This window comes from Bradyrhizobium aeschynomenes (assembly GCF_013178945.1).
GTDB classification, from domain to species: Bacteria; Pseudomonadota; Alphaproteobacteria; order Rhizobiales; family Xanthobacteraceae; genus Bradyrhizobium; species Bradyrhizobium aeschynomenes.
In genome coordinates this window covers 113,493-163,822 of the sequence record NZ_JABFDM010000014.1, presented here as the reverse complement: position 1 = coordinate 163,822, position 50,330 = coordinate 113,493, and the positions used below count along the sequence as shown (strand labels likewise).

The 50,330-nt window shown below is 62.7% G+C and carries 50 protein-coding genes, 1 tRNA gene and 1 pseudogene (1 of these 52 only partly in view); 23 read left to right on the top strand and 29 right to left on the bottom strand.

All coding sequences use genetic code 11. From position 1 onward, the window contains the following. Positions 1-454: IS110 family transposase (locus HL666_RS29865; RefSeq protein WP_172185104.1), on the bottom strand; the 454-nt coding region annotated here is incomplete at its 3' end. A gap of 541 nt (positions 455-995) precedes the next feature. Then, a complete protein-coding gene (locus HL666_RS34340; RefSeq protein ID WP_246741657.1) occupies positions 996-1,385 on the bottom strand; it encodes a transposase in 390 nt (129 codons plus the stop codon). 52 nt (positions 1,386-1,437) lie between these two features. Between HL666_RS34340 and HL666_RS34335 the strand changes: the two genes are divergently transcribed. Continuing rightward, positions 1,438-1,593: a hypothetical protein gene (locus HL666_RS34335; protein WP_246741656.1), complete on the top strand. Its 156-nt coding sequence runs from the start codon at positions 1,438-1,440 to the stop codon at positions 1,591-1,593. Between the two features lie 343 nt (positions 1,594-1,936). On the opposite strand, the gene HL666_RS29855 is transcribed toward HL666_RS34335, so the two are convergent. Beyond that, on the bottom strand, positions 1,937-2,131 hold the full coding sequence (locus HL666_RS29855) for a hypothetical protein (protein WP_172185102.1): 195 nt from the start codon (positions 2,129-2,131) through the stop codon (positions 1,937-1,939). A 373-nt stretch (positions 2,132-2,504) separates the two neighbouring features. On the opposite strand from HL666_RS29855, the gene HL666_RS29850 reads away from it, so the two are divergent. Next, complete coding sequence (locus HL666_RS29850) at positions 2,505-3,386, top strand: HNH endonuclease (RefSeq protein ID WP_172185100.1); 882 nt, start codon at positions 2,505-2,507, stop codon at positions 3,384-3,386. Between the two features lie 67 nt (positions 3,387-3,453). Here HL666_RS29850 and HL666_RS29845 read toward each other — a convergent pair whose 3' ends face one another. The 3 genes from HL666_RS29845 to HL666_RS29835 are packed head-to-tail and all read right to left on the bottom strand — an operon-like array spanning position 3,454 to position 11,484. After that, positions 3,454-5,655 carry a Z1 domain-containing protein gene (locus HL666_RS29845; RefSeq protein ID WP_172185098.1) on the bottom strand — a complete coding sequence of 734 codons (2,202 nt, stop codon included), beginning with the start codon at positions 5,653-5,655 and terminating at the stop codon, positions 3,454-3,456. Positions 5,656-5,663: 8 nt separating this feature from the next. Continuing rightward, positions 5,664-8,492, bottom strand: coding sequence for a BPTD_3080 family restriction endonuclease (locus HL666_RS29840; protein WP_172185096.1), 2,829 nt, complete (start codon positions 8,490-8,492; stop codon positions 5,664-5,666). A 10-nt stretch (positions 8,493-8,502) separates the two neighbouring features. Next, positions 8,503-11,484: a site-specific DNA-methyltransferase gene (locus HL666_RS29835; protein WP_172185094.1), complete on the bottom strand. Its 2,982-nt coding sequence runs from the start codon at positions 11,482-11,484 to the stop codon at positions 8,503-8,505. Positions 11,485-12,098: 614 nt separating this feature from the next. Here HL666_RS29835 and HL666_RS29830 point away from each other — a divergent pair. Together HL666_RS29830 and HL666_RS34655 are read left to right on the top strand one after the other, a co-directional pair. Then, a complete protein-coding gene (locus HL666_RS29830; protein ID WP_246741655.1) occupies positions 12,099-12,356 on the top strand; it encodes a helix-turn-helix transcriptional regulator in 258 nt (85 codons plus the stop codon). Beyond that, positions 12,338-13,480 carry a tyrosine-type recombinase/integrase gene (locus HL666_RS34655; protein ID WP_172185123.1) on the top strand — a complete coding sequence of 381 codons (1,143 nt, stop codon included), beginning with the start codon at positions 12,338-12,340 and terminating at the stop codon, positions 13,478-13,480. The genes HL666_RS29830 and HL666_RS34655 overlap by 19 nt, the downstream gene beginning before the upstream one ends. Here HL666_RS34655 and HL666_RS29820 read toward each other — a convergent pair. The 3 genes from HL666_RS29820 to HL666_RS29810 form a co-directional block, all read right to left on the bottom strand. Further along, positions 13,440-13,514 (bottom strand) — tRNA-Glu (locus HL666_RS29820). The two genes, HL666_RS34655 and HL666_RS29820, sit on opposite strands and share 41 nt — an antisense overlap. 95 nt (positions 13,515-13,609) lie before the next feature. Continuing rightward, on the bottom strand, positions 13,610-14,134 hold the full coding sequence (locus HL666_RS29815) for a DUF2846 domain-containing protein (RefSeq protein ID WP_172185092.1): 525 nt from the start codon (positions 14,132-14,134) through the stop codon (positions 13,610-13,612). Between the two features lie 573 nt (positions 14,135-14,707). Next, positions 14,708-15,046, bottom strand: coding sequence for a hypothetical protein (locus HL666_RS29810; RefSeq protein ID WP_172185090.1), 339 nt, complete (start codon positions 15,044-15,046; stop codon positions 14,708-14,710). A 31-nt stretch (positions 15,047-15,077) separates the two neighbouring features. On the opposite strand from HL666_RS29810, the gene HL666_RS29805 reads away from it, so the two are divergent. After that, a complete protein-coding gene (locus HL666_RS29805) occupies positions 15,078-16,058 on the top strand; it encodes an RluA family pseudouridine synthase (RefSeq protein ID WP_172185121.1) in 981 nt (326 codons plus the stop codon). A gap of 219 nt (positions 16,059-16,277) precedes the next feature. Beyond that, complete coding sequence (gene rpoH / locus HL666_RS29800) at positions 16,278-17,177, top strand: RNA polymerase sigma factor RpoH (RefSeq protein ID WP_172110542.1); 900 nt, start codon at positions 16,278-16,280, stop codon at positions 17,175-17,177. A 76-nt stretch (positions 17,178-17,253) separates the two neighbouring features. Here rpoH and HL666_RS29795 read toward each other — a convergent pair whose 3' ends face one another. Both HL666_RS29795 and HL666_RS29790 read right to left on the bottom strand, forming a co-directional pair. After that, positions 17,254-17,880 (bottom strand): peptidoglycan recognition protein family protein, encoded by a 627-nt coding sequence (locus HL666_RS29795; protein WP_172185088.1) that lies wholly within the window; start codon positions 17,878-17,880, stop codon positions 17,254-17,256. A 19-nt stretch (positions 17,881-17,899) separates the two neighbouring features. Continuing rightward, the gene (locus HL666_RS29790; protein WP_172109866.1) at positions 17,900-19,129 is read right to left on the bottom strand and encodes a diguanylate cyclase; all 1,230 of its coding nucleotides are present in this window, start codon (positions 19,127-19,129) and stop codon (positions 17,900-17,902) included. Between the two features lie 225 nt (positions 19,130-19,354). On the opposite strand from HL666_RS29790, the gene HL666_RS34330 reads away from it, so the two are divergent. Continuing rightward, entirely contained in the window at positions 19,355-19,582 is a 228-nt protein-coding gene (locus tag HL666_RS34330; protein ID WP_246739089.1) for a hypothetical protein, read from the top strand. Between the two features lie 137 nt (positions 19,583-19,719). Here the strand turns inward: HL666_RS34330 and HL666_RS29780 are convergent, their stop codons facing one another. After that, positions 19,720-20,124, bottom strand: a complete 405-nt coding sequence (locus tag HL666_RS29780; protein ID WP_172109867.1) for a response regulator — start codon at positions 20,122-20,124, stop codon at positions 19,720-19,722. Between the two features lie 154 nt (positions 20,125-20,278). On the opposite strand from HL666_RS29780, the gene HL666_RS29775 reads away from it, so the two are divergent. After that, positions 20,279-21,115, top strand: coding sequence for an SDR family NAD(P)-dependent oxidoreductase (locus HL666_RS29775; protein WP_172133916.1), 837 nt, complete (start codon positions 20,279-20,281; stop codon positions 21,113-21,115). A gap of 746 nt (positions 21,116-21,861) precedes the next feature. Here the strand turns inward: HL666_RS29775 and HL666_RS29770 are convergent. Beyond that, positions 21,862-22,668: a lytic murein transglycosylase gene (locus tag HL666_RS29770; RefSeq protein ID WP_172185086.1), complete on the bottom strand. Its 807-nt coding sequence runs from the start codon at positions 22,666-22,668 to the stop codon at positions 21,862-21,864. A gap of 270 nt (positions 22,669-22,938) precedes the next feature. Here HL666_RS29770 and HL666_RS29765 point away from each other — a divergent pair, with 270 nt between their 5' ends. From HL666_RS29765 to HL666_RS29755, 3 genes are all read left to right on the top strand, one after another. Next, positions 22,939-23,883 carry an OmpA family protein gene (locus HL666_RS29765; protein ID WP_172185119.1) on the top strand — a complete coding sequence of 315 codons (945 nt, stop codon included), beginning with the start codon at positions 22,939-22,941 and terminating at the stop codon, positions 23,881-23,883. A 90-nt stretch (positions 23,884-23,973) separates the two neighbouring features. Further along, positions 23,974-24,486, top strand: coding sequence for a hypothetical protein (locus HL666_RS29760; RefSeq protein ID WP_172109870.1), 513 nt, complete (start codon positions 23,974-23,976; stop codon positions 24,484-24,486). Between the two features lie 476 nt (positions 24,487-24,962). Further along, the gene (locus HL666_RS29755; protein WP_172185084.1) at positions 24,963-25,283 is read left to right on the top strand and encodes a hypothetical protein; all 321 of its coding nucleotides are present in this window, start codon (positions 24,963-24,965) and stop codon (positions 25,281-25,283) included. Between the two features lie 276 nt (positions 25,284-25,559). On the opposite strand, the gene HL666_RS29750 is transcribed toward HL666_RS29755, so the two are convergent. Continuing rightward, positions 25,560-25,934, bottom strand: a complete 375-nt coding sequence (locus HL666_RS29750; RefSeq protein WP_172133957.1) for a thiol-disulfide oxidoreductase DCC family protein — start codon at positions 25,932-25,934, stop codon at positions 25,560-25,562. 38 nt (positions 25,935-25,972) lie between these two features. On the opposite strand from HL666_RS29750, the gene HL666_RS29745 reads away from it, so the two are divergent. The 3 genes from HL666_RS29745 to HL666_RS29735 all read left to right on the top strand — a co-directional run bounded on the left by HL666_RS29745 (position 25,973) and on the right by HL666_RS29735 (position 27,295). After that, positions 25,973-26,119 carry a hypothetical protein gene (locus HL666_RS29745; RefSeq protein WP_172185082.1) on the top strand — a complete coding sequence of 49 codons (147 nt, stop codon included), beginning with the start codon at positions 25,973-25,975 and terminating at the stop codon, positions 26,117-26,119. 32 nt (positions 26,120-26,151) lie between these two features. Beyond that, the gene (locus tag HL666_RS29740) at positions 26,152-26,388 is read left to right on the top strand and encodes a hypothetical protein (RefSeq protein WP_006613601.1); all 237 of its coding nucleotides are present in this window, start codon (positions 26,152-26,154) and stop codon (positions 26,386-26,388) included. Positions 26,389-26,713: 325 nt separating this feature from the next. Further along, positions 26,714-27,295, top strand: a complete 582-nt coding sequence (locus tag HL666_RS29735; protein ID WP_172185080.1) for a hypothetical protein — start codon at positions 26,714-26,716, stop codon at positions 27,293-27,295. Between the two features lie 178 nt (positions 27,296-27,473). Here HL666_RS29735 and HL666_RS29730 read toward each other — a convergent pair. The 7 genes and pseudogenes from HL666_RS29730 to HL666_RS29700 form a co-directional block, all read right to left on the bottom strand. Beyond that, positions 27,474-28,362: pseudogene (locus HL666_RS29730) on the bottom strand (DUF817 domain-containing protein). A gap of 177 nt (positions 28,363-28,539) precedes the next feature. Next, a complete protein-coding gene (locus HL666_RS29725) occupies positions 28,540-29,772 on the bottom strand; it encodes a helix-turn-helix domain-containing protein (RefSeq protein WP_172185078.1) in 1,233 nt (410 codons plus the stop codon). Next, entirely contained in the window at positions 29,769-30,449 is a 681-nt protein-coding gene (locus HL666_RS29720) for a hypothetical protein (RefSeq protein WP_172185076.1), read from the bottom strand. The genes HL666_RS29725 and HL666_RS29720 overlap by 4 nt, the downstream gene beginning before the upstream one ends. Before the next feature lie 200 nt (positions 30,450-30,649). After that, positions 30,650-32,758: an RNA polymerase sigma factor RpoD gene (gene rpoD / locus HL666_RS29715; RefSeq protein WP_172109875.1), complete on the bottom strand. Its 2,109-nt coding sequence runs from the start codon at positions 32,756-32,758 to the stop codon at positions 30,650-30,652. A gap of 409 nt (positions 32,759-33,167) precedes the next feature. After that, positions 33,168-35,174 carry a DNA primase gene (gene dnaG, locus HL666_RS29710; protein WP_172185074.1) on the bottom strand — a complete coding sequence of 669 codons (2,007 nt, stop codon included), beginning with the start codon at positions 35,172-35,174 and terminating at the stop codon, positions 33,168-33,170. Positions 35,175-35,436: 262 nt separating this feature from the next. Beyond that, positions 35,437-35,847 carry a gamma-glutamylcyclotransferase family protein gene (locus HL666_RS29705; protein ID WP_172185072.1) on the bottom strand — a complete coding sequence of 137 codons (411 nt, stop codon included), beginning with the start codon at positions 35,845-35,847 and terminating at the stop codon, positions 35,437-35,439. A gap of 36 nt (positions 35,848-35,883) precedes the next feature. After that, positions 35,884-36,708: a transglutaminase-like domain-containing protein gene (locus HL666_RS29700; protein WP_172185070.1), complete on the bottom strand. Its 825-nt coding sequence runs from the start codon at positions 36,706-36,708 to the stop codon at positions 35,884-35,886. Between HL666_RS29700 and HL666_RS29695 the strand changes: the two genes are divergently transcribed. Further along, complete coding sequence (locus HL666_RS29695) at positions 36,698-36,931, top strand: hypothetical protein (RefSeq protein WP_172109879.1); 234 nt, start codon at positions 36,698-36,700, stop codon at positions 36,929-36,931. The genes HL666_RS29700 and HL666_RS29695 overlap by 11 nt on opposite strands. A gap of 17 nt (positions 36,932-36,948) precedes the next feature. Then, positions 36,949-37,752 (top strand): N-formylglutamate amidohydrolase, encoded by an 804-nt coding sequence (locus HL666_RS29690; RefSeq protein ID WP_172185068.1) that lies wholly within the window; start codon positions 36,949-36,951, stop codon positions 37,750-37,752. A 3-nt stretch (positions 37,753-37,755) separates the two neighbouring features. On the opposite strand, the gene HL666_RS29685 is transcribed toward HL666_RS29690, so the two are convergent. Further along, the gene (locus HL666_RS29685) at positions 37,756-39,165 is read right to left on the bottom strand and encodes an aminotransferase-like domain-containing protein (protein WP_172185066.1); all 1,410 of its coding nucleotides are present in this window, start codon (positions 39,163-39,165) and stop codon (positions 37,756-37,758) included. An 86-nt stretch (positions 39,166-39,251) separates the two neighbouring features. On the opposite strand from HL666_RS29685, the gene HL666_RS29680 reads away from it, so the two are divergent. From HL666_RS29680 to HL666_RS29670, 3 genes are all read left to right on the top strand, one after another. After that, complete coding sequence (locus tag HL666_RS29680) at positions 39,252-39,395, top strand: DUF1127 domain-containing protein (protein ID WP_172109882.1); 144 nt, start codon at positions 39,252-39,254, stop codon at positions 39,393-39,395. 24 nt (positions 39,396-39,419) lie between these two features. After that, positions 39,420-40,256, top strand: a complete 837-nt coding sequence (locus tag HL666_RS29675; RefSeq protein ID WP_172185064.1) for a PhzF family protein — start codon at positions 39,420-39,422, stop codon at positions 40,254-40,256. 97 nt (positions 40,257-40,353) lie between these two features. Next, the gene (locus tag HL666_RS29670) at positions 40,354-40,938 is read left to right on the top strand and encodes a Uma2 family endonuclease (RefSeq protein ID WP_172185062.1); all 585 of its coding nucleotides are present in this window, start codon (positions 40,354-40,356) and stop codon (positions 40,936-40,938) included. A gap of 31 nt (positions 40,939-40,969) precedes the next feature. Here HL666_RS29670 and HL666_RS29665 read toward each other — a convergent pair whose 3' ends face one another. Continuing rightward, a complete protein-coding gene (locus tag HL666_RS29665) occupies positions 40,970-41,590 on the bottom strand; it encodes a LysE family translocator (protein ID WP_172109885.1) in 621 nt (206 codons plus the stop codon). A gap of 128 nt (positions 41,591-41,718) precedes the next feature. Here HL666_RS29665 and HL666_RS29660 point away from each other — a divergent pair, with 128 nt between their 5' ends. Both HL666_RS29660 and HL666_RS29655 read left to right on the top strand, forming a co-directional pair. Beyond that, positions 41,719-42,033, top strand: a complete 315-nt coding sequence (locus HL666_RS29660) for an ArsR/SmtB family transcription factor (protein ID WP_172109886.1) — start codon at positions 41,719-41,721, stop codon at positions 42,031-42,033. Continuing rightward, a complete protein-coding gene (locus HL666_RS29655; RefSeq protein ID WP_172109887.1) occupies positions 42,026-42,562 on the top strand; it encodes an SRPBCC family protein in 537 nt (178 codons plus the stop codon). The genes HL666_RS29660 and HL666_RS29655 overlap by 8 nt, the downstream gene beginning before the upstream one ends. A gap of 6 nt (positions 42,563-42,568) precedes the next feature. Here the strand turns inward: HL666_RS29655 and HL666_RS29650 are convergent, their stop codons facing one another. The 4 genes from HL666_RS29650 to HL666_RS29635 all read right to left on the bottom strand — a co-directional run bounded on the left by HL666_RS29650 (position 42,569) and on the right by HL666_RS29635 (position 46,257). Beyond that, a complete protein-coding gene (locus tag HL666_RS29650; RefSeq protein WP_172110545.1) occupies positions 42,569-42,991 on the bottom strand; it encodes a hypothetical protein in 423 nt (140 codons plus the stop codon). A gap of 117 nt (positions 42,992-43,108) precedes the next feature. Next, on the bottom strand, positions 43,109-43,885 hold the full coding sequence (locus HL666_RS29645; protein WP_172109888.1) for a DUF2189 domain-containing protein: 777 nt from the start codon (positions 43,883-43,885) through the stop codon (positions 43,109-43,111). A 170-nt stretch (positions 43,886-44,055) separates the two neighbouring features. After that, positions 44,056-45,663, bottom strand: coding sequence for an acyl-CoA synthetase (locus HL666_RS29640; RefSeq protein ID WP_172185060.1), 1,608 nt, complete (start codon positions 45,661-45,663; stop codon positions 44,056-44,058). 138 nt (positions 45,664-45,801) lie between these two features. Next, positions 45,802-46,257: a GatB/YqeY domain-containing protein gene (locus HL666_RS29635; RefSeq protein WP_172109890.1), complete on the bottom strand. Its 456-nt coding sequence runs from the start codon at positions 46,255-46,257 to the stop codon at positions 45,802-45,804. 192 nt (positions 46,258-46,449) lie between these two features. Here HL666_RS29635 and carA point away from each other — a divergent pair, with 192 nt between their 5' ends. Both carA and HL666_RS29625 read left to right on the top strand, forming a co-directional pair. After that, on the top strand, positions 46,450-47,646 hold the full coding sequence (gene carA / locus HL666_RS29630; RefSeq protein WP_172109891.1) for a glutamine-hydrolyzing carbamoyl-phosphate synthase small subunit: 1,197 nt from the start codon (positions 46,450-46,452) through the stop codon (positions 47,644-47,646). 148 nt (positions 47,647-47,794) lie between these two features. Next, the gene (locus HL666_RS29625) at positions 47,795-48,289 is read left to right on the top strand and encodes a PaaI family thioesterase (RefSeq protein ID WP_172109892.1); all 495 of its coding nucleotides are present in this window, start codon (positions 47,795-47,797) and stop codon (positions 48,287-48,289) included. 12 nt (positions 48,290-48,301) lie between these two features. Here HL666_RS29625 and HL666_RS29620 read toward each other — a convergent pair whose 3' ends face one another. Further along, on the bottom strand, positions 48,302-49,888 hold the full coding sequence (locus HL666_RS29620; protein ID WP_172133899.1) for an ABC transporter substrate-binding protein: 1,587 nt from the start codon (positions 49,886-49,888) through the stop codon (positions 48,302-48,304). A 46-nt stretch (positions 49,889-49,934) separates the two neighbouring features. Further along, positions 49,935-50,330, bottom strand: partial view of an ROK family transcriptional regulator gene (locus tag HL666_RS29615; RefSeq protein ID WP_172185058.1) — the end only. It continues 774 nt past the right edge of the window; only the last 396 of its 1,170 coding nucleotides appear in the window; its start codon lies beyond the right edge, outside the window — the gene reads right to left on this strand; its stop codon occupies positions 49,935-49,937.

Genomic DNA, 50,330 nt, shown 5'->3' with positions numbered 1-50,330 from the left:
CGAACGCCTTCAAGGAGTGCCGGATCGCGTTCTCGAGATCGAGGAATTTGCGCTTGAGATTGCGGCGGTGCGTCAGCAGCAGCCGCAGCCGATAGCACGGCGCGGTCTTGATGTGCGCGCGCCGGAACCAGCCAGTGCGCATGATGTGCGCAATCCCAAGCGCGTCCGCACGGTCGGTCTTGTTGCGCTGCGCATGCAGCGCGGCGCGCACGTGCTGGGTCTCCAGACAGATCGCCGGCAGGCCGCGACGGAGCAATTCGCCATGCAGCCACGGCGACAGCGCGCCGGCCTCGTGGCCGACCCGCCGCAGCCGGCTGAGATACGGCGACAGTGCGCCCTTGATCGCGTCCGGGTCGGTCATCACCGCGACCTCCAGCAGCACTGCGCCCTTGTCGTCGACCACACAAATCGCGGTCTGATCCATGCCGACATCCAGTCCGCAGAAGAACTCCATGGCGCGCCTCCTGTGTTGGTGAGAGCGCTCATTCTGCATGGCCGCCGCTGCCGCGTCAGCAGTTGGACGGTCAGGCCGATTACGGACGGCAGGGAGTAATCGGGCGCTTCTCCGCCTTCTGCTCCAACATGATCGTCTCCTCTGCTTGATATTATACGGCTGCACACGAGCGGTCGACAACATGGCATTGGTCCGGCTTTCGTCGTGATCTCGGGGTGATGACCTCTGGTGGTCCATCCAGGAGTTCGTGCTCAGCCTCGCCTGCCAAGCGGGCGCACATGTCGTCGTCGGGATCGCGGGGCAACACAGACACAGTAGCGTGCTCGCCGTATCCGCTTCGATCCATCAAACGGCTCTCTCCGCCAATCAGCGGAAGCTCAGCCAATCTTCTGTCATCGAGCTGTCTGCCAGACGGCGCTCGCCAGAGCTCTCACATTGCGGCGGCGAGCGCCGTCGGGTAGCTTAAATTCGGCTCATCGGCACGTTCATTCTGGGTCGCGAACCGGAAGGCGGATCCGTCAATCCACATGCGATGTTACTGCTAGATTGAGTGCAACGGCCACGACCGCGCGTTTGTGGCCATGCTTGGCTGCGATCGGACACCCCAGGCCTGGATGCGGCACCATTGCTTGGAACGCGCCAGCATTGCGCTCGCGATCTTGTAGAGCACGGTACGAACCTCCCTATCTCCGCACTTCGAGATGTGCCGTTCGATGTCGATCGATGTGCCCGCCGGGATGCGCGGAGACGTCAGTCCAAAGTGCGCACCAACCATCTTGGACTTGCTGAACCGGTGCGGAGCGTCGATCGCCGCCTTGAAGTTCAAAGCCGACACCGGACCAACGCCTGGAATGGCGCAGACGCGCCCGCAGAGCTCGTCCGAGTCAACCATTGGAACCAGCAAGCCGTGCAGCCTCTTGTACTCGGCCAAGTGCTTCCCAGGACCATAACATGCATTCCGCCATGCCTCCAATCAGATGGTCATGAGTCACCAGGTCTCGCACTTGCGCCGTAAACAAGGCCCGCTGAATCCGCGGTTCAACCAACAGACCGAACACCGTCAGCAACTTCCTGATCTCGTTTTCGATGTCGAGCAGATTGCGCTTGAGCGTCCGCCGGTGACCGAGCAGCGACCGTAGATGGCTCTCCGGGCTCTCGACATGGACCGGTCGATACCAGCCCGCGCGCACCAGATGCGCTGGGGCCGCATCATTCTTGTCGGCTTTGTTGCGCTTAGCATCTTCATCAGAACGTTACCGCCTGCGTTGGCAACACGGGTCTGATAACCCACGCACTCTGTCTCGCTTGAATAGGCACGGACATCTGGTGAGTCATTGCGGGGCTCTGATAGCTCCAGCTCACCTGGTTGCCGCTTCGGCAGAAGTGCGCGACTCTATCTCCCGGGTTTTTGTCCCCCGTAATGTCGAACAGGGATCTCAGCGGCCGAGTCTTGGACAGCGTACCGCGGCGTGGCAGCGGGGCTCATCGCCCCGCCTCCGCGTCGGTCTCGCGAATGACGAGGCGGCCATTCAAGGGCAGGCAGATCAACTGGATGTTGAAACCCTTGCCGTCCTGGTGCTTCCAGGCTGCGCCGATCTTGGTCCAGAGGGCATTGTCACCTTCCCCTTCGACCAAATAGACCGCATACGGCGCCAATTTTCTTTCGTTGCGTCTCATCTTGTATACTCCCGTTTGGTCTAACCGGCTGCGCCATTCGCGGCCGGACGGGAATTCCTTGGGAACGAAGGATGAGCGGCAGGGCAAGGAGGCTCCGACCGAGGGCCCCTCCGGGATACGGTTGGATGCCTTGCGCTGACGCGCTTCGGTCCCAAATTCCCCGTCCCACTGGCCGCGCAATAGATGCAGCCTCCAGACGGGAGCAGGCCTAAGACGCAATAGAACCGCGCCAGAATGAGCCTTGTGTGTCGAGCAGGAGAGGAGGACGGCTCCAGGACCATCGAAGCCGTTGGCTCCATCTATAGACAAACTCGAAGTGCCCACCATGGCGGCCGTGCTATAATCGGGTTGAGTTTTTCGAGCGAGACCTCCGATGGCTAAGAAAGCGAAGATCGGGAAGTGCGTCCACTGCCTCAGAGATGGCGTGGAGCTAACGTCCGATCACATGTTTCCACAAGCCTGGTATCCGGACGCGACGCCGGAAAATCTTGAGAAGTGGCAATTTCCGTGCTGCTTCGAGTGCAATCAGCGCTACAGCAAGATCGAAGATGACCTGCTGAACCGGTTCGCGCTCGTGCTTGACGCCAAACATCCTGCATCGCAGGGCCTCGTCGACGCAGCGCTAAGGGCAATCGACCCGAATGCGGGTAGGAACGAGAAAGATGCTGGAGCGCGCGCGGCAAGACGCAGAAAGTTATTGGCCGACACGCTCAAGGGCGAAGCAATACCGGAAGACCAAGTTGTGCATGGTCTCGGCGAGCGTTGGGGACGCGGCAAGTCTGAGCAGTTGGCCATTCAGATCCCACGTGCGGGTCTCGATGCCATGACTGAGAAGATCGTGAGAGGCCTGGCCTATCGCGAGGACGGACGGTTTATCGAACCTCCCTATACCATTCAGACCTTTCTAGATGGAACGGGAGCAGACGTTGCAAGGGAGATGATCAAAAAGGCCGGACAAGCATACAAGCGGGAGCCTGGCCTTGAAATAATCCGTGCAACTGTAGACGGGGATAAGTACAGCGCACTCTACGAAGTAACATTTTGGCAGCAGTTCAAAACTTACGCAACGATTCAGACGGAAGGCGGCAGTCTTAGCGATGTTCCTCACGGCTATCGCGTTCTGAACAGAAACGAACTAGTCCAAACCGGGGACCTCTGGTGTCATCACGGCAAGGTGCACAGATTCTGGCTGCCTATCACGCGACTTGGGAAGCAGGAGTCGTATAACGACTATTGTAGACTTCTAAGCCATTGAGCTCAGACTTGGCCAGTATTGACGAAAGAGTGAACCAGCACTCTGACGAGCCAACACGACAAAGGCCTCAGTCGATGACCTCAGCCGTGTAAATTGCCACGGGTGTCTGAGCCTGCGCTCTCACGACGGGCCAGTAGAACGGCGTACCACGCCAACCCCTGCTCTCATCTCCGTTCTGGCGAAGTAGAAACAATATCGGCTGCGAGACTGCATAAGTCTTCGCCAACTGGCCTTCTGTACGCTCTGAATCCGGCGTCTCGATGTAAGTCGCGTGAGAGCTTTCACTTGCGATTCGCGACGAATTACGATTATCGGCTGCCCAGAGCCAGACCTTGCCACGATCTTCCGGATTAATTGCTTGCTGAGAAAGGTGGGTCAGAGCGGCACGAGCCGCGTCCCAGTCAAATGGCGGCGCGTCGTCCTCAGGGAACTCTAACGTTGGCTCAATGCGATCCAAAAATCCGATTGCAATCTTAAGATCAACCAACACAGCCTGATCAGAGTTGAAGCCACAAAGCTTGCAGACCTCATCGTCAATCGCCTGAATAGCTTTGCCAATGCCACTACTACCCGTCTTATAGCCAGTCTGAAAGCCAATCGGAAGGATGCGTTTGTTGGGCCGCAACGTCTGCGTCGTCGCTATGAGGATCTTGTTCGGGCTGCAGGGCACAATACTGCCATTCGCGGATTTACGAATGAATTGCACCGCACGATCACCTCCTGCCTGGACCGTTGCACGCAAGGAGGTGTCGAACTCTTCCATCTGTGCCATGGCGTACCGGATCGCCTTTGATGTATAGAAGCGGGTCACGGCAAGGTCGGGTCGACGATACCCGTACATTCGAGAGTGCTGCAGAACCGTATCTTGCTGAAACTTGTTGGGCCTCCGGCCGTAGTAGAATCCGATCAAATTTGCCAACGTCACTCCCCGATCCAATACCTGGCCGCCGATGAAGATATTGAGCGGGCTACGGAGTTTTAGCTGTCCGGAACTATCAAGAAGGGCCGCGACATCGTCATCGGAATTGACCTTAGCGATCGTTATGTGCTCATCGGCGAGAGCTGTTTCCGTCGCCAAGAGCACCTCGGAAAGCTCGGGCACTGGCGCTCCATCCAAGGCCAGTGACTTGATAAGATCGCCATAGCTCTCGGAGACCAGATCGGAAAAGATCATATTTTTCTGCAGCGCGGCTTCTCCAAGCTCAGAAACAATTCGCTTGACCAACGTTTCTTGCCAATTATGCGCTTCTCGACTTGCTTCAGAGTGCAACAAAAAGGAATACCGGAGCTTCTTGTCTTTTCCTCCACCGCTCTTGCCGTTGATGCGCTGGATAGTCCCACCGACAATGAAGGTCACAATTGCGGTTCGAAGCCCAACGAGATTCCTAGTCGTTAGAACCTCAGCGAGGTCAAATGACCGTCGATCCTGCTTTTTCAAACGATCGAATTCACGGTGATCGACTGTATGATGAATCAAACTCTCAATGGTGTCCGACTCACTGTGTGAAGACGCTCCGAAATAGACGTCTCCACCGACATATTCAGGAGGCACGGGAACGAGTTTTGTAAACGCCGGTCGTGTCGGTTTAAATTCCGTGACATTCGCCACCTCAATCTCAGTTGGCTGGAGATAGAGCGAGTAAGGCGTTGCGGTCACTTGCAGGAATGACGTCTGATGAATAGCTGTTCGCAAATTGCTGATCTGCAGGGAAATTTGCCTAGCTTCTATCAATCCGGCCTTCTTCGTGTACCCGATGGACGCACTGTCCGCTTCGTCATCGATTATAAGCGTTCGCCTCCCCGCCATCGCAGGGTTGTCGACGAAAAGACTGGTCAAGCGATCGAGATTGTCTGTCTGTTTCTTCGCTACAAAAATGAGTTTTGAATCCAACTCAAATTTTCCGAACTTTTCCGGCGTATGCATGATGTCGTAGATCGCCAGCTCACCGTCATCAATAAACTGCTCAAACTCACTCGTTAGCCGCTTGTAGGTTTGTTCAATTAGCGCCCTCGAGTTCTTACTCAGTATAATCGCGATGTCGTACTTATTATCGAATGCCAAGGCCACCGTACTAATGAACGTCCGTGTCTTTCCGCTTTGAACCTTCCCTAGCAGCATGCCGGGGTGCTCGGCCGAGGTGGATGACGAGAGCAACTCTCGAACGACATCCTCGGCACAGGCAAACGTATCAGCACTAAAAGACGCATTTGCCGCCTTATAGGCCGGATAGAAGACGCCATCCAGATTCAGCATTGTGCCCTTGGTCATCGCGCCTCCTACGTTTCCATTCCTGTGTTGTTTGCAACCGAGGAACCACTTGCCTGCATATGGCGATCCAAAATGTCGTGGACTTCTGCTGGCTTAAACGCCACATCCCAGCACCAAGTACCAAAGCCACCACTAGCATTCACCGCAGCAACCCATTCGCTGAGTGCCTCACGCTTGGCTACGTTTTGCGGACTGTCCTCACCTTTAATTTCCAAAACGAGGGTCTTGCCGTTGCTCAACTTGACCAGGAAGTCGGGTGAATAGCGACGGCGTGATCCGGCCCACAGATAATGAATTTGGAAACCCAAATGATCATTCTTTGCGTACGCATCGATACCATCGCGGGTATCGAAGATATTGGCCGCGTATTGCTCCCACGATGAGTCTCCAACGACATGACTGACGTGAGATCGTACGGTGGGATTGTTGGGTTTGGTCGTGTACCAGGTGCGCATCTGCGCGGTGGAGCCGATGGGATTTTCATCATCGTAAATAGGCTCAAGCGTGGTGGTGTTTTGTTGCTTTACGAAGCGCAGCAGATGCTGAACAATGAGGTCTATGTTTAGCGCGAAGAGAATTCGCCTCCGTAGCGGGTCCTGGTGGAACAGCGACGGGACTTCGATACGGTCCGATTTCAAGAACGCCTCGACCAACTGAATCAACTGGAACGCCAAAAAATCCTCGTTGCCTTTGAAACCGCGCTTGAGCAACGCGAACGCCTTGCGTGCGGCCTGAAAGACCAGGCGCTGCAAACGGAACCCTTCGGGCAATTTCTCCAGGTCAATCGACTTGACCTTGCTCAAGTCCGCAGCTCCGCCCAGCGCAGGTGCAATATCCGCAGAGATAGGCGTCGAAGCAGGATCTAGGCTGAGCTTCTCGACCTGAGCCCAGTCCACCGTAAGTGTCTGACTCACGACCGTCTCGGTGCGAAGGACATTAGGCCACTTGATCTCCAGATTGTTGCGCTCTGGTATGATCTCGATCTGAGTGCTTGGCCGGGGCGGAGGCGGCGGCTCGCCGCCATCACCGATGTCTTCGTAAATAGAAAGTGGCACGCCGAACACATTGACGTATTCCGGCCGAAACAGACCGTTCTCGTCCTTGTCGTAAGTAACCCGACGCAATCCGCGACCAATGACCTGCTCACAGAGTAGCTGCGAGGTGAATGCGCGCAGTCCCATGATGTGGGTCACAGTCTTGGCATCCCAGCCCTCGGACAGCATTGCGACCGAGATAATGCTCTGCAGATTTTGTCCGGCGCCACCGCGCTTGCCCACTGTATCGACGATTTCGCGGAGAAGCTCCTCCTTTTTCAGATCATCCAGTCGAGCCGTTTTTGTCTCAGGAAGGCCGCTACCCTGCACTATTGCTGCCAGCCGAGCCTCATAACCCTTGTCGGCGGCGGAGGCCTCACCGATTTCGGCCTTTTCGAGCACCTTGGAGTCAACCCGCAGCGTCTGCGAAGGAGAGTGCAACTCAGGCCAGTGGGCATCACCCTTGTTAAGATAGTTCTCGATCCGGGCCGCCGTTTCTGTTCGGTTGCATACTGTCAACATAACGGGAGGCGTAAAACCGGCCGCCACCCACTCTTGACGAATTTCGCGCCAATCAGCGGCTAGTAAAGTGTAAGCATCCTGCACAAGCTTTGGCAGCGGCTCCTCAGGCTCGGCCTTACGGTTAAGGTCTTCCGAAACCGAGGGATCGCGGTAGATATGGTAGAGCTTTGAACGCAGTGTCTGCGCATCCGGGAGCGCATCATCACGCACAACTACGCGCGGAGTCTTCACGAGACCCGCTTCGATAGCGTCGTTAAGACCGAAGTCGGAGACGATCCAGCCGAACAGGGCGCTTTCGGTCGTATTCTTGCCGGTAGGCGCGAAGGGTGTGGCCGACAGGTCAAAACAACGATTGATCCGCCGGGTGTTATGGATTCGGTCGAGTCCCTCAATCCAACGCGTCGCCTCATCAAGATCAATACCTTGCTCTTCGGCGTCCTTCTTACTAATCTTGACCTCTGCTGGCTTACGGTAGGCATGGTGAGCTTCATCGTTGATGATAACGATGCCTTTAGAAGCAGCGAGCTTGCCAAGCACCCGCCGACTAAACGCCTCGTCCGTTTCGGCTCCTTTCTTGACGACCGAGCGCTTGGCATCCTTAAGCGGCATCAGTGCGTGCCAGTTCTCGATCAGAATATCGGCCTGGTTCAGCTTCTGACGCAGCGCCTCTGAGGGGCACAATGAATATTCGTCGTAGTAATTGTCCGGCTCGCCCGAGTACAGCACGCGCAGCCGGTCTTTCACAGTAAGGCCCGGCGCTACAATAAAGATGGCGCTGCTGAAATCCTTGTTACGCTTTGGATAGGTCAGGGCATTGAGAACTTGCCATGTAATGATCATGGCCATCACCGTGGTCTTGCCGCTACCGGTCGCCATCTTGTTGCAGACGCGTTCCCAAGGCCCCCCGTCACCGGGAACGAAAATGCCCTGGCGGAATTCCGCCGCCGCCTCGACCCACCAGATGAGGGTCTCGATGGCCTCCAACTGACAGAAGTAGAAGGCGTTCTGCCGAACAGAGGGGTCGTGCCAGTGCTCGAGCAGCCGACGCGTAACGGCCGTGACGCCTGGGTATCCGGCATCGCGCCACTGGTCGACACGGCCACGGATCGTATTTACTAAGTTCAACTCTACGAAGCGCCGCGTATTGTTACGAACGTCAAAGATCTCGTACCCGGCAGGTCGCCGCTCAGGCTTGATTTCAAGTCCGGCAGCACCGGGTACCCAATGCTGCTGCGGGCAGTCAAATGGTGAGTTGATAATGAGAGACTTCGGCTTGGTCACGCACTCACTCTCATCGGTTCAGGGGAATGACTTTGAGCGACTCAATGCCGCGATCATCGACAATTTTCACGGCAACACACTGGTTTTCACCAGCCTCAAAAGGCAAGGACACTGTGCCGTTGAACTTGTCCAAAAGAGACTCGTCCAGTTCGGCGCGGATCGTTTTCTTCAGCCGCTGCCAGCCGTCCTTTTTGCCCGCTATGGGGAAGAAGACCTGATGCGGGAATAATGACCGCTGATCGTAGTCGGGGTCCAGAGACCACATCGCGATTCTGTTCTTGCCACCCGACACGAGCTCACCTTGCTTCGTATCAAAATAGTCAAACCCGTGCACTTCGACCTGCCAACGCCCATCAGCTAGTGCCCTGAGCTCTACATCAGGCTGCCCCATGAGCCAGAAGCTTTCGTTGCTGGCGCGCCCCTTTTTCAAGTCCTCGGTCAGGAGGTCAGTGTTCATCTGTACCCGCAGCATGGTCACTCCGGGCCAATTGATCTCGTCGATATCCTTCGCGGCCTCAGGATCAAAGGCGAAGGCGCAGAACACCACGAATTTCGGCGAGGGTCGAAGTTTCTCGGCATCCTTGAGCGCCAGTTCGACTTGCCGCTGTTCGAGCGCGGCATGTTCGGGACCAAAGCTGACGACGACGCGCTCGCCAGTGTCGAGCGCTCCGCTCGTATGCAGATTTCTCAGGCCGGGTATCGTCTCAAGTTCGGCGAACTTTAGCTTTTGGCCGCCCTTTCCACGAACGCCAGCCTTCATAAGCTCGTCGCGCCAAGAGCTTTGACGTGATGTTTCTCCAGTTCGCACAATTGATGCGTGTGAGGAGTGTGAAGGCTGTGCCTTATCGAGGCTAATGACGGTGGGGTTTGGGACAGCTTCTACACTGAACGGACCAACGATCCTCTGCCGGTTCCTGTCAACTTCAGGATCATCATAGAGCACCTCCTGTTCGGCATGAGCAGTGATAGAGCTATCAATTTTGCTTTGGAGAGCACGTCGCGCATGATGGAATTGCTCAAAGGCCTCTTGAGCATTCGCTGGCCATTCGTTTGGCCACTCAACAGGTACTTCCCATTCTTCCAAAGTGTCTTCCGCAGAAAGTCGAAGCTTTTTGTCCTTTCGGGTTCCAGTTAGGACGGTGAAAGTCGGTACGGACTTCAACTGCTGATTTAGAGCGTCGAGCGCCTTAATGACGGCCGGATGAAGTGCATCGAAAATCTCGTCAATCTCCGGATTATTCGCGATTGACTTCAAAGTCACGTGTGGAACTGTCTTATAAGAGAAGCCGCCTTTGAGACCCTCGTGAGGATAGCGCAGCGTGTAGTAGTCGTAGCTTGCCGTCATCAAGCGCTGCTTAGCCAGCGTGATGGCCACACGAGAGGTGTCGCAGGTGATCCAGCGTCGCCCCCACTTCTCCGCAACAAAAGCAGTCGTTCCGGAGCCGCAAGTCGGATCAAGAATCAGGTCACCAGGATCTGTGGTCATAAGAAGACAGCGCTCAACAAATTTGGCGGCCGTCTCCACCACATACTTCTTACCCTGCGCAGCAGGCTTATCGGTCCAGCAATTCTCATATTGGGAAAGAGGGAAGTCACGGTTAAACTGCTTGTAGTAGGGGTCTTTCCCTAATAAGAAGAGACGGTTTGCTCTGATCAGCCGCGCCATTCCTTCGGAGTTGCTCGACCAACTTTTGTTGCCCGGCGGCGGGAAGCGCTCACCTTGAAATTCCAGATCGAAGGTGCAGGATTCAGTAAAGCCTGATGAGGTCGCATTCCGACGCCGGTATACCGTAGTCCGGAACCGCTCTGAGTCTCTCGATGGCTCCTCTTCGCCGGGAAAAAGATCGAAGAAGCGATACTCATTGTCGTCGGCAATATTGCGTGGCCGGTAGATGCCGCGAAATTTCATTTGGGCGCGGCTCTTGGCGTACCAGAGCAGGTGATCATAAACGCGGGCGACGCCTTTTTGCCCAAGCGGATCGGTGGCCTTGAACGCGATCTGAGCGGAGAAATTTTCTGCTCCGAACACCTCATCGAGAAGCTGGCGGACAAGGTGGAGGTTTTCATCTCCGATCTGCACGAAAATGCTGCCGGAGGCATGCAGAAGAGATCGCGCCATCAAGAGGCGATCGCGCAGGTAGGTCAGATATGAGTGGATCCCAAGCTCCCAAGTATCCCGGAAAGCTTTGATCATTTCCGGTTCTTGGGTCAGATCCGCATCAGCACCGTCCTTTACATCCCGCTTGTTCGTGAAGGGTTGAAAATTCGAGCCGTACTTAATGCCGTAAGGTGGGTCGATGTAGATCATCTGAATCTGCCCAGCCATACTCTCCTTTTTAAGAAGGGAGTTCATGATAAGCAGGGAGTCTCCAGCAATAAGCCGGTTCGACCAACTTTTCTCGTGCTTGTAAAAATCGACCGCTTGCCGAAGGGGCAGCGCTTCAAAAGGAGCGTCGAACAAACCGGGCTGAACCGGTCGCTCAACCGTTCCCTTCTCGCTTTTCATCTTCCGACGAACGGCGGCCAGAATGGACGCAGGATCAATCCGCTCGTGAACGTGCAAAGAAACAGTATCAACCTCGAAAGACGTACGCTCGGCCCTGCCGGTCCAGTTCAGGTAGGGCAACTGCAACCGCTTCAGTTCAGAAAGCGCTGCGTGCATGGCTTCTTGATCACCACTCTCCAGCGCCTCATCGATGAGCGCCTCAACTCGACTCCGGGTGCTGTCAAACTGAAGGGCAGGATCAATGTGTGGATCATATCGCCATACTGTCTTGGGCTCGTCCGGATCGTTCTCCGGGTGAACCATGCCCACTTCAGGATTGTTGACCCGCTTGTCGGGATGCCGATAGCTGACAATCTGTGCGGGTGCGTTCGGCGCCTTCGACTTCTTAGACTTGGGCTTCTTGGCCTTTGGAGTCGGACCCGCGGGCTCATCCTGAACTTCTAGCTCGAAGTCGTCATCTACGTCATCGTTCTTCCCGGCCGCCATCTGTAGGTGATTTCCCCGTCCATTGAGTCGTTTGCGGTCGTAACTCTATGTGAACGTTTGCGAAATCGTCCAGCTATTTGTGGCCGGCAATCTGCATATCCAAGGTTTTCAGTACTTTACTCCATCGCCCACAGGCTGTATGGCCGCGCAGAGTCGCGGTCAGCACGCGTAGACCTCTTGAGCGCGACTCGCTTGAGTGCCCACGACGGTTGCGATCCTGCTGTGAAAACCTCGGCTAGTTCGGTTTGGAACAAAAAAGAGCGCCTTTGCGCTAAAGCGAGCCACGCGGCTCGTAGAGCGGGCCCTACGGACCCTTGAAGGGACGCGTCCGATCACCGATCCTCGCTGTTCCGTCCCTTTACAGATGCTCCGCAGCATCAGGATCAACCGCACGTTCATAAGCAGCGGACAAGAAGGAGGTGGACGATTGGCGACCAACAAATCTCCGCCGCCTGGATTCACTGCGGATCGCGCGGCGCTCTCATACTTGGCCGATTGTATTCAAAGCTCGTCGATCCTGCGATAAAGAAAGTCGGTACTTCAGTTCAAAATGTGGATTTGCCAGATTGGCGGAAATTCTAACCGCAAAGTCCTGAGCAGCCTCAGCCGAACCCATGAAGCGCGCACCCTCGCGAATCGACATGTTGCCACTTTTGCCAGTTGTATTTGGCCTTGGCGAAATCGAGGCGGCCGCGGCGATCGGCGTCTCCGCAAGCAAGTTCCGCGCGCTCGTCAAAGAAGCCCGGATGCCGCGGCCTCGGCGAATTGACCGGCGCTTTGTCTGGGACGTTGATGAGCTGCGCGCGGCGTTCAAGGCTCTTCCTCATGAAGGAGAGAGCGAAGGATCCGATACATGGGCGGACGTGGTGTAATCCGGTTGAAGTATGTTCACGCATTTCGTGATCGTCAGGGCCGCATGCGCTACTACTTCCGCCGCGACGGAAGGCGTACGCCCCTTCCTGGCTTGCCCGGCTGTCGTGAGTTCATGGACACATACGCGGCGCTGTTGGCCAACAGGCCAAAGCCTGCTGAGCTACGACGGGCAGCCGCTCCCAAGACCTTCGCCGCACTCGCGATCCTCTATTACGGCTCCCCCCAGTATCGGTCGCTGTCCACTTCCAGCCGCACTAACTATAGGCGAGTGATCGACGGCTTCCTTGAAGAGCACGGTCACCGGCGTGTCGATCAAATGACGCGAGAGCATGTCGACATCGTCATCGGCAAGATGGCCGACAGGCCGGGAGCCGGCATTATCTTGCTGAAGCGGATCCGAACCCTGGTCCGCTACGCCATGGCGCTGGGATGGACCGATCGAGATCCAACTGCCGGTGTGCGGGGCTACAAGTCGAAGGAAATCCATACCTGGAATGAAAGCGAGATAGCGGTCTTCGAGCGCCATTGGCCGGAAGGCACCCGGGAGCGTCTGACGTTTGCGCTGCTCCTCTACACGGGTCAACGCGGGTCAGACGTTTATCGGATGACGTGGGCAGACATTTCAGGAGGTGCGATCCGCGTTGCACAGCAAAAGACAGCCGCGAAGCTCACCATTCCGATCCATGAGGCGCTGGATCGCGTCCTTTCGACTGCGAACCGTAGCCATTCGACAATCCTGGCGACGGCTTATGGCGAGCGGTTCTCCGTGAAGGGCTTCGGCCAGATGATCTCGGCCGCCATCCGGGAAGCAGGGCTCCCCCAACGCTGCAAGGCCCATGGGCTCCGAAAAGCCGCCGCGCGGCGACTAGCCGAAGCCGGGTGCTCCGCAAGCGAGATTGCGGCGATTACCGGGCACAAGACGCTAGCAGAAGTTGAGCGCTATACGCGCGCGGCTGACCAGGAGCGGCTGGCGAGACAGGCGATCCAGCGGCAGTCCAAAAATGAAAGTGGCAAACCGCCAATTGGCGAAGTGGCAAACTCCACCGATGAAGCCTTGGATATCAATAGTTTAGCTTGGAAAATGGCGCTCCCTAGGGGAATCGAACCCCTGTTTCAGCCTTGAGAGGGCCGCGTCCTAACCGCTAGACGAAGGGAGCGTGAGGTGAACCGCATAGCCTTGAACGCGCCGCGCCGCAAGACGGCAGATGCAAATTTCATGGCCGGCGTTGCGGAACGGTCGTCGGCGCCGGCCTCACGGCGCCTGGAGCTGGGCCATCAGCGCGGCGCCGGCGGCGGGGTCCATCCGATAGATCACGGTGCCGGCCATGGCCGAGGTGAACCTCGACTTGGGCTCCAGCAGCTCGCCGTGGCCGCCGCCGATGAAGGCCTGGTTCAACAGCACCTGGCCGGGCGGACCATAGGGCGTGATCCCCAGACTGAAATAATAGACCTGTCCGGCCTGCACTTGCACCTCGGTGTCGTAGGCCGTCGAAATCCCGCTCTGGACCGAGAGGGTGTGGGTGCCTGCGGGACGATCGACGAACAGGTAATAGCCGTTGCGCAGCACGCCAACGGATTTGTCGTCGATCTTGATCTCGGCGGTCGCGGCGGTACCGCCCATGGCGCCGACCAGGCCCTTCTCGCGCAGGAAATACAGCCGCGCCATCCGGCCGTCGCGCTGCTTGGTCTGCGATTCCAGCGCCGACGTGGCGGCGCAGGCGGTCAGCAGCAGCGCCGCCGCCAGCAGGCTCAGCGCGCGCGAGAGACGTCCGGTCATTCCACCCCACTCCAGAGTTCCCTGGAGGAGTTTAGAGCAGAGATGGAACCGGGGGACAATGATACCGGGAGTTGCGGAGCGGCTCCGTGCGCGGGATGGTCGATTCGCGGCAGGAAGCCGAGGCGGCAGAGGCCCCATGGTTCGAGACGCGCCGCTTGCGGCGCTCCTCACCATCAGCCGTCAGTGGCGGAGCGGCCGCTGCACACTGGAGCCTACGCTGTCAGCGTAGTCATAGAGAGTAACCTTGTGGAGAAGCAGGAAGCCAATCGACCTCGCCGCGGGCGCGATGGCCGTGACTGCGCCCTCGCCCCTTGTGGGAGAGGGCATGGATGATCGCGCAACGATCTCGGTCGGGTGAGGGGTCTGCCTCAACGAGTTGCAATCGCGGAGAGAACCCCTCACCCGACCGAGCCTGCGGATCGGCCGGCGCTGCCCTCTCCCACAAGGGGCGAGGGCGCTGCATCGCGAAGCGGTGCGGAGGTTGCAGGCCGGTTCGAACGATATCATCAGAGGAGACCGCCGCAGGCAGTCGTCTCGAAGGCGGCGGCGGGAGGATGGGCTCCGCCCCTGCCCTTACGGCTCCACCGCGAAGCGGAGGCGGCCGGTGGGTTTGAGGGTTTTGGCGTCGAAGGTGCGGATCTCGGTGGCGCCCCCCACATCCAGAGTGACGGCCAGGCGGTCGCCGGCGGTGCCGGTGGAAACGATGCGGGCGCCCTTGGGCAGCATGGCGGTGAGGTCCGGGCCTGAAGCTGTGCTTCCCTCGCCGCGGAAAAGGCGGTAGCCGATGGCGACCAGAAGCACGGCGATCGCGATCGAGGTGGTCACGCCCGCGATCATCATCATGCGCCGCAGCCGCGCCATCAGCTGGGCCTGCTCGGGCGAGGACGGCTCGGGCGCAACGGTAGTATTCATGGACATCTCGACTTCACAATCCCACGGTCTGATGACGGTCATTGTCGCCGGCGACGAAGGCTCGCCGCGGCTCGATCGCGTGCTGGCAGCCAGGCTGCCGGAGCTGTCGCGATCCCGGCTGAAGGCGCTGATCCTGGCCGGACAGGTGTCGCTCCGCGAGGCGGCGGTGCGGGACCCCGCTTATCACGTCACGGCCGGCGACACGATCACAATCGACGTGCCCGACGCCATCCCGGCCGAGCCCGCCGCCGAGGCGATCCCGCTGACAATCGTCTACGAGGACGACGACATCATCGTCATCGACAAGCCTGCGGGCTTGGTGGTGCATCCGGCCGCCGGGCATGAGACCGGAACGCTGGTGAACGCGCTGATCGCGCATTGCGGCGCCAGTCTTTCAGGTATTGGGGGGGTCAAGCGGCCGGGCATCGTGCACCGGCTGGACAAGGACACCACGGGGCTGATGGTGGTCGCCAAGAACGATCACGCCCACGCCTCCTTGAGCGCGCAGTTCGCCGATCACGGTCGCACCGGCGCGATGGAGCGCGGCTATCTCGCCTTCGCCTGGGGCCTGCCGCACCGGCCGCATGGCACGATCAACGCAGCCATCGACCGCCATCCGCATGCCCGCGACAAGATGGCGGTGCGCCCACGGGGGCGCGAGGCCATCACCCATTACGAGGTGATGGAGAGTTTTACCGGCCGCGACGGCAAGCCGGTGGCCTCGCTGATCGCCTGCCATCTCGAGACCGGGCGCACCCACCAGATCCGCGTGCATCTGGCCCATCTCGGACATCCGCTGATGGGCGACGCCGTCTATGGCCCGCATTTCAAGACCAAGGCGAACCAGCTGGCGCCGGGGGCGCGGGCGGCGCTCGACCAGTTGGGGCGGCAGGCGCTGCACGCCTATCTGCTGGTGATCGAGCACCCGCGCACCGGAGAAATCATGCGCTGGGAATCGGAGCTTCCGGAGGATCTTTCTCTCTTGGGCGAGGCCCTCCGAGCGGCGCTATGACGCAGGACGTTCAGAAAAACGCAATCATGTCAAAATCTTAATGCGGCCACACGGGGTCGTGACCCCCGGAATCCTTCCACGGAGGGCGAATTTTGGTGTATGTTGCGCCTGCGTCGAATGGTCGACGCATGGAACGTCGCAAACCGGCCGGCTTTAACCAAGCGACCGTTTTGCCTGGCCCGCCGCTATCGGGGGCCTGAACCAACTGGAGGGCGCTCGATGGCCCGTACAGCTACACTACCGGTTCTCAACGGAGAATCCGGCCTTGCTCGCTACCTCTCCGAGATCCGCAAGTTCCCGATGCTGGAACCGCAGGAGGAGTACATGCTCGCCAAGCGTTGGCGCGAGCATGACGACAGCGACGCAGCACATAAACTCGTGACCAGCCACCTCAGGCTCGTGGCCAAGATCGCCATGGGCTATCGCGGCTACGGCCTGCCGATATCCGAAGTCGTATCGGAAGGCAATGTCGGCCTGATGCAGGCGGTGAAGAGGTTCGAGCCCGAGAAGGGCTTTCGCCTCGCCACCTACGCCATGTGGTGGATCAAGGCGTCGATACAAGAGTACATCCTGCGTTCGTGGTCGCTCGTGAAGATGGGCACCACCGCGAACCAGAAGAAGCTGTTCTTCAACCTGCGCAAGGCCAAGAGCAAGATCTCGGCGCTGGATGAAGGCGATCTGCATCCGGATCAGGTCAAGCTGATCGCGAAGCGCCTCGGCGTGACCGATCAGGACGTGGTCGACATGAACCGCCGCCTCGGCGGCGACGCCTCGCTGAACGCGCCGATCCGCGACGACGGCGAAGCGGGCGAATGGCAGGACTGGCTGGTCGATAACACGCCCAACCAGGAAGCCATCATGGCCGAGCACGAGGAGTACGACCACCGAAGGCAGGCGCTCAACGGCGCGATCGGCGTGCTCAACGCCAGGGAGCGCCGCATCTTCGAGGCGCGGCGCCTGGCCGACGAGCCGATGACGCTCGAGGACCTGGCGGCCGAGTTCGGCGTGTCGCGCGAACGCGTCCGCCAGATCGAGGTGCGCGCGTTCGAGAAGGTGCAGTCCGCCGTCAAGGGCGCCATCGCCAAGCAGGAGGCGGCGGCGCTGGAGGCCGCGCACTAGACGCGCGCGGCTTGCTTGAAGGTGGTTTTGGATGCGATCGGAGCCGGCGGAAACGCCGGCTTCTTGTTAGTTGAGGCTAGTCCGGCATGGCGCGCGCGAGCTCGGCGAGCGCACAGCCCTCGCAATAGCGGGCGTCCTTGTAGTCGATCCAGTTGTGCGCATAGATCCGCTCCCGCGGGATCTGATAGCGCAGCCGGAGCAGCTTCGAGAGGATGCGCCACGCCGCGATCTGGGCTTCGGTCGGAGGCGCGGTGACGTCGGGATAGTTGCCGGCGAACTCCACGCCGATGGAATTGTCGCGCACGACCTTGCGGTAGGTGGGGCCGTTATCGATATAGCGGTTGTCGTTGCGATTGGCGCCGTCGCCGTGCAGCGTGACCAGGGTTTCCGGCACCGCCCAATACACCGTGCCATCGGTTTCCACCCACAGGGTGACGCCGCGCCGTTTCGGGTTCTTGGCCTGCGCCAGCGCCCCCGCCCGCGCGGATCCCGCCGGGCCCTCGGTCTGGTGGACGATGATGTTGGTCCAGGGATGGGCCTTGGCCGGCTCGCCCCACGGCGCCAGCCAGACCATCTTCAGGCCGGGAATATCCGGCGTGCCCGATGACCGGGCGAGCGCGGCGAGATCCTCGGCCATCGCTGGCCGGGAGAGAAGGAGAAGCAGCGCGAGCGCTGCCTGGAGAGAGTTCAAGACCGGCCTCATGGCCGAACGATAGCACCGACTACTCCGCCGCGGCATCGTGCCGGGGTTGGGATGTGACGATCGCCTCGACCTGATCCGGCGCCAGCGCCGGCGTGTCGTGCTGATAGACCGCAAAGCCGTTCTTGCCGTCCTTCTTGGCCGCATAGAGCGCCTGATCCGCCCGCGCCATCACCCGGTCCGGGAACGCGCCGACATCCGGCGTCCACTCGGCGACGCCGATGGAGACCTCGATCGGAACGTCGGCGCCGGCACAGGCTTCGGCATCGTCGCGGCAGACCCGCAGTATGCGCCGCGCGATCATCGCGCCCTCGCGCAACGACGAGGACGGCAGCAGGATGCAGAACTCGTCGCCGCCGGTGCGGGCCAGCATGTCACCGGGCCGCAGCCGGGTCTGCGCCATCAGCGTGAAGTGCTGCAAGCAGGCGTCGCCTGCCGCATGGCCGTGGGTGTCGTTGATGAGCTTGAAGCCGTCGAGATCGATCACCAGCAGCGCAAACGGCTTTCCGGACCGCTCCGCCCGTGCGCACTCCTCGGTGAGCCGCTGCATCAGGTGACGGCGGTTGGCGACGCCGGTGAGATCGTCGAGCAGCGCGAGATCGGCGACCTCGTTGCGCAGCCGGTCCACCGCCATCAGCAGGAACCCGAAATTCAGCGACATCGACAGGAAGATCAGCAGCAGCACCGCAGCCGCCTGGCCGCTGGTTGAATGGCTGAAATTGAAATCGGCGCCCATCAGGGTCGCGATGGGCCGGGCGGCGAAGACGGCGATGATCAGGAGCGACAGCAGGCCGGCCAGCCGGGCGCCCGGATTGACCGGCCCATGACGCGAGTCCAGCACCAGCCGCGCGATCATGGCCATCGGAACGGCCTGCCCCAGCGAGTAGCACAGGATTCGTAGCGGGCTGCTGTCGTAGGCGTAGAAGAAGAACGCGATCGACGCAAAGGTCAGACCGACGACGATAAGGCTCAGCCGCCAGGAGGCCTTCCGACCATAGAAGCGCTCCACCCCCATTGCCGCGAGGCAGATTGCGAGGGTCATCAGCGAGCCGCCGGCGAGCAGCGGCGCGAACGAGCCGAAATAGAACCGACCGAGCGCGAACAGCGCGGCCGGCGCACACATGAAGGCTGATGCCGTCCAATAGCGGGCCGAAACCAGGTTGGGATAGCTGCGCATCACATAGGCCCAGATCAGGCCCAGAGCGAGGAAGTTGACCACGAAGGCCGTCCACAGCGTCGGAACGTTCAACATCCCGGCCGCAGGACGTCACGAGTCCTGTCCCCAATGATCAATAACGCAGCGCTCATGACCTTCCCTGTGGTTCGCGGTAACATGAGCGCCGCGCACTTAATGCTTCCTCAATTGCGCAACCAAGATTGCGCCTTGGTTTTGAATCAATGAAGACATCATTTGCCCGGCGTTAACCGCGCCGCACCGCGCCCGGGGCCCGCATGGCGCTGCTGAGTGCAGCGAGCTGTGGATAAGCGCAGGTGCCCTGGTGACGGCGTAAGGCAGAGCTTCGCGAATCTGCTGGGATTGCGTCCCGAGGCTGATGCATGGCTGGCCTGCGCCAGCGAGGCCTCGAAGTCGCGTTGCAATCCATCAACTCCTGACGAGGATTCCATGGCGAAGAAGGCGAAGAAGGCCGCGAAGGCGACCAAGAAGGCGGCGAAGAAGACCAAGAAGGCCGCCAAGAAGAAGTAGTTGCACTCCCCGGGTGGGAGCGCGGCTTCCACCCGGTCTCTGCTGGTGCCGCGTCCTCCGCCTCACCCCGCGATCGCCGCTCTTCGCGCTTTCAGAAATGGGATCAGCGACCCGGGCCATCAAGGGGGACGACCTTCCTATTCCCCGAGCCTCCGCTGCAGCTCCGGCGCGCGCTCCAGCGTCACCTCGGCCTCGCGCAGCACGTCGAGCGGCGCCCATGGCTTGCTCCAGAACTTGGCATTGCCGGGCAAGGGTTGCGACAGCGGCCGTCCCGAGGTGACCACGATGTTGATGTGGGGGTGACGCGCACGGGCGATGTGCGCGAGCTCGACGCCGCTCATGCGGCCGGCGAGATTGACGTCCGTCATCAGCAGCACGACGCGATGGCCCGGCTTGTTCAGGATCAGCTCGGCCGCCTCGGCGCTCTCGCACGCGATGACATCGTAGTCGCTCTCCTCGAGCAACAAAGCGATCATCTCACGCTGGGCCGGATCATCCTCCACGATCAGCGCCGTTGCGCGAAAGGGCTGCGACTGTCCCATGCAATACCTCCAAGAATCTGTCTTCCCAAAAAGCCACGTGGGTTAAAAGCAAAGCTGCCGGATGGTTCGGTTCCAATGCGAAAAAGTGACGCAATGCGCGCAAGACTTTTGGAACCGGCACATGCGAGCGAACGATCAGGGGGAGGACACGACGATGACGGCACTTCACGGAGCGGCGGCGGTGACGGGCGCGGCCGGCGGCATCGGCCGGGCGCTGGCGCTGGAACTGGCGGGGCGCGGCTGCGACCTCGCGCTCGCCGATCGCGACGAAGCGGGGCTGGCCAGTGTGGCGGCCGAGCTCGCATCGCGCGGCCGCAAGGTCACCACCCACCGGCTCGACGTCAGCGATCCCCCGGCCATCGCGCAATTCGCCGATGCCGCGACGGCCGCGCATCCGTCGCTCAACATCGTCATCAACAATGCCGGCGTCGCGCTGTTCGGCGGCTTCCATGAGATCGACCAGGCCGAGATGGAGTGGCTGTTCAACATCAATTTCTGGGGCGTCGTGCACGGCACCCGCGCCTTCCTGCCGCATCTTTCGCGCCAACGCGAAGCGCACATCGTCAACCTGTCCTCGATCTTCGGCATCATCGCGCCGCCCGGCCAATCGGCTTATGCGGCGGCGAAGTTCGCGGTGCGCGGCTTCTCCGAAAGCCTGCGTCATGAGCTTGCGATGGCCAACAGCCCGGTGAAGCTCTCGGTGGTGCATCCCGGCGGCGTCGCGACCGCGATCGCGCGCAATGCCCGCGCAGGCCACGGCATGACCGACAATGCGCGCCGCGTGCAGGCGATCGAACGCTTCGAGCGGCTTGCGAAAACCAGCCCACGCGACGCCGCGCTGCGCATCATCGCAGGCATCGAGCGCAACGAGCCGCGCATCCTGATCGGCGGCGATGCGCGCTTCATGGATCTGTTGCAGCGGTTCATGCCCGGCACCTATTGGAAGGTGATGGCGAAGCGACTGGAGAAGGCGGCCGCGAAGGACGCGTGAGCTTGCGGTCGAGCGAAGAAAGCCTCGCGGCGCGTGAAGCGTCCGAGCTGTGCCATTCGCCGCCCTCCTCGAGAGGGAGGGCGCAGGGAGAGCCAGGCCTCGGCTGAGGCCTGCGGCCCGCGTGCAACAAGAAAATGCACGCGGCGGTTACCACAGGTTCAGCCGGACAGACCCGGCCCTCCCTGCGCAATGGGTTGACGCCTTATACGTGGTCTCCCTGGTGCACCGGGCTTGTTGGCCACCATGCGCGACAACGCGCTTGCGCGCATTGCGCGGGACACCAGCGTCGGGGTGTCGGGACGCCACGATTTCGGCGTGCGCATCGCTCCGTTCGTCGGCGCGGACTTGGCCACGCTGCGGAGCTCTACGCCCATCGCATCCAACGGCCCACGCCTCGTGACGATCGCGAAACGCCCCTCCGGCGGGCCGGGACGAGCGGAAATGTGCGGCTGATTTGCCCGACGTGGCAAGGGCGGATGCTGCGACAAACTAACACGACGGGCAATTGGCGCAGGGCGGGTATGTGCCGAGATCTCTCGCAGCATCATTCCGGGGCGTGCGAAAGCGCGAGCCCGGAATGACGGCGTGGGCGGGGTTGAGCGCTGTGGCCAGACCCGAAGCTGTCATCGCCCGGCTCGACCGGGCGATCCAGTATTCATAGCCGGTCGTTGTCGAGCTGAGAGGTCACGGTGTACTGGATGCCCGCCTTCGCCTGCATGACAGCGAGGGGGAGGCAATCCCCTGCCCTACCTCCCCATCAGCTTATCCGCGTAGTAGCCGATGGTCTTGCGGTAGATCACCGCCCTGTTCCACTCGCGCATCGCGTCGAAGTTCGCCGAGCCCTCGTCATAGGGCTGGCCCATCTTGAAGCCGCTGGTCTTCAGCAGGTTGGCGGTGGAGGCCAGCACGTCGGCGGTGGAATGGCGGAGATCGACGCGGCCGTCGCCGTCGAAGTCGACGCCGTATTTGATGTAGGAGGACGGCAGGAACTGGGTCTGGCCGATCTCTCCGGCAAACGCGCCGACGAGGTCGCGCAGGGTGAGATCGCCGCGCTCGACGATCTTGAGCGCGGCCATCAGCTCGCCCTGGAACAGCTCGGTGCGGCGGCAATCATGCGCCAAGGTGGCCAGCGTGCGGATCACCGGCAGCTTGCCCATGTCGCCCTTGCCGAAATCGGTCTCCAGCCCCCAGATCGCGACCAGGATCTGCCGCGGCACGCCGTATTGCTGCTCGATCTTCGACAGCAGCGCCGCGTGCCGCTGCAGCATCGCCCGGCCGCCATTGATGCGTCCGGCACCGACACGGGTCGAGACGTACTGCTCGAAACTCTTGTTGAAGGTGTAGCGCTGGCGGCGGTCGAAGGCGAGCACGGCCGGATCGAGCGTCACGCCCGACAGCGCCTGGCTGATCGTGCCGGCCGACACGCCGGCGCTCTGCGCCTCCGCGGAGAAGTTCACGATGAAGGTGTTGAAGTCGCCGCCGCAGCGCGCGGCGAAAGCGGGAGAGGCAAAGGACAGGATCGCGACGGCAACGAGGAAGCGGACAACGAACATGAGGAGAAGGGTCCCTGCATGAGAGCATGATGACGGCAGGCCGGCGGACGTCGTCACAATGCCTGATTTGGCGGGAGCAGGCCAGCCGGTGGGCGACAGCCGCCGAACCGCATCCTGTCGTCATCTTTTTTTGAACGGTCGGTGGTCCCGTCGCCACTCATGCAAGGCGTGCCTCGTCCGACGTCGCGTCGTTTTTCGCGCGCCGATCCAAGCGCGCGTTCTGAAAACCACGAGCGTTGGCGCCACTTTTCGGGAGAGGTCCCCATGACGATGATGTTCCGGCTCGGCACACTGGCACAGCTCACCTTGGCCGCGGGCCTGATGTGTCACGGCCTGGCGCCCGCAGCCGCTCAGCCCGGCGATGTGGCGGGCGCAAAGGATTACCCCGGGATCGGCCGCTTCGCCGGCAGCGTGATCACCGGCTATGTCGCCAAGGATTTCGACGCGGTGCGACTGCAGGCGGCACCGTTCAAGGCGGACAAGGCGACGGACGAGCGACGCCTGGAGGGTCGCGTCGTCAGGATCGCCTATCGCACCGCGCCGGGTCCCTCGATCCTCGAAGTGTCGCGCAATTTCGAGAACCAGCTCGCCAAGGCCGGCTTCGAGACGCTCCTCGCCTGCGACACCGATGCCTGCGGCGGCATTCCCTTCACCGAGGCGATCGACCTGCTGCCGGTGCCACAGATGTGGGCCGACGGCTTCGACTACCGCTATTTTGCCGGCCGCAAGCAGGCCGGCGGCCGCGAGACCTTTGCCAGCGTGCTGGTCAGCCAGAACAACCAGCAGATCTACGCCCAGCTCACCATCGCCGAGCTCGGCGCGATGGAGAACAAGATGGTGAGCGCCGCCGAGATGGCGAAGGGCCTCGGCGACAAGGGCCACATCGCGCTCTACGGCATCTATTTCGACACCGACAAGGCGACGATGAAGCCGGAGAGCCGGCCGACCCTGGAGCAGATCGCGCAGTTGCTCGCCGGCCAGCCGCAGCTCAGCGTCTTCATCGTCGGCCATACCGACAACCAGGGCAGCTACGACTACAATCTCGATCTGTCGCGGCGGCGCGCCGAGGCGGTCGCCGCCGAGCTGGCGCGGAGCTACCGGATTGCGCCGGCGCGGCTGCGCACCGCGGGCGTCGGCCTGCTCGCTCCGGTCGGCAGCAATGCCACCGATGCAGGTCGCGCCCTCAACCGCCGCGTCGAACTGGTGGCGCCCTGAGACGGTGCGCGCCGGCGCGGCCGCTTGATCCTCGTCAATACCGTGCCATCATGACTCCCTAAGCTTCGCGGCCGAAATGGAGACGACGCCATGATCGGGATTACGCTGTCCGCCGACCAGATCCGCTCGGCGCCGCCGGAGGTGCGACGCTGGATCGAGCATCAGGTGCTGTCGGGTCTGGGGCTCGGCCCGGAGGCGCCGCCGACGCCTGCCCTCCCCGCCCAGAGCGCGCATCTCGTCGCCTGCAGCGTCGAGGATGCCGCGAAGGTGCTGGCGCAGATCCAGAGCGCGCTGCCCGCGGTGAACGTGTTCTTCGAGTTCGCCCGGCCGGGAATCGCGATGGGCCAGCCGCCGATCATGATGTTTCGCCTGATCGACATCCTGCATCACACGCGGCTGCAGAACATCGGCCAGGTGATGGCCTCGCTGGAGATGATCAACAAGGCGCTGGTCGAGGTGCGGCACGATCCCTCGGTGCGCTTCTGCGGCTTCGACAATGAAGGCCACTGCCTGATCGCACCGGAGACGCAACGTGCCATCGCCAGCGTCTGGCAGAGCGTGATCGCGAGGCAGCACGGCGTCGCCGAGGGCGAGGCGGCGTGAGGGCTGAGGCTGAGGCTGAGGCTGAGGCTGAGAGGCGCGACTGAGGCCGCTGGTCGGTTCAAGGCCTTCATTGAACGGCGGGCGCTCTTGCCTTGCTTTGTCATTCCGGGGCGCCCGAAGGGCGAGCCCGGAATCCATAGCCACGGGCGGCCGTGATGAGACACAGCTGCCGCTCCAGCATGCGCCACGCACACAGTCGTGGTTATGGATTCCGGGCTCGCGCTGCGCGCGCCCCGGAATGACGACAGGCGAGTGCGTCGCAGGAATCATGCGCCGTTGGGGATGACAGCTCTTCCGAGATGAGGGACTCAGACGACGACCCGCCGCCTTGCGCCGATCACTCATGCCCGCTGTCCCAAAACGATCCGCCTTCGCCGCGCCACAGCCATGTCCGCTCCGGGCGGCTCCGGCCTTGAGCGCGCCGCGATCGGTGCTACGCTTGCGCTGATCGTTCACGATCCCTCGGGAGATCGCCGATGCAGCACAATCAACGTCAGCGCCGATTGCTCCAGATCCCTCTGTTCCGCCTGCTCGCGATCAACCTTGCGCTCGGCCTCGGCATGGCCGTGGTGCTGGTCGGCGGATTGCTGCTGCTCGATCCCTGGGGCCTGCGTCACCTGATCTTCGCCGACCACTCGCCCGGCGTCGCCATCGGTCTCTTGCTCGGCTCGTTCTTCGTCACTTTCGGCTCGACCGCGATGGGCACCGCGATCATGGCGCTCGGCCGCAGTGATGATGACGACGGCCCGAGCGGCGGCACGCGGGTGCCTGCGCGGGCGAAGGTGCGGGGACGATAGAGGGGCGAGTCGCTGCCCCACCCGCGGTGGGCTCCCCTCCCCCTTGCGGGGAGGGGTCGGGGGTGGGGGTCTCCGGGCGCTGAACTCAGCGAGGTGCTCTCGACAAGACGTGCGAGCATTCAATTCGATTGCCGTATCCCTTGGAGATGCTCTGCGAGATCAGTGCGCCTCAGCGGCAGCGGGACTCGTGGACCCCCACCCCCGACCCCTCCCCGCAAGGGGGAGGGGAGTCGACCAAGCTCGCGGCGAATGCGGTGGCTCGCGCGAGCACGTCGCTCACCAATGCCCCCTCCGCCTGTTCCAGGCGAACAGCACATCGGCAAACCGGTCATAGCCGAACCGCGTCAGCGGCCGCACCAGGCGGTTGCCGAACAGGGTCGCCAGCCAGCCCTCGCCCGGCGTCAGCGCCCACAGCAGCAGCGCCACGTCGGCGCCGGTGATCAGTTCGCCGTCCTCGTCGGTCGCGTGCAGGCGGCGGCGGACGGCGTCGACATCGGCGCCGAACGCGGCCAGCGCGTCGGGCTGCTCGTTGATGTCCTTGAACGCGACCCGCCCCGACTTGACCAGCGCCAGCAGCTTGTTGCGCTGCCAGTCGATGCCGGCATCGCAGACCGGGCAGCGCGTGTTGTACCAGATGGTGAGTTGGGGCATCGACATGGGCTGCGTTCGCGGCGGGTGAGACGTCCACGATGAACGCACTTTCATCCGGCAAAATCGAGGAGTTTCGGGAGCCCGCCGGCCGGCCCGTGCTCGCCTCGGCCAGCCTGCCGATTCCACGAAAACCATATGACGAAAAAGTCAAATTCCGTCAGCGGATAAGCATTTTCCGGCATTGACCGGACGGCCTCCGCCGCCGTAAAGCGCCCCTATGGCGAAAAAACCCGGCTCCAATCCCAAAGGCGAATTCGCCTTCTTCAACGTGACCTATGAGGACGGCTCGCAGCGCTCCAACCGCCGCGTCCCGGCCGAGCTGCTCGGCGGCCTCGACGGCGACGAACCCGCGCGCGGCTTCATCATGGAGCAGGACCGCGACATCGCGGAAAAGTCCGGCCGCCCGCCGCTGGCGATCAAGTCGCTGGAGCGGGTCGGGGCGAAGAAGAAGTAGTTCAGCCGCGCTGCCGCAAGGCGTCGAAGCCCTGATGTCCGTCCGGCGCACGCGCATCTCGCGGGAGGTTCGCGTCGCCTTGGGCGAACTCGTCGTCGTTTCGACAACGCCGCCATCGCGGTGCCTGCAACGGTAACATCGCCCCGCGAGACGTCGCGCAGCCGTACGCTGCTGCAACCGAAATATGTCGCGGGGCCGCACCGACGCGCAAATCCGTCTTGTCGACGACAACGCGCCTCGACACCTTTTGGTAGCAAACTTTTCAGATATCGCCTAACGTCGAGCGGGGGCCATTTAGATTTTTCAAGTCTTTTTGGAGGGACAGATGACCGTGACGACGACATCAGATTCCCACGCCAGTAAGCCCGACAATCCCCTTTCGGATTTCCTTACGCCGGAAGCAATGTTGACTCCAGGCGTCGCCGGCTCGCTGACGATGATGATCACGAACGCCCTGACTGTGAATTTCGCCATGCCGCGCGCATGGGTCGGCCTCGGCCTCAGCTTCGTATTTGGCCTGCTCGTTCTGGCGACGACTCGCAATCTGCTCCAGAAAACCGTGTTCTACGTCCTCAATTCGCTCGTCATCTTCTGCGTCGCCGCTGGCGCGAACGGCATCGGTGCTGGTGCTTCGCTACACGCGGGACTCTCGCTTACGACAACGGCATTCGCCGAGGACATCTCCTCCGAGGCCGCACAGAAGCAGCGCACGCTGCAATATTGCTCGAACCTCGCTCAGGCCGTTGCCGATGCTCAGAAGCAGAACCAACCGTCTGAAAAGATCGTCGAACTGATCAAACCGTGCCAAGCCGTCAGCAGGGACCTGCTGCAGGGCAACAACGAATTCAAGCCTGCCGCGAGTTCGCTCGCACCTACAGGCAAATTCTTTTCGCCCTGGAAATTCTGACGAATGTTGGCTGTGACCGACCACGAGGTCGGACACAGCAGGCATCCGTGCCCGACGGCTCGAGAAGAGCTTATGTCCTGTCCGCGGCAGACGGTGAAATGTCGGTGTGCTCAACGCACTGACGACAAGGCATCAGGCAGCCTCCTGGCCGTCTTGTCCGCAGCCGAGACTGCTCTGCTCATTCCAACTCCCGCGGCCGGTTGATCAGGCTCACCAGCGTGTAGCTGATGATCAGCAGCAGAAACCACGAGCCAGCTTGGCGGGCGACACCATCGCCCAGCCCTGCGCCTGCGCCGGATAGATCCAGGTGCGCGACAATGTGCCGATGTTCTCCGACAGCCAGATGAACAGCGACACCAGGGTGAGCCCGAGCAGCAGCGGCATCGCGCGGTGCGCGCGCCAGACCTTGAAGTGCACAGTCGCGGGCGCGAATAGCAGCGCGGCCCAGCCGAACAGCACGAGCCTGAGATCGAGCCCGTAATGGTCGGTGAAGAAGTTGAGATAGATCGCAGCGCTCAGCGCGATCAGCCAGCGCCGCGACGGATGGCCGGTGAAGCGGAAATCGAACAGGCGCCAGACCCGGCAGAGATAGCTGCCGATGCAGGAATACATGAAGCCGGAGAACAGCGGCACGCCACTGATCCGGATCAGGCTCGGCTCGGGATAGATCCAGGAGCCGGTCGCGGTCTTGAACAGCTCCATGGCCGTGCCGACGAGGTGATAGATCAGGATGATCTTCGCCTCCTCCCAGGTCTCCAGGCGCGCAGCGAGCAGCGCGACCTGGATGCCGAGCATGCAGAGCAGCAGGAAGTCGTAGCGCGCACCGGTGCGTGGGCCGGATAGAACCGCCACGTCGCCAGCATCAGCGCCACCGCGATGCCGCCGAACAGGCAGGCCCAACCCTGCTTCACGCCGAAGCGGAGGAATTCATAAAGGAAGGCGGTGCTGGGCGTTGTGGCTGCGCGAGCCGCGAGGCGGGTTTCGGCGGCGATGAAGGGGCGCAGAGGCGGCCAGATGGCGGCAGCGCTGTCGTGCGCTAAGGACGATGAAGGCTCGTGGTCATGCATGGGAGTCGGCGTCCGGTGAGACGCCCACTCCTAGCAGTCGATCGCAGAACGTTGTTTGCGCAAAATTCGGCCTCTTGCGGCAAGGACACGGACATTTGCGGACAAAATTACTGTCCGCTAAGCCTAGCACTTCGTCACCGTCTTTCGCCGCGAGAGATTGGTAGTGTCACCGATATCCTAGCCGGATGATGGTCTTTTCGACGCTCCTCGAAATTCGATTACTTCGCCAGTTTCGAGATCGAGTGTTCGAAACGCATTCCGCTGTTTAGGTGCAACGAGAGAGACGACGTCCGCTTCACTTAAGAAACCGACTTCCACCCCGGCAAGTTGCTCGATCTCGCCTTGCGGAAGCGAAAGAGACGACCGAATAGCAGAACGCCCAAATGTTCCGGACTCTACAACGAGCTCCAGCGCTCGCCTAAGCATACGCGGACGCTCCAAAGGCATATCCTCCACGCTATCAAATGGCTCTCTTAGTACACCACGCCAATGACGCCGAGCCATATTGTGGTACAGGGCAGATTTCTCTTGCTCATCAATCACACCGAGATCAAACGCACGATAGATCATCGCCGCGATAGACATCCCCCAGCGTCTTTTCAGGTCGCAAAAATAATAGAGTGTTGGAGCGCCCACTTCTCTCATAAAGCTACTACGTGGAAACAGGAAAGCACCCGCAAAACGATGCACTTGCTGCTCTAACAGCTTATGCAGCAAAGGATCCTGCGACTCCCTCGGAGTTACTTGCCTATGTAAGATGATGTGCCCCAACTCGTGCGCCGCATCGAAACGCGCACGAGCGGAGCTAATATTGTAAACATTGATACCAACAAACGGACGCTCAAGTGCCTTTGAGCGGAAGCAGAAACCATCCTGTTTCTCGGAATTAATCTGAAGATTGACGACCGGTATTCCCGCGTTTTCAAGCGCCAAGGTCACGTCGGGTATAGGAAGCTCTCTAAGGCCCCAATGATGACGCACCCGCAATGCGATATCTTCAATCATCTCAGAGTTAATGAGACGAAAGTCACTCGGGAGATCAATTTTTGGTAGCTTGAGGGCAGGAAAATCCACCTCTTCCTCCAGGAAAAAGAATAGCTCGCAGAGCCAACGCATGCGCTGCTCCGTCATCTCGCGAGCATACTTTGTCTCGGATGACCGATGCCTCCAAAATACAAGCTCAAGTTCTTCCGACCATGCAGGTCTAAGAAAGAACTCGACCGGAAAATCTAGCTGTTCTGCAATTTGACGCAGCTTGTCGTGCTGAGGATTATCTAAGCAATCCTCATAGCGCCCGATCGCAACCGCCGAGACTCCGATCTTTTCAGCCAAGGCTTTCTTAAACAAACCACGAGCAAGCCTTGCCTCTGTAAGCCTTCTGCCGTGAAAATTTTGCACACCAAACTTCATGCTCCGCTCTCTCGCTCGGAATACCGCCTCTTAAGAGTGACGCGAACGTTATCCGATTGACGCGATAGCGATTCTTGTCCGTCGTGACTGTCGAAGCCCCGTCCTTCTGTTGCCATTGTATGAAGATCTAGCCGCAACACCCATTGACTGTAGTGGGCGTCCGGAACTGCGAGCATTAGAGCTCCGAGCGATTTGTGCTCTGAAGTAAACCTCGGTCCGGCAGACCCATGCAACATGACGGCCAACACGCAGCCGGACCAGTCCGAGTTTCTCACCGGGCGGTCGCCAAGGTCCAATTCCAATTGGCGGATGAGACCGTGCGAGTCGGCAAGTTCCTGCTTGTAATCAGACACCCGGGGCTCATCTGAGAGTGTCAAAATAGGCTCCTGCATCAGCACCACACGGCCGATCCTCAAGAGCAGCTTGCTTTGCCCATTGCAGCTTAATCGCTTGTATTCGTAAGGAATTCCGTGAAGCCTCGCTGCTCGAACTAGGGCAAGAACTGCGGCTTCCGACCTCCGCCTTGCGAAGGTCTCCTGGGCATACGCGTCGTCCACCCCATGAATCGCCACAAGTTCAGCGAAGAGGTCCGGATAGGCCCACCCCATCAGAATACAAACCGATTTCAAAAAATCAGGATCAATGTCGTTCTGAACGACTTCCTCGATCTGTTCCAACACAGTCGCGAATCCTTGTGATCGACGCCTAAAGCGTGATGCACGATTCGACGTAAAAAGTAAAGCGATGGGCGTTTGGCGAACACTGCGGGTCTGGCGTTCCCCTCTTCATCCACGCCCCTTGGCAATGAGCCAAAGGTTTGCCCCTCCTGAGCGGGAGGGGCATCGGGCGTGATAGGTCTCCCGCAGGAGACCTTGGGTCAATTATCCAAGAAGCTCCGCAGCTTCCTTGACCGGCTCGGATGCTTCAGCTTCCTTAGCGCCTTCGCCTCGATCTGGCGGATACGCTCTCTGGTCACCGAGAACTGCTGGCCCACCTCTTCCAGGGTGTGATCGGTGTTCATGCCGATGCCGAAGCGCATGCGGAGCACGCGTTCTTCGCGCGGGGTCAGCGAGGCCAGCACGCGGGTCGTGGTCTCGCGCAGGTTCGACTGGATCGCGGCGTCGATCGGCAGGATCGCGTTCTTGTCCTCGATGAAGTCGCCGAGATGGCTGTCCTCCTCGTCACCCACGGGGGTTTCGAGCGACAGCGGCTCCTTGGCGATCTTGAGGACCTTGCGCACCTTCTCCAGGGGCATGCCGAGCTTTTCGGCGAGCTCCTCCGGGGTCGGCTCGCGGCCGATCTCGTTCAGCATCTGGCGCGAGGTGCGGACGATCTTGTTGATCGTCTCGATCATGTGCACGGGGATGCGGATGGTGCGGGCCTGGTCGGCGATCGAGCGGGTGATCGCCTGCCGGATCCACCAGGTGGCGTAGGTCGAGAACTTGTAGCCGCGGCGGTACTCGAACTTGTCGACCGCCTTCATCAGGCCGATGTTGCCTTCCTGGATCAGGTCGAGGAACTGCAGGCCGCGGTTGGTGTACTTCTTGGCGATCGAGATCACGAGACGGAGGTTGGCTTCCACCATCTCCTTCTTGGCCTGACGGGCCTCGCGCTCGCCCTTCTGCACCGAGTGCACGATCTTGCGGAATTCGCCGATCTCGAGGCCAGTGAGCGCGGCCATGGCCTGCACCTCCTGGCGCAGGTCCTTGATGCGGTCCTTCTCGTAGTGGACGAAGTTCTTCCAGCCTTTTGCGGAGAGCTTGGAGACGCGGTTGAGCCAGCGCGGATCGAGCTCAGAGCCCTGGTAGTTGCGCAGGAAGTCCTCGCGCGCGACGCCGTGGGAGTCGGCGAGCCGCATCAGCCGGCTCTCGAACGAGACCAGCTTCTTGTTGATGTCGTAGAGCTGCTCGACGAGTGAATCGATACGGGCCTGGTTGAGGCGCAGCGACTTCACCTCGACGATGATCTCGTCCTTGAGCTTCTTGTACTTGCGCTCCTGCGAGGGCGACAGCGACTCGCTCTGCAGCTGGTTGGCGATGTCCTGCTCCTGCAGGCGGCGCAGCTTCTTGTACTCGGACGCGATCTTGTCGAAGGTCTCGACCACCTTCGGCTTCAGCTCGGCCTCGATGGCGGCGAGCGACATCTGGTTCTCGAACTCGTCGTCGTCCATGTCGGCTTCGGCGGCCGCCTCGCCGGGATCCTTCTCCTCGGCGGGCGCGCCGTTCGGCGCGGCACGGAACGGCGTCGGCTGCTGCGGAGCGGCCGGCGGCGCGACCGCGGCCTGGACCTCGCCGCCCTCGCTTGCGGCGCCTTCGCCATTGGCGGGTGCTGCGATCTGCGGGTTCATGCCGCCCTTGGCTTCAGGGCCGGCATAGGTGGCTTCGAGATCGATGATGTCGCGAAGGAAGATCTTGCCTTCGTTGAGCTCGTCGCGCCAGATGATGATGGCCTGGAACGTCAGCGGGCTTTCGCAGAGGCCCGCGATCATCGCCTCGCGGCCGGCCTCGATGCGCTTGGCGATCGCGATTTCGCCCTCGCGCGACAGCAGCTCGACGGTGCCCATCTCGCGCAGATACATGCGCACGGGATCGTCGGTGCGCTCGCCGGGCTCCGACTTCTTGACCTCGGTGACGGCCTTCTGCGTGATCTCGACGAGCTCGTTGTCGGTCTCGTCCTCGCCGTCGTCCTTCTCCTCGGACTCGTCGGCCTCCTCGGCCTCGGTCACGTTGATGCCCATGTCCGAGAGCATCGACATGATGTCTTCGATCTGTTCCGGCGAGGTGGTGTCGGAAGGCAGCACTTCGTTGAGCTGATCAAAGGTCACGAAGCCGCGCTTCTTGGCCTGCTTGATCATCTTCTTGACGGCGGCGTCCGACAGGTCGAGCAACGGCGAAGGCGCGTCGGCGGAGTCCTTTTCGGGAGCGTCCGCGGCCTTGTCGTCCTTTTCCTTGTCCTTCACCTGCAGCGTCTTTGCCTTCGTGGCCATTCATTGCTCCCGAAACGCGCCCGCTCTACCCGTGGCATCGTAGCCCTTGGCATCGCGGCGCCCGCCTGCTCTACTCAAACTGTTCTCGACGCGGAAAGGGCGGCGCACATTTAACGTCGCCACCCCATGAAGTCTGTCGCTGGTGTCGTCCCGTTTTGGACCGGCGCGCGTTTCTTGCAAAAGCGATACCGGTTTTGCAATCGAATCCGGCGCCCATATTCCGGCGTGGTGTCCGACAGCGAAACCAACCCATCTGCTGCAGAAAATGCCCCGGACCTCTTAAACTTCGATTAACCCTGTTTTTGCAGCCAAACCATGGATTTGGCGAGTCTTTTCGCGCGGACCCGAGACCGCTCGGGCGGACCGGGCCGAAATGTGCTCGTCGACGACAGGGCGCCGGGCCCGAATTCTACACGTTGCGATTGGTACGCCCGGACAGTTCCCCGAAGCCTTCGATCAGCGCCTCGGTGCCGTCCATCTCGGCCATCCTGGCCTTCACGTCCCTCAACCAGCCCATGTTCGGCTCGCTCGGCTCCTCGCCCAAGGCAAGCTCGGCATCCTTCAATTCCCTAAGTAAGGAGTGCCATTGCCGATGCAAGGCAACGAGCTGGTGCCAGGTCGCAAGAACGTCATCGCGCGCGGCACCAGGCTTGGCGGCCCACACCGCCGCGGTCGTGATCGCCCGCTCAACCCGTTGAAGAAGCTCGGAAAAGCCGGACTTCTCCAGGTCGGTGCGCATCTTTTCGGCCTGCTCGTCCGGATCCGGCGAATGGTGATGGTCGTGGGCGAAGGCCGCGATGATCGCGGCGCGCAGCTTGTGCGCCTCGGGATGGGCGAGTTCGAGCGCTGCGACCTCCTCGAGGTGGTCGTGCAGGATCCAGGGATGGTTGATCAGGCATTGCAGGATCAGCGCCTCGCGGCGCGAGATCGCCGAGCGCTGGCCGCGCATGATCGGGCTCATCGCGAGCTGCGGGCTCGCCACCTGGTAGGGTCCGCGGGACATCACCAGGCCTGTGGATGACGGCCCGCCGCGGCGGCCGCCCCCTGTGGATAACCGCCCCTGTTGTCCGGAACCGGGACCGCGCGGGGCAAACCGGCGTCCTGATTCGGCACCGTAGCCGCGGCCGAAGCCCCGGCCACCGTCGGGGGAGAAGGCGCGGTACAGCCGGTCGCTGAGGTCCTGCTTGTAGTAGCGGCGCACCACCTCGTCGGCGATGCCGCCGGTGAGCTGGCCGATACGCGCCTCCAGCGCGGCGCGGCGCTCCGGCGTGGTGAAGCTGCCGCCCTCGATCTCGCGCGACCAGATCACCTCGGCGAGCGGCTTGGCGACCTTGAGCACCTCCTCGACCGCGCCGCGGCCGCCTGAGCGGACGAGGTCGTCGGGATCCTGGCCCTCCGGCAGCAGCGCGAAGCGCAGGCTCTTACCCGGCTTGAGGTGCGGCAGCGCGATGTCCGCGGCCCGATAGGCTGCCTTCTGGCCGGCGCGGTCGCCGTCGAAGCAGAGGATCGGCTCGTCGACCATCTTCCAGATCAGCGCCAGCTGGCTCTCGGTCAGCGCGGTGCCGAGCGGCGCCACGGCGCCGGCGAAGCCGGCCGCGACCAGCGCGATGACGTCGACATAGCCCTCGACCACGATCATCGGCGCGCCGTTATGGGCGGCCTGACGGGCGCTCGGCAGATTGTAGAGGTTGTCGCCCTTGTGGAAGAGCGGCGTCTCCGGCGAGTTGAGATATTTCGCCGGCACGTCCTTCTGCATCGCGCGGCCGCCGAAGGCGATGACGCGGTTGCGGACATCGGTGATCGGGAACATCACGCGATCACGGAAGCGGTCGTACGGCACCGGAATGTCCTCGCCGGCGACGAGCAAGCCGGCTTCGACCATGTCGTTCACCGGCACGCCCTGGGCGCCGAGATATTCCTTCAGGCCAAAGCGGTCCGGCGGCGCATAGCCGAGCCGGAACTGGAGCTGCGTCTGCGGCAGGATGGCCCGATCGGCGAGATAGCCGCGGGCGCGCGCGCCCTGGCGCGAGGCCAGCATGTCGGCGAAGAACTTCGCCGCCAGCTCCATCACGTCATACAGCGTCTTGCGCTGCCGCTCCTGCCGCGCCGCATCCGGCGTCGCGACCGGCAGCGCCAGGCCGGCAATCCCCGCCAGCCGCTCCACGGCCTCGGGGAACGAGCAGCCCTCGGTCTCCATCACGAAGTCGAAGATGTTGCCGTGCTTGCCGGAGGAGAAGTCGTGATAAAAGCCCTTCTGGTCGTTGACGTAGAAGGACGGCGTCTTCTCCTGCTGGAACGGCGACAGCCCCTTCCACTCGCGCCCAGCCTTCTTGAGCTTCACGCGCTTGCCGACGACATCCGAGACCGGAAGCCGGGCGCGCAGCTCATCGAGAAATTCCGGCGTGAAGCGGGCCATGGGCGGCGGAGCGGTCCTGTGCTGGTGGACTTACGCATATAGGCAGCCGGGTACGAAATGTGAACTTCCTTGGCCTTGTCCGGGCTATTCACAGCCTGTGCTCTCTCCGCCGTCATTCCGGGGCGCCCGCAGGGCGAGCCCGGAATCCATAGCCACGAGCGGCCGTGAGGCGCGCGGCCGCGCCGCCTGCGTGCCTCCGTGCGGTTCGTGGTTATGGATTCCGGGCCCATCGCTGCGCGATGTCCCGGAATGACGGCGGAGACTAAGGCGCCAGGAAGCGCCCGGAAGTGATGCGGGCGGCTTCGTCCACCGGCCAGTTGTAGACGTAGGTCCAGGCGTCGCAGGCCGAACCGTCCGCCAGCGTCACACCGAGGTGCTGGCGCAGATATTCGGTCGGCTGTTCGAACCCCTCGCCGCAGGCTTCGTACATGTCGAACTCGCGCAGCATCGGCGCAGGCTGGTGCAGCCGGAACAGCTCGCCATGGACCACGTCGGCCACGTCGTCCGAGAGCACGAGCCCGGGATAATGCTGGATGAGGTAGAGCCGGCCGCGGCAGTGCGCCTCGGCGACAAAATCAGCATTGGCCGACAGCAGCCGCGCCATCGGATGGTCGAAGCCACGCATCAAGGTGCCGTAGACGAACAGGAGATCGGAGGTCGTGTCGGAGCTCATGGCCCTGCATAGCCGCCCCGGCGCGGCAAGGCCAGCTCACGCCGCGCCGCGGGCGGGCAGGATCTCGTCGCTGACGACATGGAATTTGGTCAAGGTCATCCGGCCGAACGAGGTCGACAGCGCGACGTCGGCGGCGTCGCGGCCGGTCGCCATCAGGATTCGGCCCATGCGCGGCACGTTGTGGCGGGCATCGAAAGTGTACCACTGGCCGGAGAGATAGACCTGAAACCAGCCGGAGAAGTCCATCGGATAAGGCTCCGGCGGAATGCCGATGTCGCCCATGTAGCCGGTGCAGTAGCGCGCCGGAATGCCCATGCAGCGGCACAAGGTCAGCGCCAGATGCGCGAAGTCGCGGCAGACGCCGGTGCGCTGCTGATAGACGTCATGCGCCGATTTCATGTGATGGGCGTGCTCGTAGCCGAAGCTGACATGCTTGTGGACGAAGTCGCAGATCGCCTGGACCCGCGCCCAGCCCGCCGGCGCATTGCCGAACAGCGACCAGGCAATGTCGGTGAGCTTGTCGGTCTCGCAATAGCGGCTCGGCATCAGGTAGAGCAGCAGTTCATCCGGGAGCTGATCGATCGGCATCTGCTGCGCCGAGGGATCGACGATATCGGGCAATCCGGAATCGCGCACGATGGCGCTGCCGTGGAAGGTGACGCCGCCGGCCGGCGCCACCAGGCGGCCGCACAGATTGCCGAAGCTGTCATTGTAGAACTTGATCGGCACGCTGGGCTCGGTCGTGATCGTCTCGGTGCCGACGATGTCGGGAAGACGCGACGGATGGATCGACAGCATGATCACCATGGGCGTCGCCGCAGGCGCTGTGTAGGCGATCTCGAACCCGACCTTGATCTCCATCGATTCCCTCTTGCGCCTGTCTGCCTCGCGGCGTGTTCATCGGTTTCAGCAGATCGGCCGCGCCGGCACCATGCGGCGCTTCCCACAGAAGCGGCCGGATCCGGCGATTTCAGGCCTTGTGATCGCCTCTCAGGATCGGCATCGTCATCGAATCATCATCGCGGTTTTCGGCCATGCAATCCAGATTCACATCTGCTCAATTGCAGTTCGTCATGCCGCCTGAATGAGCAGCAATTGATCATGAAGCTTCCCGACGCGACCGATACAGCAAGACTCCTTCAAGCCGACGAAGTTCCGCCGGTCTACGAGCAGAACGCCGATGGCGCCTCGGCACTGGTCTTCACCTGCGACCACTACGGCCGGCTGCTGCCGCGCGCGCTCGGCGATCTCGGCCTCGACGAGAGCGAGCTGGAGCGGCACATCGCCTGGGACATCGGCATTGCCGGCGTCGCCGAGCAAGTGTCGCGCGCGCTCGATGCGCATCTGCTGGCGCAGCGCTATTCACGCCTCGTGATCGACTGCAACCGCTGGCCGCAGGCGCCGAACGCGATTCCGATGATCAGCGAGCGGACCACGATTCCTGGCAACGAGGGCCTGACGCACGAGGACGCCGAGCTGCGGCGCCGCGCAATCTTCGTTCCCTATCACGACCGCATCACCGCGGTGCTCGATGCGCGCAAGCAAGCGGGACGTCCGACCATCCTCGTTTCGCTGCACAGCTTCACGCCTGTGTATGCGGGGATCGCCCGGCCCTGGCACATCGGCACGCTGTATCAGCACGACAAGGTGCTGCCGCCGCTGCTGTTGAAGGCGCTGCGCGCAGAGCCGGACCTCGTCGTCGGCGACAACCAGCCTTATGCGGTGGGCGACAACACCGACTACACCATCCCCGTACATGGCGAAAGCCGCGGCCTGATCAATTCGGGCATCGAGATCCGGCAGAACGAGATCGCCGAGCCCGAGGGGCAACAGGTCTGGGCCGAGCGGCTGATCCGCATCCTCGGCGAGATCGAAAGCGAGCTGCGCGGCAAGGGTCTCGCCTAGCTCCTACTCCGTCATGTCCGAGGCGTCGTGGTGCGACAGCAGGCCGGCGAGCCGCCACAGCGCCGTGCGCAGGTCGTCGTGGCTGGGAAGGCCGAGCGCGAGCCTGACAGCATTGGGTGAATGACCGTGCGCCACTGCGAAGGCGCTCGCCGGCGTGATCGCAATGCCCGCGCGCGCGGCCGCGGCCGTCAGCGCCTCGGCGCGCCAGCCCTCCGGCAGATGCAGCCAGACGTGATAGGAGCGCGGATCGGCGTCGATGCGATGGCCCGCGAGACATTCGGCGACGATCGCCTGCCGCACCACGGCATCGGCGCGCTTGCGCCGGGTAATCTCGGCCGCCGTGCCGTCGGCGAGCAGCCCCATGCCGGCCGCCAGCGCGAGCGAGGTCACCGACCACGCGCCGGTGCGCACGGTTGCGGCGAACTTCTCGCGCAGATGCGAGGGCACATAGAGGAAGCCGACGGCAATGCCCGGCGCAAGGCGCTTGGCGAGGCTGTCGACGATGATGACGCGCTCCTCGGCCTGCGCAGCCAGCGAGACCTGATCGCTGAGGAAGCCGTAGACGAGATCCTCGATGATCATCAGATCGTGCTTGCGCACGAGCCGCACGATCTCCTCCCGCCGCGCTTCGCTCATGGTCAGTCCGAGCGGGTTCTGCATCACCGGCTGAATGTAGATCGCGTTCAGCGCGCTGGTGCGATGCGCCTTGGTCATGGCGTCCGGGCGGATGCCCTCGGCGTCCATCGCCAGCGGCACCAGGGTGACGCCGAGCCGCGCCGCGATGCCCTTGATCATCGGATAGGTCACGGCCTCGACGCCGAGCCGGCCACCGACCGGCACCAGCGCCGAGATCGCCGCCGCCAGCGATTGCCGGCCGCTGCCGGCGAACACGAAATTCTCCGCGCGCGGGCGCCAGCGCTCCCCGGCGAAGAACGCCGCGGCGGTGCGCCCGGCCTCGATCAGGCGGCGCTGCGTGATCGGCGCCAGCACCGGCGCGAGCTTCTCGGGCCGCTGCCAGACCGCCATCGATTTCGCGATCATGGCCGCCTGATCGGGCAGCGTCGGAAAATTGAACTCGAGGTCGATGCGGCCGTCGAACGGCTCGAGCCGCAACGAGGACGGCACCGGCACCGGCTCACCGGCGACGAAGGTGCCACGGCCGACCTCGCCGACCACGAGACCCCTGCGCAATAATTCGGCATAGACGCGGGCTGCCGTGGATGCGGCAATTCCCCGCTCATAGGCGAACTGGCGCTGCGGCGGCAGCCGGTCGCCGGCCTTCAGCCGGCCCTGCGCGATGTCCTCGGCGATGTCGTCCACCAGGGTCGTATACGAAGCATTCATGCTATATTGCACCGAGAGCAATGTTTCGATTGCACCGAGATATGTACTGCGCGATTGCTCTTCGAACAACGCAATCGAAGACCAATAGGTGACTCATGGCATATTCCCTGGCGCAGCGTTGGGCAACTCCGCAAGTTGCCCACGGAAAGAGCAATTTGCTCCAGGTCCCCCAGCTGTGGCTGCAGCGTCTGTTCTGGCGTTCGGAGCTCGCGCTGCTCGACTCCGAGCAGATGCGCGACTGCGGGCTCGATCCGACCGTCGTTCATGAGGAAGCCAACAAGCCGTTCTGGCGCGACTGAGCAGGACTCCAGGAGAACACCGCAATGCCGACGCTTCCGTTTCAACAAGTCGACGTGTTCTCCGCGGTCCCGTTCAAGGGCAACCCGCTTGCCGTGATCGCCGAGGCCGACGGCCTCGACGAGGCGGCGATGCAAGCGATCGCCAACTGGACCAACCTGTCCGAGACGACCTTCCTGTCGCGTGCCCAGGATCCGGGCGCTGATTACCGCGTGCGCATCTTCACGCCCCAGCGCGAGCTGCCTTTTGCGGGCCATCCGACGCTCGGCTCGGCCCACGTCTGGCTGGCGCTCGGCGGCCGGCCGAAAGGCGAGCATGTGGTGCAGGAATGCGGCGCGGGCCTCGTGCGCATCAAGCGTGACGGCGATCGCCTCGCTTTCGCAGCGCCGCCGCTGCGCCGCTCCGGCCCCGTCGATGCCGAACTCACAGCCAAGATCGCGGCCGCGCTCGGCATCAAGCCAGAGGCGATGCGCGCCGTGCAGTGGGCCGACAATGGCCCGGGCTGGATCGGCGTGCTGATGGAGTCGCGCCAGGATCTGCTCAACATCCGTTTCAATATGTCGGCCCTGTCGCAGCAGCCGATCGGCGTGGTCGCGCCGTGGGACGCTGCGCGCGATGGACACGACGCCCAGTTCGAGGTCCGCGCCTTCACCTGGAGCGGCGTCGAGGACCCCGTCACGGGCAGCCTCAATGCAAGTCTGGCGCAATGGCTGATCGGTGCCGGAATTGCTCCGGAGCAATATGTCGCCGCTCAGGGCACCGTCCTCGGCCGCGCGGGCCGCGTTCATGTCGCGCAGGACGGCGACAGCATCTGGATCGGCGGTGACGTCGCCCCGGTGGTGAAGGGCGCGATCGGCCTGTAGGTCCCGAGCAGCGCGTTCGGCAAGGCGGACGGATGGCGAGCCGTGCTTCCGCCAGCCGACGGGCTCGCCTATACTTCGACCGAACAGGCGCTCTCGCATGAACATCAAGGTCGATCCGGCGGCGGTCACGCCCGAACAGTTCTTCTCCTGGGTGACGGCGCAGGACGAGCGCTATGAGCTCGTCGACGGCGAGGTCGTCATGATGGCCGGCGCCGGCCGGCGGCACGACGCGATCGTCGTCAACCTGACGGCGGCACTGCACGCGCAGACTCGCGGCGGTCCGTGCCAGACCTTCACGGGCGATACCTATGTGATCACGTCGCCTTCGACCCGGCGCATGCCCGATCTCGGTGTGGATTGCGGCAAGCCCGACGAGGACTCGCTGGTGGCCGACCGACCGGCTCTTCTGGTCGAGGTACTATCGCCGACCACCGGCGGCTTCGATGTGACGGTGAAACTCGCGGAGTATCAGTCCCTGCGCTGTCTCGACTACATTCTGTTCGTCGACACCGACAGCCCCAACGTCCATCTCTACTCACGCGGTGCAAACGGCGCCTGGACGGACGTCGTGCTCAGGGGGATTGAGGCGGTCATTCAGTTGTCGAAGCTGAACGTCACGCTCGAGCTTCGCGACGTCTACGCCGGCTTGGAGTTTCGGCCGCGGCCACGGCTCGTCGAGTAGGCGCCATATCCACCGCTGGTGGAGTGGAGCCTCACCGCGCCCGCGTCAGCGCCAACCAGACGCCGCCGCCGATCATGAAGCCGCCGGAGATTCGCGACACCAGGCGGGTGCGCCTGGCCGAGAACAGCTTTCGCGCGCGCCCGGCGAGCAGTGCGTAGACCGCATCGGTCAGGCCCGCGACCACCATGAAGGTGACGCCGAGCAACGCGACCTGCGGCACGTGATCCCGGCTCATGTCCATGAACTGCGGCAGGAAGGCGCCGAAGAACACCATCACCTTCGGGTTGGACAGCAGCACCAGCAGGCCCTGCAGGAAGAAGCCGCCGCGCGGCGGCGGAGGCGGCGCCTCGCCTTCGGCGATGCCTTCGACCGGCGAGCGGATCAGCTGGATGCCGAGCCACACCAGATAGGCGGCACCGATCAGGCGCACCCATTCGAACCAGTAGCCCATCGTGGCCATCAGCGTCGTCAGGCCCATCGCGACGATGCCGATAGCAATCGCGAGCCCCGTCTGGACGCCGGCGATATTGATCAGCGCGGCGCGCGTTCCATGGCGCAACCCGTTGGCGATCAGGAGCGTAACGACGGGGCCAGGCAGCAGCGCGAGGCCGATGCAGGCGGCGATGAAGGCGAGATAGACTTGCAGGGACATGAGGCGCCTCGATGCGAGTGACGTCACGACTAATGCATGACAAGCCGGCCGATGGAAGCGCGGTATGGCGATCGCGCCGGACATCGCAGGAGTTGACATGCAACCATTTAGTTGCATATCGTCGCCCCATGGACGAGGTCTTCAAGGCGCTGGCGGATGCGTCGCGGCGGGCGTTGCTCGACCGGCTGCATGCGCGGAACGGCCAGACCCTGACCGAGCTCTGCGACGGCCTCGCGATGACGCGGCAGGCCGTGACCAAGCATCTGACGATCCTGGAGACGGCCAACCTGGTGACGACGCGCCGGCACGGCCGCGAGAAGCTGCATTTTCTCAATCCGGTGCCGATTCACCAGATCGGCGAGCGTTGGATCAGGAAATTCGAGCGCGCCAAGCTCACAGCGCTCGGCGAATTGAAGAAGCGATTGGAGGAAGGCGATGACTGAGCCGAGCCAAGCGGTCGACATCTCCAAGTTCAAGCCGGAGACCGTCTACACCATCTACATCGCCGCCAGCCCGGAGAGGGTCTGGGAGGCGCTGACCTCGGCCGAATTCAGCCGGCGATATTTTTACGGCTTCGCCGTCGAGGCCGACCTACGCGCCGGCGGAGACTTCATCGTCCGCGCGCCCGACGGGTCCGAGCACATCAGCGGCGAGGTGATCGTCTGCGAGCCGCCGCATCGGCTGACCATCACCTGGGACGTCAACTGGCCCGGCCTCGTGGAGGCGCTCGGCCGCACGCTGGTCACCTACGAGATCGAAGCAGCCGGCGAGGCCGTCCGTCTCACGATGACCGAAGCGCATGAGCGGCCGCTGTCGGACGACATTCTATCCGGCGGGCGCCAAGGCTGGCCGACGATCCTGTCGAGCCTCAAGAGCCTGCTAGAAACAGGGAAGCCACTCGCCGTGAAAACGTCGCCGCCGGCGCGCATGCTTGCGGCCTTGAAGGCGCTGGGCGTCGCGTTGCCCGGCTAGCCGAGCCTAAGACACCGCAGCGATCTGCGGGATGCATGCCAGCACGCCGCCGACCTGGACCGCGTTGCTGAACATGCCGCCCCAATGCAGCCAGCGCAGCCGGCGAACGGCATTCGCGTCTCCGGCATCGCGGTCGCGGATGCGCGCATCCATCCGTTCCAGGAACCAGCGGCGCGATAGCAGCGCGAAGCCGGCAATCAGCCCGATGCCGAACGCCAGACCGGGTCGTCCGTCGGCCAGCACGGCGAGCATACCGATGCCGCCGGCGATGGCCAAAGCCACAAAGTAGGAGTCGAACATGCCACGCAGCAGCCGCGTCACCGGCACGATGTCGAGCCGCACCAGCAGAAAAGCCGGCGCGGCCAGCAGCAGATAGAACATCGGCAGCAGCAGTATGATGGTCGCGAACAAGGCGATGTTGTCTGGCATCATCCTTCCCCGGTGATTGCACTGGTCGGACAGCTGACGGCCCGCCGCGCTTTGCACCAAGTCTACGCGGCGGCGCGCCCCTCGGCCATGCAACCTTCGTCCCGGCCTGCTCTTCCGTCAGGCCGGCGCAACGATCCGGCGATAGAGATGCCATGTCGCGTGGCCGAGCACCGGGACGGTCACGAGCAGGCCGAGAAAGTATGGCAGCGCCGAGACGATCAGCAGCACGGTGATGACCGCAGCCCAGCCGATCATCGGCCCTGGACTGGTCACGACCGCGCGCACGCTGGTGATCATCGCGGTGACGAAATCGACGTCGCGGTCGAGCAGCAGCGGAAACGACACCACCGTCAGCGAGAACAGCACCAGCGACAGCGCCGCGCCGTCGAGATTGCCGATCGCGAGAAACAGCAGGCCCTCATTGGTGGTCAACAGCACCGTCATGAATTCCTTGATGCTGGAGAAGGAGGCGTTGAGCCCGAGCAGGAGCGCAATCAGTAGCCTGATCTGGTACATCCAGAGCACGAAGAAAAACACGGTGACGAACGCCATCCAGCCGATCTCGCCGCGCGAGGTGACCGTGCGCAGAATGGCGCCATAGGAGATCGGCTGACCCAGCTCGCGGCGGCGGCTGACCTCGTAGAGGCCGATCGCGACGAACGGGCCGATCAGCGCGAAACCTGCGGCGAGCGGATAGGCGAGGTAGACCATGCCGAAAGCGGTCACGCACAGCACGATGCTGATGCCGCCGAGCACGTAGAGCAGGCCGAAAGCAAGGCCAAACAGCGGCTGCGCCTGGAAATCCCGCAAGCCCTGCGTCAGGGCCTCGGCAATGTCGGCCGTGGTGATGCGGCGCACCACGGGATCGGTTCGTCCCGAGACGGATGCAGTCATCGGCGGTCCCTCCAAATTGTCTTTGTTGGGGGGATGCTAACAGCGGGAGGCCGGGGATTTCAATTTCAACTTGTAGGCAGGGGCGTGAAGGCGATTGCGCCTGACGATCGCCGTGCGCTCGCCTGCCTTCACACCGTCATGGCCGAGACTCAAGCGGAGATTATTACCCCCTACCCCCGCGCCCGCAGCTCCCGCCGCAACACCTTGCCCGTTGCGGTCATCGGCAGGCTGTCGGTGAACTCCACATGGCGCGGATATTCATGGGCCGCGAGCTTCACCTTGACGAACTCCTGGATCTCTCGCGACAGCGTGTCATTTGCAACGAAGCCCGGCCGCAGCACGATCCACGCCTTCACGGCTTCAGTGCGCACGGGATCGGGAATGCCGACGACGGCCGCGAGCGCCACCGCGGGGTGCTTGAGCAGGGTGTCCTCGATCTCGGCCGGGCCGATGCGGTAGCCGGCGGAGGTGATGACGTCGTCCTCGCGGCTCGCGTACCAGAAATAGCCATCCTCATCCTGAGTGCCGAGATCGCCGGTGAGCAGCACGTCACGTGCGAACTTCTTGGCCGTCGCCTCGGGATTGCGCCAATATTCGATCATGGTGCAGGGATTGGGCTGACGCACGCCGATGATGCCTCTCTCGCCGCGCGGCAGCTCCTCGCCGCTGTCGTTGACGATCAGCACCTCGAAGCCCGGCGTCGCCTTGCCCATCGAGCCCGGGCGGATCGGGAACAGCTTAGCGTTGTTGCCGACGACGAGATTGCATTCGGTCTGGCCGTAGATCTCGTGCGCGTCGATGCCGAAGGTGGCACGCACCCATTCGAGCAGCTCGGCGCCGAGCGACTCGCCGCCGGTGAGGATGCTGCGCAGCTTGACGCCGTCGTGCTTGACGTTCGCCTGCCGCATCAGCTTGAGCGCGGTCGGCGGCAGAAACACGTTGCGCACCTGATAGTCCGCCATCAGCTGCATCGCAGCCTGCGGCACGAATTTCCTGGCGCGATAGCCCACCACGGGTACGGCGTGATACCAGGCCGGAAACAGCGCATCGAACAGCCCGCCGATCCAGGCCCAGTCCGCCGGCGTCCACATCACGTCGCCGGGCTTCGGCAGGAAGCCGTGCACCATCTCGACATTCGGTAAGTGCCCGAGCAGCACGCGATGGGCGTGCAGCGCCCCCTTGGGGTTTCCGGTCGTGCCCGAGGTATAGATGATGATCGCGGGATCGTCGCTCGACGTCGCCACGGTCGGGAATTGGTCGGAGGCGCGCTCCAGCGTCGGCCAGAACGGCCGCCCGCCGGTTCCACCGCCATCGGTGACATAGATCGTCTTCAACTCCGGCAGCCGGTCCCGAATGCGCGCGAGCTTCGCGAGGCCCACGGCGTCGGTGACCACGACCTTGGCGCCGGAGTTCTGCAAGCGGAATTGCAGCGCGTCCTCGCCGAACAGCGTGAACAGCGGCACGGAGACCAGCCCGGCGCGGAAGGCGGCGAGATGGACGATCGGGAGTTCCAGGGATTGCGACAGGAACACCGCGACGCGGTCGCCCTGCGCGAGGCCGTCGGCCTTCAGCACATTGGCGAACCGGCAGGAATAGTCGCGCAGCTCGTCGAACGACACACGGCGGGCGGCGCCATCCTCCTCGACGACGATCAGCGCCAGGCGGCCCGAGCCGTCGGCGTGGCGATCGCAGGTCGCGCCGGCGATGTTGAATTGCGCCGGGATGTCCCAACGGAAGTCGCGATAGAGCTGATTGTAGTCGGACGTTTCCTTGAGCACTGTTTTTCTCCGTCATGGCCGGGCTTGTCCCGGCCATCCACGTCTTTCTGCTCGTGCAGTCTTAAAGACGTGGATGCCCGGGACAAGCCCGGGCATGGCGATGTGGCGGTCGTGGTTCTCAAATCGGCGGCAACAGGCTCAGCCTGTCAACGCCGCCTTCACCAGGGCGCTCGCCTTGGCGAAATCCATCTGTCCCGTGTACTTGGCCTTCAGCACGGCGATCACCTTGCCCATGTCCTTCATGCCGGCGGCGCCGGTCTCGGCCACCGCGGCTGAGATGGCCGACTTCACCTCATCCTCGCTCATCTGTTTCGGCAGGTAGGCCGAGATGACCGCGATCTCCTCGCGCTCGCCGGCGGCGAGCTCGGCACGGCCGCCCTTCTCGTACAGCTCGACCGATTCCTGGCGCTGCTTGATCATCTTCTGCAGCACCGCGAGCACGTCGGCATCGGTCAGCGGCGGCTTGCCCTCGCCTCGCGCGGCGATGTCGGCGTTCTTCAGCGTCGAGTTGACCATGCGAAGGGTGGACAGCTTGCGCTCGTCCTTGGCCTTCATCGCCTCCTTGACCGCGTTGTTGATGTCGTCGCGCAGCATGATCTCGCCCTCTCGAATTCCGTTGGCGGCTGGTCTAGGCGGTTCGTCCCCCTGAGACAACTCGGTTCCGCATCCGTTCCGGTCGCCGATGCTGAAAATGGGCCATTCTCCGCGCAAATTGACCGAAATCGCGTGTGAATCGGCCGCTTCACGCTTTGACGCCGGGCGCTTGCCCCACTATGTAGGGGCCTCATGACACACATCGATACTGACGCCGCCTGGCCGGACCATAAACCGACCGCGCTCCTCGTGCTCGCCGATGGAACGGTGCTGGAAGGCTACGGCCTCGGCGCCGAAGGCCACGCCGTGGGCGAGGTCTGCTTCAACACTGCGATGACCGGCTATGAGGAGATCCTGACCGATCCCTCATATGCCGGCCAGCTCATCACCTTCACCTTCCCGCATATCGGCAATGTCGGCACCAACGACGAGGATATCGAGACGGTGAACATGGCGGCGACGCCAGGTGCGCGCGGCGTGATCCTGCGCACCGCGATCACCGACCCCTCGAACTACCGCGCCACCCGCCATCTCGACCAGTGGCTGCGCGCTCGCGGCATCATCGGCCTGTCGGGCATCGACACGCGCGCCTTGACCGCGCTGATCCGCTCCAAGGGGATGCCGAATGCGGTGATTGCGCATTCGAAGTCCGGCACGTTCGATCTCGACGCCCTGAAGAAGGAAGCGCGGGAGTGGCCGGGGCTGGAGGGCATGGACCTCGTGCCGATGGTCACCTCGGCGCAGCGCTTCACCTGGGACGAGACCCCCTGGGTCTGGAACGAGGGCTTCGGCCAGCAGACCCAGCCGGAATTCAACGTCGTCGCGATCGACTACGGCATCAAGCGCAACATCCTGCGCCTGCTCGCCGGCGTCGGCTGCAAGGTGACGGTGGTGCCGGCGACGACCTCGGCCGAGGACATCATGGCGATGAAGCCGGACGGCGTGTTCCTGTCCAACGGCCCCGGCGATCCCGCCGCGACCGGCAAATATGCCGTGCCCGTCATCCAGCAGGTGATCGCCTCGGGCACGCCGACCTTCGGCATCTGCCTCGGCCACCAGATGCTCGGCCTCGCGGTCGGCGCCAAGACCAAGAAGATGCATCAGGGCCATCACGGCGCCAACCATCCTGTCAAGGACGAGACCACGGGCAAGGTCGAGATCACCTCGATGAACCACGGTTTCGCGGTCGATCAGGATACGTTGCCATCCGGTGCGACGCAGACCCACATCTCGCTGTTCGACGGCTCGAACTGCGGCATCGCGCTGGAGGGCAAGCCGGTGTTCTCGGTGCAGTACCACCCGGAAGCCTCGCCCGGCCCGCGCGACTCGCACTATCTGTTCCAGCGCTTCGCCGAGCTGATGCGCGAGAAGAAGCGCAGCGCGGCGTGACGCCGCGCTGACTGATGAATATCGAATGCCCGGGTCGCTCCCGGGCATTTTTTCGCCCCTAGCATCGTGATGACGCCGCATCGTTTTGCGCTCGCGCCGCGGCTGCCTTCTTTGTATGATGATCATCATTTATTCGGGAGAATGGGACATGAGCAAAGCCGTCGTACCTGGGATCGAATTCGGCGTGGTACCGGTGTCGGTGCTGGCCTCGATGCCGGGCCTCGATTTCGTGCGCGGCATCTTTGCCGGGAGCCTGCCGCAGCCGCCGATCATGCAGACCGTCGAACCGTTCGACTGCACCGCGGAGCCGGGCCATGTCGTGATGCACAGCGTGCCCAGCTTGCGGCACTACAATCCGATCGGCTCGGTGCACGGCGGCTATGCCGCGATCCTGCTGGATTCGGCGATGGGACTCGCCGTCCAGACGCAGTGCCCGCAGGGCAGCGGCTACACCACGCTCGAATTCAAGATCTCGTTCGTCAAGGCGATGACCGAAGCGACGGGCGTGGTGCGAACCGAAGGCACCACGCTGTCGTTCGGCCGCCGCGCCGCCACTGCCGAAGCGCGCATCGTCGACACGCAGGGACGGCTGCTCGCGCACGCCACCACCACCTGCCTGGTGTTCGAGCTGCCGAAGGGCTAGCCCGCCGCCGCCTCACTTCCGCGACACGTTCCAGTACACCGGCGCCGGCGGATTGAGGATGCCGATGAGGTCCGAGCGCGCTGCGCGGAACTGATAGGCCACCGCGATCGGAATGTACGGCACGGTCTGCACGGCGCGCTGCTGGATCTGCCCGGCCAGCGCCTTGCGCTCGGCCATGTCGGCGGAGTCGCCGAAGGCGCCGCGCAGCTTCTCGATCTCGGCATCGCACGGCCAGCCGAACCAGGCCTTGTCGCAGTTCGAGCGCAGGCCGAGATGGCTGATCGGCAGCATCATGTCGAGGCCGCCGGGACCGGAGATGAAGATCGACCAGCCGCCCTGCCCGACCGGCTCCTTCTTGGTGCGGCGGCTCACCACCGTTGCCCAGTCCATCGCCTGGACATCGACCTTGAAACCAGCCGCCTTGAGCTGCTGCTCGGCGACGAGGCTCGCGGGATGGATCTGCGCATTTTCGGACGCGTCGAGGATCACGACGGGCGTGCCGTCATAGCCGCTCTCGCGCAGCAGCGTCTTCGCCTTCTCCAGATCGAAGGATGGGAAGCCGGCCTCGGTGTAGTAGGGCGAGGCGCAGATGTAGAACGACTTGCAGGCCTTGATCAGCCCGCCCTTGCCGCCGCCCCAGGCCTCGATGTAGTCCTGCGGATTGACGGCCAGCAGCGCAGCGCGGCGGATGGCGGGATTGTCGAATGGCGGCTGGATCGAGTTCAGCCGGATCTGCTGCGCCACGCCGATCTCGTCCTGGTTGGAGACGACCACGTTCTTGCCGGCCTTCGCCACCGGAACGAGGTCCGTCGGAATGTCCTCGGCGATATCGAGCTCGCCCTTCTTCAACGCATCGAGCGCGGTCTGCTGGTCCGGAATGATCAGCCATTCGACGCGGTCGAACTTCACGACTTTGCCGCCGGCAAGCCCCGCCGCCGGCTCGGTGCGCGGCACGTAATGCGGGTTCTTGACGAACACCAGCTTCGAGCCCGGCACCCACTCATCCTTCTTGAAGATGAAGGGGCCCGATCCGGTCTGGTCCGCGAGCGGCTGGCCCACCGCGGTGCTGGCGATGACCTTGGCCGGAACGATGAAGGGCACGGGCGCGCCCGGCTTCGCCAGCGCGTCGAGCACGAAGCCCCATGGCTCCTTCAAGGTCAGCGTGAAGGTCTTGGTGTCGACGACCTCCCATGACGCGCCATGGGCATTCAGCATCTGCCCCATCGCATCGGCCTGGCTCCAGCGCTTGAGCGAGGCGACGACGTCCTCCGACGTCACGCTCGCACCGTCGCCGAACTTCAGACCGTCGCGCAGCTTGAAGGTCCAAATCTTGCGGTCGGCGGACGTGGTCCAGCTGTCGACCATCTGCGGCTTGACCTGAAGCTTGTCGTCGACGGTGAACAGCGTGTCGTAGATCATATAGCCGAAATTGCGCGCGATCGAATCTGCGGCAATGGTCGGGTCGAGCACCTTGAGGTCGCCCGAGGGCTTGACCTTCAGGACGGTATCGGCACGGGCGGAGGTCGCCGGCAACGTGGCGGCCAGGCAGAGAACGGCGCCTGCCAGAACCTGGCGCAGCAGAGCTCGATGTCGTTTCATCATTCATTCCCTCCCGTGATCGTCGGACTTGCGCTGCCGACGTGTGTTAGCTTGTGATCAAGTGCCGACCCTGCGCGCGACGCTCGCCGCTGCGCCGGATGAAGGAGAAGGCGGCCAGCGCCAGTCCGGAGACCGGCTCGCGCCCCAGGCTCGCAGGGGAGAAGGTGAGCGCGATCCCTTGCAGGCCGCCCAGGCGTGACTGGCCGATGGCTTCCAGGACGTTGGCGCGATCCTCCGCCGGCAGAGACCCCGGCCATCCGGCGATGACGACGTTCCGCTGCCGATTGAGATTGAGCGCGTTGCCGATCGCGAGGCCCAGCCGTCCCAGGCGGGCCCTGATCTCGGCCCGCGCCGGCGCGGAGATGCGGTAGTCGTGAGGCCAACGGTCGCCGCGGTTGATCAGTTCGCTTTCCTGCACCGCGAGAATGTTCGCCAGCGCGAC

Coding starts and splice junctions, on each gene's coding strand:
- HL666_RS34335 (WP_246741656.1), top strand. CDS start 1,438: ATGAGTCACCAGGTCTCGCACTTGCGCCGTAAACAAGGCCCGCTGAAT.
- HL666_RS29855 (WP_172185102.1), bottom strand. CDS start 2,131: ATGAGACGCAACGAAAGAAAATTGGCGCCGTATGCGGTCTATTTGGTC.
- HL666_RS29850 (WP_172185100.1), top strand. CDS start 2,505: ATGGCTAAGAAAGCGAAGATCGGGAAGTGCGTCCACTGCCTCAGAGAT.
- HL666_RS29845 (WP_172185098.1), bottom strand. CDS start 5,655: ATGACCAAGGGCACAATGCTGAATCTGGATGGCGTCTTCTATCCGGCC.
- HL666_RS29835 (WP_172185094.1), bottom strand. CDS start 11,484: ATGGCGGCCGGGAAGAACGATGACGTAGATGACGACTTCGAGCTAGAA.
- HL666_RS29830 (WP_246741655.1), top strand. CDS start 12,099: ATGAAGCGCGCACCCTCGCGAATCGACATGTTGCCACTTTTGCCAGTT.
- HL666_RS34655 (WP_172185123.1), top strand. CDS start 12,338: ATGGGCGGACGTGGTGTAATCCGGTTGAAGTATGTTCACGCATTTCGT.
- HL666_RS29815 (WP_172185092.1), bottom strand. CDS start 14,134: ATGACCGGACGTCTCTCGCGCGCGCTGAGCCTGCTGGCGGCGGCGCTG.
- HL666_RS29810 (WP_172185090.1), bottom strand. CDS start 15,046: ATGAATACTACCGTTGCGCCCGAGCCGTCCTCGCCCGAGCAGGCCCAG.
- HL666_RS29805 (WP_172185121.1), top strand. CDS start 15,078: ATGACGGTCATTGTCGCCGGCGACGAAGGCTCGCCGCGGCTCGATCGC.
- rpoH (WP_172110542.1), top strand. CDS start 16,278: ATGGCCCGTACAGCTACACTACCGGTTCTCAACGGAGAATCCGGCCTT.
- HL666_RS29795 (WP_172185088.1), bottom strand. CDS start 17,880: ATGAGGCCGGTCTTGAACTCTCTCCAGGCAGCGCTCGCGCTGCTTCTC.
- HL666_RS29790 (WP_172109866.1), bottom strand. CDS start 19,129: ATGTTGAACGTTCCGACGCTGTGGACGGCCTTCGTGGTCAACTTCCTC.
- HL666_RS29780 (WP_172109867.1), bottom strand. CDS start 20,124: ATGGGACAGTCGCAGCCCTTTCGCGCAACGGCGCTGATCGTGGAGGAT.
- HL666_RS29775 (WP_172133916.1), top strand. CDS start 20,279: ATGACGGCACTTCACGGAGCGGCGGCGGTGACGGGCGCGGCCGGCGGC.
- HL666_RS29770 (WP_172185086.1), bottom strand. CDS start 22,668: ATGTTCGTTGTCCGCTTCCTCGTTGCCGTCGCGATCCTGTCCTTTGCC.
- HL666_RS29765 (WP_172185119.1), top strand. CDS start 22,939: ATGATGTTCCGGCTCGGCACACTGGCACAGCTCACCTTGGCCGCGGGC.
- HL666_RS29760 (WP_172109870.1), top strand. CDS start 23,974: ATGATCGGGATTACGCTGTCCGCCGACCAGATCCGCTCGGCGCCGCCG.
- HL666_RS29755 (WP_172185084.1), top strand. CDS start 24,963: ATGCAGCACAATCAACGTCAGCGCCGATTGCTCCAGATCCCTCTGTTC.
- HL666_RS29750 (WP_172133957.1), bottom strand. CDS start 25,934: ATGCCCCAACTCACCATCTGGTACAACACGCGCTGCCCGGTCTGCGAT.
- HL666_RS29745 (WP_172185082.1), top strand. CDS start 25,973: ATGAACGCACTTTCATCCGGCAAAATCGAGGAGTTTCGGGAGCCCGCC.
- HL666_RS29740 (WP_006613601.1), top strand. CDS start 26,152: ATGGCGAAAAAACCCGGCTCCAATCCCAAAGGCGAATTCGCCTTCTTC.
- HL666_RS29735 (WP_172185080.1), top strand. CDS start 26,714: ATGACCGTGACGACGACATCAGATTCCCACGCCAGTAAGCCCGACAAT.
- HL666_RS29725 (WP_172185078.1), bottom strand. CDS start 29,772: ATGAAGTTTGGTGTGCAAAATTTTCACGGCAGAAGGCTTACAGAGGCA.
- rpoD (WP_172109875.1), bottom strand. CDS start 32,758: ATGGCCACGAAGGCAAAGACGCTGCAGGTGAAGGACAAGGAAAAGGAC.
- dnaG (WP_172185074.1), bottom strand. CDS start 35,174: ATGGCCCGCTTCACGCCGGAATTTCTCGATGAGCTGCGCGCCCGGCTT.
- HL666_RS29705 (WP_172185072.1), bottom strand. CDS start 35,847: ATGAGCTCCGACACGACCTCCGATCTCCTGTTCGTCTACGGCACCTTG.
- HL666_RS29700 (WP_172185070.1), bottom strand. CDS start 36,708: ATGGAGATCAAGGTCGGGTTCGAGATCGCCTACACAGCGCCTGCGGCG.
- HL666_RS29690 (WP_172185068.1), top strand. CDS start 36,949: ATGAAGCTTCCCGACGCGACCGATACAGCAAGACTCCTTCAAGCCGAC.
- HL666_RS29675 (WP_172185064.1), top strand. CDS start 39,420: ATGCCGACGCTTCCGTTTCAACAAGTCGACGTGTTCTCCGCGGTCCCG.
- HL666_RS29670 (WP_172185062.1), top strand. CDS start 40,354: ATGAACATCAAGGTCGATCCGGCGGCGGTCACGCCCGAACAGTTCTTC.
- HL666_RS29665 (WP_172109885.1), bottom strand. CDS start 41,590: ATGTCCCTGCAAGTCTATCTCGCCTTCATCGCCGCCTGCATCGGCCTC.
- HL666_RS29660 (WP_172109886.1), top strand. CDS start 41,719: ATGGACGAGGTCTTCAAGGCGCTGGCGGATGCGTCGCGGCGGGCGTTG.
- HL666_RS29655 (WP_172109887.1), top strand. CDS start 42,026: ATGACTGAGCCGAGCCAAGCGGTCGACATCTCCAAGTTCAAGCCGGAG.
- HL666_RS29650 (WP_172110545.1), bottom strand. CDS start 42,991: ATGCCAGACAACATCGCCTTGTTCGCGACCATCATACTGCTGCTGCCG.
- HL666_RS29645 (WP_172109888.1), bottom strand. CDS start 43,885: ATGACTGCATCCGTCTCGGGACGAACCGATCCCGTGGTGCGCCGCATC.
- HL666_RS29635 (WP_172109890.1), bottom strand. CDS start 46,257: ATGCTGCGCGACGACATCAACAACGCGGTCAAGGAGGCGATGAAGGCC.
- carA (WP_172109891.1), top strand. CDS start 46,450: ATGACACACATCGATACTGACGCCGCCTGGCCGGACCATAAACCGACC.
- HL666_RS29625 (WP_172109892.1), top strand. CDS start 47,795: ATGAGCAAAGCCGTCGTACCTGGGATCGAATTCGGCGTGGTACCGGTG.
- HL666_RS29620 (WP_172133899.1), bottom strand. CDS start 49,888: ATGAAACGACATCGAGCTCTGCTGCGCCAGGTTCTGGCAGGCGCCGTT.